General features: G+C 66.3%; 52 protein-coding genes and 1 tRNA gene (1 of these 53 only partly in view). 22 read left to right on the forward strand and 31 right to left on the reverse strand.

The features are described from left to right. Positions 1-270: 270 nt before the first annotated feature. From BLIN9172_RS07995 to pdxH, 6 genes are all read right to left on the reverse strand, one after another. Entirely contained in the window at positions 271-771 is a 501-nt protein-coding gene (locus BLIN9172_RS07995; RefSeq protein ID WP_101554592.1) for an HNH endonuclease, read from the reverse strand. A 285-nt stretch (positions 772-1,056) separates the two neighbouring features. Continuing rightward, positions 1,057-1,224 (reverse strand): hypothetical protein, encoded by a 168-nt coding sequence (locus tag BLIN9172_RS18090; protein ID WP_170286933.1) that lies wholly within the window; start codon positions 1,222-1,224, stop codon positions 1,057-1,059. Positions 1,225-1,374: 150 nt separating this feature from the next. Beyond that, positions 1,375-2,193: a C40 family peptidase gene (locus tag BLIN9172_RS08000; protein ID WP_101554593.1), complete on the reverse strand. Its 819-nt coding sequence runs from the start codon at positions 2,191-2,193 to the stop codon at positions 1,375-1,377. A gap of 434 nt (positions 2,194-2,627) precedes the next feature. Beyond that, entirely contained in the window at positions 2,628-3,314 is a 687-nt protein-coding gene (locus BLIN9172_RS08005; RefSeq protein ID WP_101554594.1) for an iron-dependent transcriptional repressor DtxR, read from the reverse strand. 264 nt (positions 3,315-3,578) lie between these two features. Continuing rightward, positions 3,579-5,051 (reverse strand): aldehyde dehydrogenase family protein, encoded by a 1,473-nt coding sequence (locus BLIN9172_RS08010; protein WP_101554595.1) that lies wholly within the window; start codon positions 5,049-5,051, stop codon positions 3,579-3,581. 75 nt (positions 5,052-5,126) lie between these two features. Next, positions 5,127-5,798: a pyridoxamine 5'-phosphate oxidase gene (pdxH, locus tag BLIN9172_RS08015; RefSeq protein WP_101554596.1), complete on the reverse strand. Its 672-nt coding sequence runs from the start codon at positions 5,796-5,798 to the stop codon at positions 5,127-5,129. 174 nt (positions 5,799-5,972) lie between these two features. Between pdxH and serC the strand changes: the two genes are divergently transcribed. Then, a complete protein-coding gene (serC, locus tag BLIN9172_RS08020; RefSeq protein WP_101554597.1) occupies positions 5,973-7,154 on the forward strand; it encodes a phosphoserine transaminase in 1,182 nt (393 codons plus the stop codon). 10 nt (positions 7,155-7,164) lie between these two features. After that, complete coding sequence (locus tag BLIN9172_RS08025) at positions 7,165-8,295, forward strand: NAD(P)/FAD-dependent oxidoreductase (protein ID WP_170286934.1); 1,131 nt, start codon at positions 7,165-7,167, stop codon at positions 8,293-8,295. Between the two features lie 40 nt (positions 8,296-8,335). Here the strand turns inward: BLIN9172_RS08025 and BLIN9172_RS08030 are convergent, their stop codons facing one another. The 5 genes from BLIN9172_RS08030 to BLIN9172_RS08050 form a co-directional block, all read right to left on the reverse strand. Next, the gene (locus BLIN9172_RS08030) at positions 8,336-8,833 is read right to left on the reverse strand and encodes a DUF456 domain-containing protein (RefSeq protein WP_101554599.1); all 498 of its coding nucleotides are present in this window, start codon (positions 8,831-8,833) and stop codon (positions 8,336-8,338) included. A 174-nt stretch (positions 8,834-9,007) separates the two neighbouring features. Further along, entirely contained in the window at positions 9,008-10,285 is a 1,278-nt protein-coding gene (locus BLIN9172_RS08035) for an MFS transporter (protein ID WP_101554600.1), read from the reverse strand. Between the two features lie 8 nt (positions 10,286-10,293). Beyond that, complete coding sequence (locus tag BLIN9172_RS08040) at positions 10,294-11,253, reverse strand: DUF3027 domain-containing protein (RefSeq protein ID WP_101554601.1); 960 nt, start codon at positions 11,251-11,253, stop codon at positions 10,294-10,296. Next, positions 11,253-11,633 (reverse strand): cold-shock protein, encoded by a 381-nt coding sequence (locus BLIN9172_RS08045; RefSeq protein ID WP_101554602.1) that lies wholly within the window; start codon positions 11,631-11,633, stop codon positions 11,253-11,255. Before BLIN9172_RS08045 ends, BLIN9172_RS08040 begins: the two co-directional genes overlap by 1 nt. 416 nt (positions 11,634-12,049) lie before the next feature. Beyond that, positions 12,050-12,280, reverse strand: coding sequence for a hypothetical protein (locus tag BLIN9172_RS08050; RefSeq protein ID WP_025780328.1), 231 nt, complete (start codon positions 12,278-12,280; stop codon positions 12,050-12,052). Positions 12,281-12,354: 74 nt separating this feature from the next. Here BLIN9172_RS08050 and BLIN9172_RS08055 point away from each other — a divergent pair, with 74 nt between their 5' ends. Together BLIN9172_RS08055 and BLIN9172_RS08060 are read left to right on the forward strand one after the other, a co-directional pair. Then, positions 12,355-14,499: a helicase-associated domain-containing protein gene (locus tag BLIN9172_RS08055; RefSeq protein WP_101554603.1), complete on the forward strand. Its 2,145-nt coding sequence runs from the start codon at positions 12,355-12,357 to the stop codon at positions 14,497-14,499. A gap of 136 nt (positions 14,500-14,635) precedes the next feature. Beyond that, positions 14,636-16,270 carry a DNA repair helicase XPB gene (locus BLIN9172_RS08060; RefSeq protein WP_101554604.1) on the forward strand — a complete coding sequence of 545 codons (1,635 nt, stop codon included), beginning with the start codon at positions 14,636-14,638 and terminating at the stop codon, positions 16,268-16,270. A 61-nt stretch (positions 16,271-16,331) separates the two neighbouring features. Here BLIN9172_RS08060 and BLIN9172_RS08065 read toward each other — a convergent pair whose 3' ends face one another. Next, positions 16,332-17,297, reverse strand: a complete 966-nt coding sequence (locus BLIN9172_RS08065; protein WP_101554605.1) for an EamA family transporter — start codon at positions 17,295-17,297, stop codon at positions 16,332-16,334. A gap of 310 nt (positions 17,298-17,607) precedes the next feature. Between BLIN9172_RS08065 and BLIN9172_RS08070 the strand changes: the two genes are divergently transcribed. The 10 genes from BLIN9172_RS08070 to pspAB all read left to right on the forward strand — a co-directional run bounded on the left by BLIN9172_RS08070 (position 17,608) and on the right by pspAB (position 27,330). Further along, positions 17,608-18,219, forward strand: coding sequence for a CGNR zinc finger domain-containing protein (locus BLIN9172_RS08070; protein ID WP_240812177.1), 612 nt, complete (start codon positions 17,608-17,610; stop codon positions 18,217-18,219). Between the two features lie 15 nt (positions 18,220-18,234). Next, on the forward strand, positions 18,235-19,008 hold the full coding sequence (locus BLIN9172_RS08075) for a hypothetical protein (RefSeq protein ID WP_101554607.1): 774 nt from the start codon (positions 18,235-18,237) through the stop codon (positions 19,006-19,008). Between the two features lie 236 nt (positions 19,009-19,244). Beyond that, a complete protein-coding gene (locus BLIN9172_RS08080) occupies positions 19,245-20,003 on the forward strand; it encodes a response regulator transcription factor (protein WP_025780466.1) in 759 nt (252 codons plus the stop codon). Between the two features lie 117 nt (positions 20,004-20,120). Next, positions 20,121-21,986, forward strand: coding sequence for a HAMP domain-containing sensor histidine kinase (locus BLIN9172_RS18725; protein ID WP_308297950.1), 1,866 nt, complete (start codon positions 20,121-20,123; stop codon positions 21,984-21,986). Beyond that, positions 21,983-23,968, forward strand: coding sequence for a trypsin-like peptidase domain-containing protein (locus BLIN9172_RS18730; protein WP_145997939.1), 1,986 nt, complete (start codon positions 21,983-21,985; stop codon positions 23,966-23,968). Before BLIN9172_RS18725 ends, BLIN9172_RS18730 begins: the two co-directional genes overlap by 4 nt. 181 nt (positions 23,969-24,149) lie before the next feature. Next, positions 24,150-24,437 (forward strand): WXG100 family type VII secretion target, encoded by a 288-nt coding sequence (locus BLIN9172_RS08095; RefSeq protein ID WP_035321190.1) that lies wholly within the window; start codon positions 24,150-24,152, stop codon positions 24,435-24,437. A 224-nt stretch (positions 24,438-24,661) separates the two neighbouring features. Further along, positions 24,662-25,411: a PspA/IM30 family protein gene (locus BLIN9172_RS08100; protein ID WP_101554609.1), complete on the forward strand. Its 750-nt coding sequence runs from the start codon at positions 24,662-24,664 to the stop codon at positions 25,409-25,411. Then, a complete protein-coding gene (pspAA, locus tag BLIN9172_RS08105; RefSeq protein ID WP_025780459.1) occupies positions 25,408-25,692 on the forward strand; it encodes a PspA-associated protein PspAA in 285 nt (94 codons plus the stop codon). The genes BLIN9172_RS08100 and pspAA overlap by 4 nt, the downstream gene beginning before the upstream one ends. 79 nt (positions 25,693-25,771) lie before the next feature. Then, complete coding sequence (gene htpX, locus BLIN9172_RS08110; protein ID WP_101554610.1) at positions 25,772-26,683, forward strand: zinc metalloprotease HtpX; 912 nt, start codon at positions 25,772-25,774, stop codon at positions 26,681-26,683. Positions 26,684-26,730: 47 nt separating this feature from the next. Further along, positions 26,731-27,330 (forward strand): PspA-associated protein PspAB, encoded by a 600-nt coding sequence (gene pspAB, locus BLIN9172_RS08115; protein ID WP_101554611.1) that lies wholly within the window; start codon positions 26,731-26,733, stop codon positions 27,328-27,330. 90 nt (positions 27,331-27,420) lie between these two features. Here pspAB and BLIN9172_RS08120 read toward each other — a convergent pair whose 3' ends face one another. The 3 genes from BLIN9172_RS08120 to BLIN9172_RS08130 all read right to left on the reverse strand — a co-directional run bounded on the left by BLIN9172_RS08120 (position 27,421) and on the right by BLIN9172_RS08130 (position 29,425). Further along, positions 27,421-27,639 carry an RNA-binding S4 domain-containing protein gene (locus BLIN9172_RS08120; RefSeq protein ID WP_025780455.1) on the reverse strand — a complete coding sequence of 73 codons (219 nt, stop codon included), beginning with the start codon at positions 27,637-27,639 and terminating at the stop codon, positions 27,421-27,423. Then, a complete protein-coding gene (locus BLIN9172_RS08125) occupies positions 27,639-28,445 on the reverse strand; it encodes a hypothetical protein (RefSeq protein WP_101554612.1) in 807 nt (268 codons plus the stop codon). Before BLIN9172_RS08125 ends, BLIN9172_RS08120 begins: the two co-directional genes overlap by 1 nt. Positions 28,446-28,675: 230 nt before the next feature. Continuing rightward, the gene (locus BLIN9172_RS08130) at positions 28,676-29,425 is read right to left on the reverse strand and encodes a sulfite exporter TauE/SafE family protein (protein ID WP_101554613.1); all 750 of its coding nucleotides are present in this window, start codon (positions 29,423-29,425) and stop codon (positions 28,676-28,678) included. Positions 29,426-29,501: 76 nt separating this feature from the next. On the opposite strand from BLIN9172_RS08130, the gene BLIN9172_RS08135 reads away from it, so the two are divergent. Further along, positions 29,502-30,269, forward strand: a complete 768-nt coding sequence (locus BLIN9172_RS08135; RefSeq protein WP_101554614.1) for a DUF1707 SHOCT-like domain-containing protein — start codon at positions 29,502-29,504, stop codon at positions 30,267-30,269. Positions 30,270-30,353: 84 nt separating this feature from the next. Here BLIN9172_RS08135 and BLIN9172_RS08140 read toward each other — a convergent pair whose 3' ends face one another. From BLIN9172_RS08140 to BLIN9172_RS08165, 6 genes are all read right to left on the reverse strand, one after another. Then, positions 30,354-30,737, reverse strand: coding sequence for a nuclear transport factor 2-like protein (locus BLIN9172_RS08140; protein WP_101554615.1), 384 nt, complete (start codon positions 30,735-30,737; stop codon positions 30,354-30,356). Positions 30,738-30,939: 202 nt separating this feature from the next. After that, positions 30,940-32,583 (reverse strand): chaperonin GroEL, encoded by a 1,644-nt coding sequence (gene groL / locus BLIN9172_RS08145; RefSeq protein WP_025780449.1) that lies wholly within the window; start codon positions 32,581-32,583, stop codon positions 30,940-30,942. A 494-nt stretch (positions 32,584-33,077) separates the two neighbouring features. Further along, positions 33,078-33,281: a cold-shock protein gene (locus BLIN9172_RS08150; protein WP_025780447.1), complete on the reverse strand. Its 204-nt coding sequence runs from the start codon at positions 33,279-33,281 to the stop codon at positions 33,078-33,080. 484 nt (positions 33,282-33,765) lie between these two features. Next, positions 33,766-34,329: a LytR C-terminal domain-containing protein gene (locus BLIN9172_RS08155; RefSeq protein ID WP_101554616.1), complete on the reverse strand. Its 564-nt coding sequence runs from the start codon at positions 34,327-34,329 to the stop codon at positions 33,766-33,768. Between the two features lie 2 nt (positions 34,330-34,331). Further along, positions 34,332-34,598: a DUF3263 domain-containing protein gene (locus BLIN9172_RS08160; RefSeq protein ID WP_025780444.1), complete on the reverse strand. Its 267-nt coding sequence runs from the start codon at positions 34,596-34,598 to the stop codon at positions 34,332-34,334. 296 nt (positions 34,599-34,894) lie between these two features. Then, positions 34,895-36,361, reverse strand: coding sequence for an aldehyde dehydrogenase family protein (locus BLIN9172_RS08165; RefSeq protein WP_101554617.1), 1,467 nt, complete (start codon positions 36,359-36,361; stop codon positions 34,895-34,897). A 290-nt stretch (positions 36,362-36,651) separates the two neighbouring features. On the opposite strand from BLIN9172_RS08165, the gene BLIN9172_RS08170 reads away from it, so the two are divergent. Further along, complete coding sequence (locus BLIN9172_RS08170; RefSeq protein ID WP_101554618.1) at positions 36,652-37,353, forward strand: uracil-DNA glycosylase; 702 nt, start codon at positions 36,652-36,654, stop codon at positions 37,351-37,353. A 41-nt stretch (positions 37,354-37,394) separates the two neighbouring features. Here the strand turns inward: BLIN9172_RS08170 and BLIN9172_RS08175 are convergent, their stop codons facing one another. After that, positions 37,395-39,272, reverse strand: coding sequence for a threonine/serine exporter family protein (locus BLIN9172_RS08175; RefSeq protein WP_101554619.1), 1,878 nt, complete (start codon positions 39,270-39,272; stop codon positions 37,395-37,397). Next, positions 39,269-40,549, reverse strand: a complete 1,281-nt coding sequence (locus BLIN9172_RS08180) for an amidohydrolase (RefSeq protein ID WP_101554620.1) — start codon at positions 40,547-40,549, stop codon at positions 39,269-39,271. The genes BLIN9172_RS08175 and BLIN9172_RS08180 overlap by 4 nt, the downstream gene beginning before the upstream one ends. 287 nt (positions 40,550-40,836) lie before the next feature. On the opposite strand from BLIN9172_RS08180, the gene BLIN9172_RS08185 reads away from it, so the two are divergent. Continuing rightward, positions 40,837-41,772, forward strand: a complete 936-nt coding sequence (locus BLIN9172_RS08185; RefSeq protein WP_101554621.1) for an SGNH/GDSL hydrolase family protein — start codon at positions 40,837-40,839, stop codon at positions 41,770-41,772. Next, on the forward strand, positions 41,769-42,533 hold the full coding sequence (locus BLIN9172_RS08190; RefSeq protein ID WP_101554622.1) for an alpha/beta hydrolase: 765 nt from the start codon (positions 41,769-41,771) through the stop codon (positions 42,531-42,533). The genes BLIN9172_RS08185 and BLIN9172_RS08190 overlap by 4 nt, the downstream gene beginning before the upstream one ends. A gap of 11 nt (positions 42,534-42,544) precedes the next feature. Here the strand turns inward: BLIN9172_RS08190 and BLIN9172_RS08195 are convergent, their stop codons facing one another. Genes BLIN9172_RS08195 through BLIN9172_RS08205 form a run of 3 tightly spaced genes read right to left on the reverse strand, consistent with a single transcriptional unit; the run spans position 42,545 to position 44,930 of the window. Beyond that, positions 42,545-43,465, reverse strand: coding sequence for a tryptophan 2,3-dioxygenase (locus BLIN9172_RS08195; protein WP_101554700.1), 921 nt, complete (start codon positions 43,463-43,465; stop codon positions 42,545-42,547). A 17-nt stretch (positions 43,466-43,482) separates the two neighbouring features. After that, on the reverse strand, positions 43,483-43,809 hold the full coding sequence (locus BLIN9172_RS08200) for a protealysin inhibitor emfourin (RefSeq protein ID WP_025777069.1): 327 nt from the start codon (positions 43,807-43,809) through the stop codon (positions 43,483-43,485). Then, positions 43,806-44,930, reverse strand: coding sequence for a M4 family metallopeptidase (locus BLIN9172_RS08205; RefSeq protein WP_101554623.1), 1,125 nt, complete (start codon positions 44,928-44,930; stop codon positions 43,806-43,808). The genes BLIN9172_RS08200 and BLIN9172_RS08205 overlap by 4 nt, the downstream gene beginning before the upstream one ends. Positions 44,931-45,022: 92 nt before the next feature. On the opposite strand from BLIN9172_RS08205, the gene BLIN9172_RS08210 reads away from it, so the two are divergent. Together BLIN9172_RS08210 and BLIN9172_RS08215 are read left to right on the forward strand one after the other, a co-directional pair. Next, positions 45,023-46,369 (forward strand): MFS transporter, encoded by a 1,347-nt coding sequence (locus BLIN9172_RS08210; protein ID WP_101554624.1) that lies wholly within the window; start codon positions 45,023-45,025, stop codon positions 46,367-46,369. Between the two features lie 236 nt (positions 46,370-46,605). Next, positions 46,606-48,618: an ABC1 kinase family protein gene (locus BLIN9172_RS08215; protein WP_101554625.1), complete on the forward strand. Its 2,013-nt coding sequence runs from the start codon at positions 46,606-46,608 to the stop codon at positions 48,616-48,618. A 521-nt stretch (positions 48,619-49,139) separates the two neighbouring features. Here the strand turns inward: BLIN9172_RS08215 and BLIN9172_RS08220 are convergent. The 3 genes from BLIN9172_RS08220 to BLIN9172_RS08230 form a co-directional block, all read right to left on the reverse strand. Further along, positions 49,140-49,212 (reverse strand) — tRNA-Thr (locus tag BLIN9172_RS08220). Positions 49,213-49,376: 164 nt separating this feature from the next. Beyond that, the gene (locus BLIN9172_RS08225) at positions 49,377-50,237 is read right to left on the reverse strand and encodes a DsbA family protein (protein WP_101554626.1); all 861 of its coding nucleotides are present in this window, start codon (positions 50,235-50,237) and stop codon (positions 49,377-49,379) included. A gap of 209 nt (positions 50,238-50,446) precedes the next feature. After that, positions 50,447-52,522, reverse strand: coding sequence for a serine/threonine protein kinase (locus tag BLIN9172_RS08230; protein WP_101554627.1), 2,076 nt, complete (start codon positions 52,520-52,522; stop codon positions 50,447-50,449). A 65-nt stretch (positions 52,523-52,587) separates the two neighbouring features. On the opposite strand from BLIN9172_RS08230, the gene BLIN9172_RS08235 reads away from it, so the two are divergent. Both BLIN9172_RS08235 and BLIN9172_RS08240 read left to right on the forward strand, forming a co-directional pair. Next, the gene (locus tag BLIN9172_RS08235) at positions 52,588-54,177 is read left to right on the forward strand and encodes an alpha,alpha-trehalose-phosphate synthase (UDP-forming) (RefSeq protein WP_101554628.1); all 1,590 of its coding nucleotides are present in this window, start codon (positions 52,588-52,590) and stop codon (positions 54,175-54,177) included. Positions 54,178-54,187: 10 nt separating this feature from the next. Further along, entirely contained in the window at positions 54,188-55,087 is a 900-nt protein-coding gene (locus BLIN9172_RS08240) for a trehalose-phosphatase (protein WP_170286900.1), read from the forward strand. Between the two features lie 119 nt (positions 55,088-55,206). Here BLIN9172_RS08240 and BLIN9172_RS08245 read toward each other — a convergent pair whose 3' ends face one another. Then, the gene (locus tag BLIN9172_RS08245; protein ID WP_101554630.1) at positions 55,207-56,262 is read right to left on the reverse strand and encodes a substrate-binding domain-containing protein; all 1,056 of its coding nucleotides are present in this window, start codon (positions 56,260-56,262) and stop codon (positions 55,207-55,209) included. Then, positions 56,259-57,258, reverse strand: the 3' portion of a protein-coding gene (locus tag BLIN9172_RS08250) for a LacI family DNA-binding transcriptional regulator (RefSeq protein ID WP_101554631.1). 29 nt of this gene lie beyond the right edge of the window; the window shows 1,000 of its 1,029 coding nt (coding positions 30-1,029); its start codon lies beyond the right edge, outside the window — the gene reads right to left on this strand; the stop codon is at positions 56,259-56,261. Before BLIN9172_RS08250 ends, BLIN9172_RS08245 begins: the two co-directional genes overlap by 4 nt.

Raw genomic sequence — 57,258 nt, forward strand, 5'->3', positions numbered from 1 at the left:
ATGGGCAGACCGAGGTCGACCCGGTCGGGGTGGTGATGCCGCTGACCGCGTGATTCGTAGCCCGACCCCGCTGCTTAATACCAAGTTAAAGGAACTACCGAAGAACACCACGAAAAGGGACTTGACCCAAACTCCTTGGGTCGACGCGAACTTCTGTTTCGTCCACCCTAGAACACATTGACTGTGAGAACTTCGCCTATGTCACATCGTTATCCGAATCCCGTCAGCATTCGGACAGCACCGTCCCCTATCTGGGACGATGCCGGATTGTCAGGCGGCGCTGGAGTATTCGAGGAACGGGCGCCACTTCTCGACGGGTTTGTCGATCCCGCGCATCCACAGCTGCCCCAGACGGGGCTCCTGCGGGAGGAAGCTGAGCTCCCACCCGATCTCGCCGAGAGTGCGATTGCCCTTGCGGTTGTTGCATTCGCGGCAGCAGGCGACGAGGTTCTCCCAGGTGTTCGCTCCCCCGCGGGAGCGTGGGACGACGTGGTCGACTGTGTATGCCGGTTTGGAGCAGTAGGCGCAGCGGTGGCCGTCCCGGCGCAGGACTCCCCGGCGGGAGAGTGAGACGCGACGGTTGCTCGGCGGGCGCACATAGCGGGTGAGCAGGATGACGGAGGGCTGATCGAGACTCATGTGCTCGGATCTCACCGGAATGTCCTCTGCGGCCAGGACTGTCGCCTTTCCGGTCAGCACGAGCACCACGGCCCGTGTGAACGGAACGATCGACAGCGGTTCGTAACCGGCGTTCAGCACGAGAGTCTTCATAGCTCGCCCCTCATCTTCTTCTCTACTGGGCCGAAACCGGCTGCCCCGACCCCAGGGAACACAAAAGGCGCCGTGCTCATGGGCACGACGCCTGGGAAAGAGGGCACGGAGACAGATATGTGCTCCGCACCAGAGACTGGAGCGGCTATTCGAATTATTCGACTATGCCCCATCTGCTTTCCTTCGCATCAGCGGTCGACACCATTCGGCGCCCACCTATCATGGAACTCAATCTTTTCAAGAGTAACGCCGCGCGCGCCCGTGACCCAATTCATACTGCTCGCGTCACGGAATCTTCGGCTTGCGTTCACCGAACCGGGAGTTCAGCGCACTCCCCGAACCGGCCGCAAGCAGGCGGGTGCACGGGTGGGCGCAGGCGGGCCGGCGCAAGCAGGCGGCCGCCTCGGCGACGTTGTCGGCCGAATTGAGCACATGAACTGCTTCGAAATTCATATGTGGTGATCTTGATCAGTGCGTATGAATTTCGGACTAGCGAATGCAGGCACACCGCCGGTGCGCGCCCGACGTTTCCGGGCATACGAAAAGCTCCCCGTGCGACTCGAGGACCGTCGAGTCGTACGGGGAGCTTTTCGGTGATGAAGATCAGAGAACGCGGATGAAGGTGACGTTGCCCATCCAGCTGTAGCTGCGCTTCGAGGTTCCCGAGCTCGGCGAACCGGCATCGTACATCTGTCCGCCACCGGCGTAGATGCCGACGTGGCCGGGGTGCCAGATGAGGTCACCGGGCTTAGCTTCGGACTGCGAGACGATCTGGCCTGCACCCTTCTGGGCACCGGAGGTGCGGGGCAGGTTCACGCCGACGTGGCTGTAGACCCAGGAGGTGTATCCGGAGCAGTCCCAGCCGCTCGGGCTGGTTCCACCCATGACGTAGGGGGTTCCGACGCCCTTGGCCGCCCAGGCGAGGACCTGCTCAGCCTTGGATCCGTCGATGGATCCGGCGCCCTTGGAGTCGGATTCGCCCGAATCGGACGATCCGCTGTTGGCGGTGTCATCGGAGGTTCCGGCCGACTCGTCGGAGTCAGCGGAGGTGGTTTCGACCGGCTCGGGCTTGGGCTCGGGCTTCGGGGCCGCCTCGGCGGTGATGGCCTTGCTCTCGACGCCGAAGGAGTCGGACTTCTTGTCGTCCTTCTTGCTGTTCGAGTCGTCGCCGATGGTGACGGTCTGGTTCTCGAAGTCGACCTTCTGGGTGGTCTCGGCTTCTGCGGAGACCTTGTTCTGGTCGTCGGCACCCTGGCCGGCGGCCGGCATCACTGCGGCGGTCAGCAGACCACCGCTGGCAGCGACAACAGCTGCACGACGGCCGAAGACGCCTGAATTGGCGTTCAGAAGTTCAGTGAGTTCGGTCAGCGGAGTCTTGACCTTGGCATCGGCGGCGCGGCGGCCATGCTGCTTAGTTGCCACGTTTTCCCTCTCGTTCCTATTGGCAATCTCAGCCAACCGCCGCTATCGGTCCTTGGTATCTCACAGCGAGCGCGGCGCTCGGATCTCGCTGTGAAGTCGTCAGTGCGTGAACGACCTCAACAACTGTAACCAATCGGTGACTGATTGTCACGTTTTTGTCACAACCGCCGGAGGGAAACCGTGATGTTTCCCATAAACGTGCAGGTCAGAGGCCTAAAACAGCTTGAAACATTCGTAACATTTTCTCGTTATACGACGCGACCCAGGGGGCGGAGATCCGCTCCCCGGGTCAGAGATCACAGTGATTTGTAACGAATCGCGACTCAGGCACCCGCTCCTTCGTTACCGCGGCTCGTCCTCGCCGTTATCGAGCCACCGCTTCGTCGTTACGGAACTCCAGCCTCGAGTGTGGGGAACTGAGACTTCTGTACGCCTCAGCTCCGGTAGGCGAAGACGTGCGAGGCAGTCTCGACCGGCAGATCGAGCACGTCCTGCGCACCGGGCACCTGCACGGTGATGTATTCGCCGTTGCGCGAGATCTCGACGTCGCTGCCCGGCAGGACGCCGGCGACCTGGAACTGCTGAAGCAGGTGAATATCGACCTGCAGGGGTTCGGCCAGCCAGGCGATCGTCAGCTTCTTCGCGCCGTCCCGACCGACCGCCGTGGCGAGGTCAATGACCTCGGTGGCCGTCGAGGCTTCGCCGCCGATGACGTCGAGGCCGGGGATCGGGTTGCCGTAGGGTCCGGTGGACGTTTCCGAAAGCAGCTTCACGAGCTTGCGCTCGACCTGCTCGCTCATCACGTGTTCCCAGCGGCAGGCCTCGTCGTGGACGAGTTCCCACTCGAGTCTGACGACATCGGAGAGAAGGCGCTCGGCCAGACGGTGCTTGCGCATGACGTCGGTGGCGATCCGACGCCCCTCCGGGGTGAGCTCGAGATGACGGTCGTTGCCGACGTGGAGCAGACCGTCGCGCTCCATCCGCGCCACGGTCTGTGACACGGTGGGACCGGAATGATCCAGGCGCTCGGCGATGCGGGCACGCAAAGGCACGATCGACTGTTCCTCGAGCTCGATGATCGATTTGAGGTACATCTCGGTTGTATCAATGAGGTCGTTCACTTCTGACCAGCCACTCCACTCTTCGTCTTCAGGTCGTTTCGACCGTTTCAGGCGCTGTCACCAATTCGGGTCGCTGCGACCCTGTCCCGCCCCGCGCAGGCGAACCCGTTCGCGGCCGTTGCGATCTGGACCAATCCTATCGTGCGTTCAGCGAATCCCGTGAGTCGAGGAATCGCCTGGGTCCGCGCCCGACATCGGCCGCCGCCGGACGGCTCGGCCCGCATGGGTTTCGGCCCGTCCGCGCAGGATTGCGCACCGGCCCACTCAGCCCGCGTTCGTGTAGGTCGTCTTGTGCACCGTGAAGAACTCGCGTGCCGCCCGAGCCTGCTCGCGAGGACCATAGCTCGACCCTTTCCGTCCGCCGAAGGACACGTGATAGTCCACGCCTGCCGTCGGGGCGTTGACCATGACCATCCCGGCCTGGGCGTAACGCTTGAAGTGGGTCGAATATTTCAGGGAGGTCGTGAAGATGCCGGCCGAGAGCCCGAACTCGGTGTCGTTGGCGACCGCGAGCGCTTCGTCGTAGTCGGCGACCTCGATCACCGAGGCGACCGGGCCGAAGACCTCGTCGACGTTGATCGTGTCGCCCGGTTTCGTGCCCGTGACCAGAGCCGGTGCGAGGAAGTACCCACCCGTGCCCGATTCGATGAGCTCACCGCCGGTGACTTCCCCACCCTCGGCTCGGGCCGTGGCGATGTAGCCGAGATCCTGGTCGAGCTGAGTCCGGGAGACCACGGGCCCGATGGCGATCCCTTCGGCGCGGGCATCGCCGACGGTCAGTGCCGCCATCTTCTCCTTGAGCAGTGCGACGAATTCGTCGTGCACATCGGAGGTGACGATGAGGCGGGAGGACGCGGTGCAGCGCTGCCCGGTGGAGAAGAAGGCACCATTGATCGCGGCGTCGGCGGCCGCTTCGAGATCGGCGTCGCCGAGCACCACGAGCGGGTTCTTCCCGCCCATTTCGCACTGCACCCTGATCTGGTGGGCCGCAGCCGAGGCGATGACGGATCGTCCGACGGCGACGGACCCGGTGAAGGTTACGGCGTCGATCTTCGCCGAGGTGGTCAGGGCGTCGCCGACCACGGAACCGGGCCCCGTGACGAGGTTGAGGACTCCGTCGGGCAGTCCCGCCTCGGCGAGGATATCGGTGAGCGCGTAGGCGCTGGCGGGGACGAGTTCGGCGGGTTTGAACACGACCGTGTTGCCGAAGGCCAGAGCCGGGGCGATCTTCCAGGCCGGGATGGCGATCGGGAAGTTCCACGGGGTGATGACGCCGATGACGCCGATGGGTTCGTGCGTCATCTCGGCGATGAGTCCGGGGCGGACGGAGTCGACGATCTCGCCGGTATTGCGGATGGTCTCGCCGGCGAAGAACTTGAAGATCTGCGAGGCGCGCAGCACCTCGCCCTTGGCTTCGGCGAACTGTTTGCCCTCTTCCCGGGCGAGGAGGTCGCCGAGTTCGTCGGCGCGGTCGGCGATGAGGCTTCCGGCCTTGTCGAGGATCGAAAAGCGCTGCTGTGAGCCGAGGTCCGCCCAGGCGGGAGCGGCCGCACGGGCGGCATCGATCGCCGAGGCGACCGTGGCGGCATCCGCGCGAGCAAAGAGACCGATCACATCGGAGGGGTCGGACGGATTCGTGTTCGTCGATCGGTCCTCACTGGGCACCCGCCTGCCGCCGATGAGGTTGTCGAAGACCGCGTCGGGTCCGTACTGAGCAGAGGTATGGGTCGAGGTCATCGATACTCCTTCGTATTCGCGTATTCGTCGGTGAGCGCCGGTGATCGTCTGGCCTAGGGGTAGAGATCGTCTGGCCTAGGGGTAGAGGCGGACGACCTCCCAGACCGAGGCGTCGTCGAGGCCGGCCGTTTCGTGGCTGCCGTCGGCGCGGCGGAAGACCCACCGGTCATGGAACCGGTTCTGCTGGCCCTGCCAGAATTCGATCTCGAAGACGCGCACGCGGAACCCGCCCCAGTGATCGGGCCGCGGCACGTCACGGCCCTCGAGCTCGGCCGCCGCGGCATCGTATTCGGCCTGCATCTGCTCGCGGCTGGTCACCGGCTGGGACTGCTTGGACACGGTCGCCCCGATCTGCGATCCACGGGGGCGCACGGCGAAGTACGCGTCCGAGTCCTCGGGGGCGGCCACCTCGGCGAGGCCGCGGATGCGGACCTGTCGTTCCATGTCCTGCCAGGGAAAGTTCACGGCGATGCGGGGGTCGGCCCGCAGCGCCCGGCCTTTCGCCGAGTAGTAGTCGGTGAAGAACAGGAGTCCGCGTTCGTCGAGGCCTTTGAGCAGGACGATGCGCGAGCTCGGGCCCCATTCGTCGAGGGTCGAGACGGTCATCGCATTCGGCTCGCGGACGTGGTCGGCCGCTTCGTCGTACCACTGGCGCAGCAGGTCCAGGGGTACGGTATCCGGGTGTTCGAAGACGGCTGAGTCATAGGACTTCCGGGTCTGCGGGAGGCGATCGACGGGCTCACTCATGTCTTCACTCTACGACGCGGCACGGACACGAGTCAGCCGGGTCCCGCCTCGGCGGGTGCGGTCGAGACGGACGACGTCGTGCAGTCGTCACAGGGAGTGACAGTCGACGTCCGCCGTCCGTCACATGACGGACCGGTCCCGAGCGGCGGACGGGCCCGCCGTAGAATATCGAGCGTGACTGCGACGAATATTGAGATCCCGAACGACCTTCTGCCCGCCGACGGACGCTTCGGGTCCGGCCCGGCCCGCATCCGCCCTGCCCAGATCGAGGCGCTGACCTCGGCCGCGACCGAGGTGCTCGGCACCAGCCACCGCCAGGCGCCGGTGAAGAACCTCGTCGGCCGCATCCGTTCCGGACTGGCCGAGCTGTTCAGCCTGCCCGAGGGCTACGAAGTGGTGCTCGGCAACGGCGGGTCCACCGTGTTCTGGGACGTCGCGGCCTTCGGCCTCGTCCGCGAGCGGGCCGCGCACGCGACCTTCGGCGAGTTCGGTCAGAAGTTCGCGAAGGCCACCGACACTGCCCCGCATCTGGCTTCCTCCCTTATCCTCAATGCCGAACCGGGCACGGCTGCGATCCCCACTCCGGAGGCCCTGGCTGCCGCTGGTCTCGTCTCCTCCCCCGCCGGGGCGACCACCGGCGCTTCCGCCGCCGACGTCTTCGCATGGCCCCACAATGAGACCTCGACCGGTGTGGCCACTCGGATCGCCCGTCCGGCCGGGATCGCCGAGGATGCCCTCGTCGTCATCGATGCGACCTCCGGCGCCGGCGGCCTGGCCGTCGACATCGCCGAGACCGACGTCTACTACTTCGCCCCGCAGAAGAACATGGGCTCCGACGGCGGCCTGTGGGTGGCGATTATGTCGCCGCGGGCGATCGCGCGGGCACAGGAGATCAAGGACTCCGGTCGCTGGATCCCGACCTCGCTCGATCTGGTCACCGCGATCGAGAACTCGGCCAAGGACCAGACCTACAACACCCCGGCCGTGGCGACCCTGCTGCTGCTCGCCGAACAGATCGAGTGGATCAACGGCAACGGCGGCCTGTCGTGGGCGGCCGAGCGGACCGCGGAGTCCTCCGGGCTCGTCTACGAGTGGGCTGAATCCGCCGAGGCGGCCCACCCCTATGTCGCCGAGCCGGCCGACCGCTCATCGGTCGTCGCCACCGTCGACTTCGATGAGTCGGTCGACGCAGCGGCTGTGGCCAAGGTGCTGCGAGCCAATGGCGTCGTCGACGTCGAGCCCTACCGCAAGCTCGGCCGCAATCAGCTGCGCATCGCGACCTTCGTCTCCGTCGACCCCGACGATGTGCGGGCCCTGCTGGCCTGCATCGACTTCGTCATCGACGCACTCAAGTAACGCGACCGACATGCCTGCACACACCGTCGACAGCTCCGCCCGCGTCGGCGTCATCGGCAGCGGAATCGCCGGGGCCAGTGTTGCCTTCGGCCTCGCCTCCCGCGGGGTCGACGTCACCATCGTCGACGATGCCATGGCCGGGCAGGCGACAGCTGCCAGCGCGGGGATCATCGCACCATGGGTGTCGACGAGCACCGGTGCCTACTACGAGACGTACGCGGCGGGAGGGAACTTCTATCCGGCGTTCCTCGAGGCGCTGCGTACGCTCGGCATCCCCGACCTCGGCTATCGCAGGTCCGGTGCCCTCGTCGTCAACAACGACCCGGGGACCCTCGCCGAGGCGGCTGCGACCATCCGTTCTCGTGTCGCGCCCGCGGGGACCGTCGCGGGCGAGGTCCATGACCTCGATGCTGCGGAGCTTCGCGAGATCTTTCCGCCGATCGCTCCGGACATGACCGGACTCCTCATCACCGGAGGCGGCCGTGTCGACGGGCGGGTTCTGCGCGATGCGATCCTCACCGGAGCGCGCCTGCATGGCGCCAGAACGGTCGCAGATTCTGCACAGGATGTCACCGCATCGAGCGCGGGCACATGGTCGGTACGCACCACCTCGGCGACGGAGGACTTCGACGCCCTCGTCATCGCAGGTGGGGCGCGGAGTGCCGAGCTCCTCGGACGACTCGGCCACGCTGTGGGGATCGTCCCTCAACGTGGTCAGCTGCTCCATCTGGAGCTGCGCGGAGTCAACACATCGCCGTGGCCGACGATTCACCCTCTCGACCATCACTACATCACACCCTTCGACGGAGGCCGCATCGTCGCAGGCGCCACCAGGGAGGACGGGGTCGGCTTCGACGTCCGCGCCACTGCCGCCGGAACGCAGCAGGTCCTCGACGACGCGCTGCGGATCGCCCCGGGCCTCGCACAGGCTACCGTTCTCGAGACCCGCGTCGGAGTGCGCCCCATGTCGACGCGCGAGGGGGCACTGCCGTACGCGGGTGCGGTGCAGGGCGCGGACGGACTGTGGCTGGCTTCGGGATTCGGCGCCGGCGGACTCACGATGGGCCCACTCATCGGCGATGGTGTGGCCAGACTGATCCTCGGCGAAGAAGCACCGGAGATCGCCCACCTGGCTCCGTGAGCGGTGCTCTGCCGGTGATAGCGAAGGGTCCCAGCTGCCCTCAGCCGAAGAAGTGGATGAGCACGCCGATGCCGAAGGTGATGGCGGCGAGCATGGCGAGGATGAACTCGATGGCAGCGCCGAGGCCGATCGCCTTGATCGATTCCCAGCTGGAGTTCCACGCCGTCTTCCCGTCCTTGAGGCGGGCATACTCGGCGAGGTAGAGGCCGCCGACGAAGCCGATGGGCAGGCCGAGCACGGGGATGACGAAGAAGCCGATGATGGCGAGCACCCCGCCCAACAGCACCGAGGAGTTCGGCACCTGCATGGATTTCAGCTTGCGACCGGTGAGCACGAGTGAGGCGCTCATTCCGGCCGCGACGAACACGGCGACGATGGCGAAGATGATCCACGCGGCCGGTCCGCCGATGATGATCGCCCAGATGAGCACCGCGATGGCGATGAGAATCGACCCGGGCAGCACCGGCACGATGATGCCCAGGCAGCCGACGAGGATCGCCAGGCCCACGAGCGCCGAGGTGATGATGTCAGTTGTCACAGTCCGTCCGTTTCCTTTGGGCGACCCTCGAATCCCTCGCCGAGGCGGTCGACCGAAATTCTATGACACGAACCTCCGGGCCCGCCGAGTGCGGACCCGTTCCGAGCACCGCCGTCCACACAGACCTGACCCTGCCGAACGCCTCCCAGCGGACAAGCTGCCCGCCAGGCCTCGTCAGTGCCCGGTGCCGCCCGGTGGTCGGCCCTGATAGCTCAGGTGCAGCCGAATCCGCGATTTGGGATCCCGGTGGAGTCGCAGCTCCTTGGCCGTGATCATCCACAGCAGGCCCACGGCGAAGGCGATGATCCCCGAGGCGGCTCCGACGACGAGCGCCATCCGCGGTCCGAAGGCATCGGCGACCCAGCCGGCCAAGGGGGCGCCGAGCGGGGTGCCGCCCATGACGACGGCCGCGTAGATCGCCATGACTCGACCGCGGTAGTTTGCGGCAGTCGTCGTCTGCACATAGGCGTTCGCCGAGGTCATCATCGTCAGTGACGAGAAGCCGACGAAGACGAGAGAGGCGGCGAAGAGGTAGTAGTCGGGCATCAGCGAGGCCACACCCACCGCCACTCCGAAGCCGCCTGCGGCACCGAAGACGAAGCGCAGCCGGGGTTTCTCCCGCCTGGCCGAGACCAGAGCTCCGGTCACGGACCCGATGGCCATGACGGAGTTGAGCAGACCGAAGCCGCTGGCATCCTTGCCGAACTCGATCTTCGCCATCGTCGCCGTGTAGATGTTGAAGTTGAATCCGAAGGTCGCGATGACGAACAGCACGACGAGCACGACCGTGATGTCCGGGCGCCGGCGCAGGTATTTCAATCCGCCGAGCACCCCGCCCGCACCGCGCCGACCAGAGGGATGCAGCTGCGATCGGTCCAACCGCAGCAGCACGGTCAGCGTCGCCGCGAAGCCGAGCCCGCTGATGAGGAAGACGGGACCGGGGCCGATGACAGCGGTGAGCACACCGGCCACGGCCGGACCGATCATCCGAGCGCCGTTGAAGGACGCCGAATTGAGGCTGACGGCGTTCGGCAGCAGCTTCTCTCCGACGAGTTCGGAGACGAAGGCCTGCCTGGCCGGGTTGTCCAGGGTCGTGAGCATCCCGAGCGTGAACGCGAGCACGTAGACGTGCCAGAGGACGATGACGTCGGTGATGGTGAGGACGAAGAGGACGAGTCCGATGAATCCCAGTAGCGCCTGGGTGACCATGAGCAGACGCCGTTTGTCGAACTTGTCGACGAGGTTGCCCGCGAACGGGAACATGATCAGCTGCGGGCCCAGCTGCAGAGCCATGGTGATGCCCAATGCTGATGCGTTGTTGTCCGTGAGCATGGTCAGGACGATCCAGTCCTGCGCCGTGCGCTGCATCCATGTCCCGGTGTTGGAGATCAGGGCACCGGCGAACCAGTGCCGGTAGTTCGGCTCCGACAGCGACCGGAACATCTGGGACATCGAGTGGTTCAGCCCTCCTGGAACTCGAGCTCGCCGGAGTAGTCGTCGACGACGGCTTCGGCAGGCTCGTTATTCGGCCGCCTCACATCGGTCTCCGAATGCGCCCCGCACCCGGATTCGAGTCCGACCACGCGCCCGTCGAACGGCGACCACGCATTGGCGCAGACCCCGAACTTCTGGCGCAGCGATCCGGCGATCGGCATGAGGTAGCCGCAGCTGCCGCAGTGTCCGGCCGCGCGTGAGGCGAACTCGCTGTCGGGGCCCGCGTCGGATTCCGCCCACCGGCTCGCCGCCGCACTCAGCCCGTCGGAGGAGAGCACGCGTTCACGGCCGAGACCGAATTCGAAGTTCGCGATCTGGTCGACGTTGTCTGCGGAATTGTCCTCGGTCTGCTGGAAGCCCGGCTGCAGGTTCGGATCCTGGTCGAGCTTCGGCAGGGTGTCGCGCGGACCCATATCGCCGGGTTCGAGCCGTTCTTCCCACGGCACCCATTCGGGGGCGACGAGGGCGTCGGGGCCGGGCAGCAGCGCGGTTTCGCAGACCGTGACCTTCTTCGCCCGCGGTGCGCGGGCGAGTACGGCCACCCACCGCCACCCGCGATAGGTCGGGTCGGTGCACACGAAGTAGTGGGTGACCAGACGGGTCGCCTCGGCCACCGTGCCCAGGTGTTCGCCGACGACGGCAGTGCCGGCCACCTCGGTGATGGCGGTGCGGGCGATGTCGATCGCCGCGGCCAGCTGGGTGTCGAGGACGACCTTGTCCGTGCCCGACCGTGCGCGCCCGGTCTTCGTCCCCTTCGCCGAGGCGGTCGTGGCGGAATCCGCGGCGACCGCGCTTGCCGCGGCGGTCGGCTCAACCGCTGCGGCGGACGCATCAGCGCCCGGTGTCGCCTCGGTGGTAGGTTCGGCGTCGTTCTCGACGGGCGCGGCGGTCTGCCGCGCCAGCCAATCACTGAACAGTGATGACATCAGGACTCCAAATCGTCGGCAATCGCCCGCAGCAGGCTGGCGACCTTGTCCCCATGGGTAGGGTCGGGGTAACGACCGTGCTGCAGTCCGTTGTTGAGGTCATCCAGTACTTTGATGACATCTTCAACCATAACTGCCATGTCCTCGGCCGGGCGTCGGCGGGCCTTGGCAACTTTGGCCGGAGTGGTCAGGGGGCGGGCCTTGAGCACCTGCGCTCCGCGGCGGGAATCGACGACATCGTATTCGAGTCGGGTGCCCTTGGTGACGTCGACCCCTTCGGGCAGCACGGAGGAATGGAGGAAGGCCTGCGAGCCGTCCTCGGCGATGACGAAGCCGAAGCCCTTCTCGGCATCGAACCATTTCACGCGTCCGGTGGGCATGATGTCCTTTCTGTCTGGTCGTACCCGCGGTAGCGGGCTGATCATACGGTGCCCGCTGGTGCGGGCGGTGTGTCGGTCGGCTGTCGAATCGGATTCCGCAACCGGGAAGCTGGTCGGATGGTGTGTCAATGTGCGGGTCGGTGTGATCGAGTGCCCTGATGGCCGTCGGCCGACGGTGCCGACCGTGGGGCTGAGGGCATCGTATCGGCGATGAGATCTCCGGCTCGCTCACCCCCTGGGGCCGTGAGCACTGTGCTGGTGAGCGCCTGATCGGCGGCGGGAGATCACGGGCACATGCGCGACCCGGTGGTCGGCCGCCTCGGCGAGGTGGGGGTTCGCACCGCCTCGATCACACTGTGCAGACGGGGTTCATGCCCGTCCCCGACCCTGCGAGGTGAGCGGCATGAACGGTGATATCAGCGGTGGCCCACCCCGGTCTGTCTGCGTCGGATGGCGGCTCGGATCATGGCCACGCAGGCGAGGATGACGGCGATGGGCACGAGGATCATGGGCAGATAGGTCAGCAGCGAACTGGGGGTCAGTCCCATCCAGGCCTGACCGAGGACGCCGATGAGACCGAGCGCCCCGATGGCTGCGGCGGCAACCGCGGCGACGACGATGGCTGTGTCGACTCGAGTGGCTGACAATGCGCGTCCTTCCGTCCGATCTCTGATCCGTAATCTGCCCCTCCATTGTACCCCTCGCGATAGACTGATCTGCGATGTCCATGACCTTCAGCCAGTGGCTGTCCCACAGTGCAGATGCCGAGTTCGAGTCCTTCGTCCGGACGCGACGCGACCTCCTCCAACCCGAGTCCCCGACGATGGCGGCCCTGGCCGCGGCCGCGTCCTCACGCATAGGGGTCTCCCGTGGCATCGAAGCCCTCGACGCGGGCACGCTCGAGGTCTTCATCGCCTTGGCCAAGGCGGCCCGGACGACGCCGGAGATCGAGGTCGCGGGCATTGCGCATATCGATCCTGCCCTCGCCGAGGCGGCCGTGCCCCGACTGCGCGACCTCGGCCTGGCATGGCCGGCCGGTGGGGACGGGGACGGTGCTGGGTCGGCGGGATCTGCTGAGTCTGCTGGGTCTGCTGGGTCTGCGGTTGCGGGCGTGTGGAAGATCCAGTCCGAGGCCATCACCCTGCTGCCGACCTCGGCAGCCGAATCCTCCCGGGCCCATCCGTGGCAGATCGATGAGTCGTCGATCGATTCGAGCACGGCCACGATCGGCCAACCGCTCATCCACAACAGCGAACAGGCCGCCGTGGCTGAAGTCATCTCATCTCTGCGCGGGCTCGTCGATGAGCTCGCTGCCTCCCCGATCTCCCGGCTGACCAGCGGCGGCATCTCGAAACGCGATGTCTCCCGACTCGCCCGCACCCTCGAACTGGGTCTCGAGCAGACGATCACCCTGCTGCAGGCGGCGAAATCGCTCCACCTCATCGGAGTCCTCGACGATGCGCTCGACCCGCAGTGGACGGCGGCCGATGATGCCGATTCCGCCCTCGCCGGTGATCGTGCCGACCTGTGGGCGGGCCTGGTCGGGGCCTGGCTGCGCGACCTGCTCGATGTCACTCAGCTGGCGGCCGGCGCAAGCGAGAACGAACGGCTGACCGTGCTCGCCGCCCCGAAGAAGTCCCTGTTCAAGGGGTACGGGCTGTCGGTGCCGGCGATGCCGCTGCTGCGTTTCGCCGTGCTCTCGGTCCTGCACGACATCGGCCTGGGTACGGCACGGTCGGCAGGGTGGATCCATGCCGAGGTGCTGCGTCGTCATCCGCTGCTGCCGGCTCACGAGTTCGCGATGACCGAAGCCGTTCTCCACACGTGCGTCACCGTGGGGCTGGCGACGACACCGCTGCAGCAGCCGGATCATTTCGGACCGAGCCGGTTCGGTCTCCGCCTGGCCGCCGGATTGGATCGGGCGATGGCCGAGCACGCCGTACAGGACCCCTCGATCCTGCCCCTGGGCGTGTCCGTCGAGGCCCTGACCGTACCCGGCGACGTCATCGCCGCGGTCACCGAGGGGCTCGGCGCCGAGGTCGATACGGTGCTCATCCAGTCCGATCTCACCGCCGTGGCCACCGGCCCGATCGAACCGCGGGTCCACAATATTCTGCGCAAGTACGCCGTCGTCGAGGCGCGCGGCCAGGGCACCGTCTATCGCATCGACGCCGAGACCATCGAGGACACGATGCAGGCCGGGCTCACCCCGGAGGAGGCGTTGGCCGAACTCGCCGAGATCAGTGCCGAAGAGCTGCCGTCGACGCTGGAGTTCCTCGTGCAGAACACGGCTTCGAAGCTGCGGAGGGTGCGGGTGGCCGGTGCCCGGTCGGTGCTCATCGTCGACGATCCGGTCGACCTCGATGTCATCCTCTCCGATCAGGCGATGATGCCCGCCGGACTCGAACGTCTGGCCCCGACCGTGGCGATCGCCCAACTGGGCCCGGAGCGGACGATGCATCTGCTCGAGGCCTCCGATCATCACGCTCTGCTGCATTCGGCGGCCGGCCCCGTGCGCAAACGCCGGGTGATCACCGAATCGGAACCCGAGGTCAGCGTCAGGCGACGTCCCCGGGTCAGTGACGGCCACCTCGGCGAATATATTCGGATCCTGCGGTCCGCACCCGCAACGGCCGCACCGGTGAGCACGGATGAGCCTCTGGGTCATATGGACCGACTGCGGGAAGCGGCGGAGACGAAGCAGCGCGTGCTCATTCGGATCGCGGATTCCCACGGCAAGGAGCGGACGATCGAGATGCTGCCGGCCACCCTCAACGCCGGCCGCGTCCGCGGAGTGGTGACGACCACCGGCGCCGAGGCGTCCCTGTCCGTCGCCCGCATCGTCTCCGTCACCCCCTCCCCCTAATTGCTACCTGACGGGGGCCCAGCAACCTGGCGCCAGGTTGCTGGGCCCCCGTCAGGTAGCTCGGAGCGGGAACAATCGGGGTGATGGACGTGTTGTGTCCTCTGGTGTCATCACACTTCGGGAAAGGAATTATTGAATGAATGGTCCGTTGATCGTGCAGTCCGATCGGACTGTGCTGCTCGAATCGGGACATCCGCAGGCCGTCGAGGCGGCCGTGGCGATCGCCCCGTTCGCGCAGCTGTCGCGGACCCCGGAGTACATCCACACCTATGAGATCACTCCGCTGGGACTGTGGAACGCGCGCGCCAGCGGCCATGATGCCGAATCCGTCGTCGATGTGCTCCTCGAATTCGCGAAGTATCCGGTCCCGCATGAGCTCCTCGTCGACATCGTCGACATCATGGACCGGTTCGGTGTGCTCACCCTCATCGACCACCCGATCCACGGACTGACCCTGACCTCGACGGAGACGGGACTGCTAGATGAGCTCGTCGGTCAGCCCGACCTCGCCGGCAAGTTCGGCAAACGCATCGATGCCGAATCCGTCCTCGTCCACCCCTCCGAGCGCGGCGAACTCAAGCACGCACTGCTGCAGCTGGGGCACCCGGTGTCCGACCACGCCGGCTATGTCGACGGCGAAGCCCACGAGATTCCACTGTCCGACGATGCTCACGGCGGTCAATGGCATCTGCGCGACTATCAGAGGCAGGCGATCGACCAGTCGCTGTCCGGTGAGTCCGGGGTCGTCGTTCTGCCGTGCGGGGCCGGGAAGACGGTCGTCGGCGTCGCCACCATGTCGCGGGTGCAGACGACGACGCTCATCCTCGTGACGAACTCGGTCTCGGCGAAGCAGTGGAAGGACGAGATCCTGCGCCGCACCACCCTGACCGAAGACGAGGTCGGCGAATATTCGGGATCGACGAAGGAGATCCGCCCGATCACCATCGCCACCTATCAGGTGCTCACCACCCGGAGGAAGGGCTCGTACCTCCACCTCGAACTCCTCGACGCCAAGGACTGGGGCCTGGTCATCTACGACGAGGTGCACCTCCTGCCGGCGCCGATCTTCCGGCTGACCGCAAGCCTGCAGGCGCGTCGTCGCCTCGGCCTGACCGCAACTCTGGTGCGCGAGGACGGACGCGAGGACGAGGTGTTCTCCCTCATCGGACCCAAGCAGTACGAAGTGCCGTGGAAGGAGCTCGAACGGCTCGGGTATATCGCCTCGGCGGCCTGTCATGAAGTCCGCGTCCGCCTCGACGGCGGAACCCGAACTGCGTATGCCCGCGCCGACGGCGAGGACCGATACCGGCTGGCGGCGACGTCGGATGCGAAGCTGCCGATCGTGTCCGAACTCGTCGCCGATCATCCGGATGCGCAGATCCTCGTCATCGGTCAGTATCTCGATCAGCTCGAGGAGATCGGAGCCGAACTCGGTGCGCCCGTGCTCACCGGGCAGACCCCTGAATCGGTGCGCCAGGAGCTCTTCCGCGAGTTCCGGTCCGGGGAGATCCCCGTGCTCGTGGTCTCGAAGGTCGCGAACTTCTCCGTGGATCTGCCGGCCGCCTCGGTGGCGATCCAGGTCTCCGGAGCCTTCGGATCCCGGCAGGAGGAGGCCCAGCGCCTCGGGCGGATTCTGCGCCCGAAGGAAGACCAGGGGTCGGCCACGTTCTACACGGTCGTCGCCGCCGACACCGTCGATGAGCACTTCGCCGCCCAGCGCCGCCGCTTCCTCACCGAACAGGGCTACAGCTACAGCATCGAAGTCCGCTGACTCCCCTCAATTGCTACCTGACGGGGGCCCAGCAACCTGGCGCGAGGTTGCTGGGCCCCCGTCAGGTAGTAATGAGGGTGTCTGCGTCGGAGGTGACGACGACCTCGCGGCGGGCGACGCGGTGGGCGAGGCGGGATTCGCCCCACTTGATGAAGCCGACGCCGCCGAGGATGAAGACTCCGCCAAAGAGCTGGATCGGGGCAGGCATCTCGAAGAGGACCAGCCAGGCGACGATGACGGAGAACGGGACCTCAACGAGGTTGACGAACGATCCGACCGTCGCCCCGACATAGCGCAGACCGAGGATCCCGGTGATGTACGCGCCGACGGTGAAGACGACGATCATCGCCATCGGCACGACCCACGACATCGGCACCCCACCGAAGTCGACGTCCGCAGTCACAGCGTTCCACGGCATGACCCCGACGAGCACGATGACCGACATCGCCAGCGCCCCGATGCCCATGCCCAGACCGGTCAGCGCGACCGGAGGGATCGTGATCGTGTCCTTCGCCGAGACGAGGAAGTAGCTGGCCAGGCAGACCGCTGCGGCCATGGCCATGACCACGCCGAGAATGCTGATCGACGATCCGCGCAGGTTGAGCACGAGCAGGAGCCCGATCATCGAGACGACGACCCCGATGAACGTCACCGTCGCCGGCCGCGTCCGTGTCCGCGCCCAGATCCAGAAGACGATGAGCATCGGCGCAGTCATCTCCAGCAGCAGCGCCACGGCCACGGTGAGGTGTTCGACGGCGACGAAGTAGAACCCCTGAACGCCGGCCATCGAGACCAGGCCGTAGGTGACAACGGTGCGCCAGTGCGTGAGCACTTCGCCCCAGCGTCCGCGCAGGGCAATGAGGGTGGGGATGAGCAGCAGGACCGCGGATCCGGCCAGGCGGATGAGCACCACCGCGCCCGGCGTCCACCCGACCTGGTACATCGTCTTCGCGATCGGCCCCGACACCGCGAAGAAGAATGCGGAGGCAAGAGTGAGCAGGAACCCTGCGACGATGGTGCGATTCATTCTTGACCTCCTGATGTGGTGAAACGGTGAGTGGCGCACGAGGACAGACGTCCCCGAGGTGGTGGTGCGGTGTTGAGTCGATGGTGCGGTGACGGATCATTCCCTCGCCGAGGCGACCCGACGATGGTCAGATCCCCTCACCGAGGTGGCCCGACGTCGACATCGGCGTGACCGATTCGTCGTTCTGCCGGGTCTGCACATCGTCGGGTCGAGCAGCGCCTCGGCATGCCCTGCGAGATGTCCGATTTCAGTATCGACCTGGGAACTGAAATGGGTCAAGTGCATTTTGGTCCTTACATGCTGTGGCAGAATGGTATTCACCATGGCCTTCATCTACGACATTCGCGCGAACCTCACGATGCTCGTCGACCTCCTCAACACCTCCGGCGACATCACCGATGGCGGCGACGAGCTGACGACGACCGCGAAACTCCGCGAGTTCGCGGCCCGGCACGACTTCTCCGGCCCCTTGACCGCCACCAAAAGCGATGTCGATGAGACCCTCGAACTGCGCCGCAGATTCGCCGCAGCCCTGGATGCGAGCATCGATGCCGAGACCGCCGACGAGTTCGAAGCGGGCACGATCGCCGTCGTCGATGAGATCAATCTCACACTGAGTGACTCGGGGTCTGTGCCGCAACTGGTCAAACACGACCACTGGGACTGGCACCTGCACGCCACCGGCGCTCACGCCAGCCTGGCCGACCGAGTTGCCGCCGATGTCGCCCTGGTCCTCATCGACCTCATCCGCTCCGGAGACCTCGACCGACTGGGTCGCTGCGCCGCCGAGGACTGCCGCGCCTACCTCGCTGACTTCAGCCGCAATCGCTCGAAGCGCTTCTGCGATACCGGCAGCTGCGCCACCCGCACTCACGTCGCGGCCTTCCGCGCCCGCCACTCCGACGCCGACTCCCACAACTGACCCGAGGAGCCGCCCATGTCACTTCAACCCTTGCGCATCACCGCCGGACGCAAGCTCGCCGCCGGCCTTGCCGGCATCATCACCATGTCGGCCACACTCACGTCGGGCTTCGCCGCTTCGGTGCTCACCTTCCGCCCCGGCCCCGCGGATCCGCTCAGCCAGAAACTTCTCTTCGGCACCCTCGCCATCGTCGTAGCCATAATCTCTGTCGCCGTCAGCTTTCTGCTCGTGCGTGCAGCACTCGGCCGCATCCGCACCGGCGGCAGCCTGTCTCGATTCTTCCGATATCAATTGGCGGCATTCGGAGTCGGCGGAGGACTCGGCCTCGGCTTCCTCCCTGCTATGACCGGTGCAGCGCCGATCTGGTGGGTGATTTCGATAGCCGCCGGCGTCGGACTCATCGCCGTTTCCCTGCTCGCCTTCCGCAAGGCCCGCTATCCAATTCTCAGCCGTCCCCCGTATCCACACATCGGTTTGGCCGAAGGCCGCGTCATCGGCGACTGGTCCGCAGCACATACGAGAGGCCCGAGCCTGACCGTTGTCCATTTCGTCGACGACAAGGGGCGGGAGCGGTGGGTCCGTCACCTCGTTCAGCAGAGCCCGTCGCTGCGGGGAACCGTCGGCCAGGTGGTCTATGACCGGCATCGCCCCGAAAGAGTCCAACGTTTCGCCGTCACCCAACAGCTCTTCGATATCCGTCCGCCCCGCGAGATCCGGGAGAATCCGGCACCTCAACCACGCACCATCTACCCGATGCCTCCCGGCTCTCGCCCGCCGCGACCGCGCTGAGCTGATCCCACCGCCCGAACAGAACTCGCCAACACCCACACCCGCCTCGGCGAGTATTTCTGAACACAAACTGATCGCAGCCGCATATTTCACTGAAATCAGGTTTTCGTTCCTGAGAACGACAGCCCGACCCGGAGTCCAAAACGACTTTCCTGATAGTTTTTCAGTGACGCAAATCACATTCGCATTCAGCTAATCTTCAGCTGACTCCCAGAAAAGGGTCTCAGACTGGATTCATGACTACAGCACAGAACGACATCGACATCGAAGCCACCCTGCTCGTTGTCGATGATGAGCCCAATATCCGCGAACTCCTGTCCACCAGTCTCCGCTTCGCCGGCTTCGACGTCGTCTCCGCTGCCAACGGGGCCGAGGCGCTGCGCCTGGCCGAGCAGACCGACATCGACCTCCTCGTCCTCGACGTCATGCTCCCGGACATGGACGGCTTCACCGTCACCCGCCGTCTGCGCCAGATCGGCATGAACGCCCCCGTCGTATTCCTCACCGCCCGTGATGACACCTCGGACAAGATCACGGGACTGACCGTCGGCGGCGACGACTACGTGACGAAGCCCTTCAGCCTCGAAGAGGTCGTCGCCCGCATCCGCGCCGTCCTCCGCCGCACCCGCAATCTCGAGGACGAAGAGAACGCCGTCATCGTGGCGGGCGACCTCGAACTCGACGACGACACCCATGAGGTCCGCCGCTCCGGCATCCTCATCGACCTCTCCCCCACCGAATTCAAGCTGCTGCGCTACCTCATGCTCAACACGAACCGCGTCCTGTCGAAGTCGCAGATCCTCGACCATGTGTGGGAGTACGACTTCGGCGGTGACACCGGAATCGTCGAGTCCTATATCTCCTACCTGCGCCGCAAGATCGACGTCACCCCGGAGACGGATGCCGCCGGCCACCCCGTCGAGATGGAGTGGACGCCGATGATCCAGACCAAGCGCGGGGTCGGCTACATGCTGCGCACACCGGAATCCAAGTAGTCGTCCGTGCAAGGGCGATAGATTACATACGTGCCGATAGAATCCCGTCCCTCCCGTCCCTCCCGTCCCGGCTTCTGGGAAGAATGGTCTCTGACCACCAAGCTGCTGGCCATCATGATGCTGCTCATGCTGCTCGTGCTCACGGGGACGAGCGCGTGGGTATTGGAGAACCTGCGCGACAGCCTCGTCCAGCGCACCGATGAGCGACTCATCAGCGCCTCGGAGACCCTGGCGAAGCAGGCCTACCAAGACGTGTTCCAACCGGCCGAACTCCAGTCCGGGGACGATGACGCCGAGGAGGCGCCGTCGTCGACGACGATCGATTCGAATTCCTGGGATCAGCTCAAGAGCCTGCTGCCGGGAGGGTTCTATGTGCAGTTCTACGACACGAACGGGGACCCGATCCGCGACCCCGTCGCTCCGGAGCCGCAGAACCATCCGATCCTGCCGAAGATCGATGAGAAGGAAGTCTATTCCCGCGGCGGCGAGCCCTTCACCGTCGCCGGAACGAGTTCGCAGTGGCGGGCGCGGGCGATGAAAGTGAAGAACACCGACGTGCTCGTGTCCATCGCGGTGCCCTTCGACCGCGAGGTCGACAACATCAACGAACGGGCACGGAACACGATGATCGGCATCGGCCTGCTGGCCCTGGCGATGGTCGCCGGAGTCGGCTATTGGGCGATCAACAACACGTTCCGACCGCTGCGCGATATCGAGAAGACCGCATCCCGCATCGCCGCCGGCGACCTGTCCCAACGTGTGCCAAGCTATCCGCGCAACACGGAGCTCGGGCGTCTGTCGGCGGCGCTGAATACGATGCTCGGACGCATCGAGGACTCCTTCGACGGGCAGACCCGGTCGGAAAAGCGCATCCGCCAGTTCGTCTCCGATGCCTCCCACGAGCTGCGTACTCCCCTGGTCACGATCCGCGGATATGCGGAGCTGTACCGGCAGGGTGCGATCACGAAGTCCGATGACATCGCCAACGCGATGGAGCGGATGGAGTCCGAGGCCAAGCGCATGGGCGTCCTCGTCGACGATCTCGTCGTCCTCGCCCGCCTCGACGAGCAGCGTGCCGCCGAGATCGGTCCGATCGACCTCCACAAGGTCGTCCGCGATGCCGCCGCCGATGCCGCGGCACAGGCCCCGGACCGCGATATCAGCTTCATCGGACTCGATGGTGAGGATGCTCAGCCGGTGCCGATGATCCGCGGTTCCGAGTCGAAGATCCGCCAGGTCATCGTCAACCTCGCCGGCAATGCCGTTCGCCATACGCCCGAGCACACCGCAATCGAATTCGCCGTCGGCGTCGTCGGCCTCCCCGAACAGGTCGACCCGGACTCTGCGGACACCGGCGAGATCCGTGAGGGCGGCACTCGCGGTCACAACGGTCGAAACGGTGGGAAGAACGGCGCGAAGGACAAACTGCGTGAGCGCGGGTTCGTCACCGGTGGAGTCCGGATATTCCGCCGAGGCGACTCTGCCGGAAACGATCAAGCCGACACCCAGCCCACCCCGCCGACCGGACCTCAGCCCGGGGAACAGACAGACCCACAGGGCACTGCGCAGACGGACCTGCCGACCGGTCCGGAACCCGACCAGCAGTCGAAGGATCGGGCCGAGGGCTCCGAGGCGGCCAACATCGTCCCCGACGTCACCGCCGCCGGATCGATCACGGTCGATGAGTCGCTGCGCGGATTCCCCAACGGCCGGGTCCGCTTCGAGGTCAGGGATCATGGCGACGGCATCGACCCCGAGGTGGTTCCGCGCATCTTCGAGCGCTTCTACCGTCTCGATGTGTCCCGGACCAGGGACACCGGCGGTTCGGGGCTCGGGCTGTCGATCGTCAAGGCGATCGTGGAGAACCACCATGGTGCGATCTCCGTCCACGAAACTCCGGGCGGCGGTGCGACGTTCCGCATCGACCTGCCCATCTCCGACAACGGCGACACCACTGCGGACACGCGAAAGGATGAGCGATGAACGAGAACAACGACTCCCAGGATCCGAATGAGGTGTCCCGCAGCGCCCGATCGGACGATCAGACTCCGCGCCCGTCGGCGAATCAGCACAGCGGTTCCGCCGCCGAGGGGCGTCGCAGCCCATCGGCCGGGGGCTACCGCGGGTCCGGTGCCGAGGTTCCGCGCACCTTCCCCTCCCAGTCCAACGGCCCTGCCCGGGTCAGTCCACCGGTCGCACCCCCGCAAAGGCGCCCGGATGTGCCGCCGACTCAGGCACAGAACCCTGTGGACGGTTCCCCTCACCGAGGAGGCTCCCCCTCCCAGCCGTCCTCCCCCTACCAGCCCGGTAGGCAGCAGGCCGGGCAGGCCGGCGGGCAACAGCCCGGCCAGCCAACCGGTCAGCCGGGGCAGACGGGCCAGATGGGTCAGCAGGGACGGCCCCAGCAGGCGTCGCCGTATCCACCGAACGGACAGCAGTTCTCTCCGTATCAGCCGGGCAGCCAACAGCAGACAGGTCAGCCGGGTTACCAAGGGCCTCAGAGCGCGCAGGGCAATTCCGGCGACCAGTCGCAGCCGGGTCGGCAGAATGTCCAGCCGATTCAGCCTCAGCACCACCCCGCGTACGGTCAGCCTCAGCAGGACGAGTCCCAGTCGTATCTGGGGCAGCAGAACGGTCCAGGCCAGCAGAACACTCCGGGCCAGCCGACCGGTTCCAACTCCTCTACCGCGGTGCCCGTGCCGGGACCCTATTCTTCGGAATTCGCGGCCGTCGGTTCACCGCCCGGACCGGGAGGACCGGCAGGACCCGGTGGGCCGATCGGACCCGGTGGGCCGGTCGGACCTGGCAGGCAGGGCGGACCGGACGGGTTCGGTCCGTACGGAGCTCAGCAGCCGCCACGGCGAGAGAAGAAGGGACCCGGTTGGGGTGCGACGATCGCGATCGGCCTGGTGGCCGCCCTCCTCGGTGGGGCTCTCGCGTTCGGCGGGAACTATGCGCTCTCGTCGCTGCAGGAAGATGAGCCGCGCAAGGTCGCCGAGGAGACGATCGAGACCCCGGACTGGACGCAGGTCGCCGAGAAGACCTCGGAGAGCGTGATGTCGATCCAGGTCGGCACTCGGGGTCAGGTCCAGGGGCTCGGCTCGGGTGCACTGTACGACGATCAGGGCCACGTCATCACGAACAACCACGTCGTCGCACCGGCGGACACCCCCGACGGCGAGATCGCCGTGACCATGAAGAACGGTGAGACGACGGAGGCGAAGATCGTCGGCCGTGATCCGTCGACCGATATCGCCATCATCAAGCTCGAGCAGGTCCCGGACGGTGTGAAACCGCTGGTCATCGGTGATTCGAAGAAGCTGACCGTAGGCGACCCGGTGATGGCCCTGGGCAATCCCCTGGGTCTGGCCAACACCGTCACCACCGGCATCGTCTCCGCGCTCGACCGTCCGGTGTCGACGGAGAACATCGGTGAGGATGCGTCCTCGCAGGAGAAGGAGCTGACGATCACGAATGCTATCCAGACGGATGCGGCGATCAACCCCGGCAACTCGGGTGGACCGCTGGTCAACGGCGATGGCGAGTTCATCGGCGTGAACTCGGCGGCGGCTTCGCTGAGTCAGGGCGAGGGAGGACAGTCCGGATCGATCGGCATCGGGTTCGCGATCCCCGCGAACCAGGCCGTGATGATCGCCGATCAGCTCATCTCCTCCGGCAAGGCCCAGCATCCGTTCCTCGGCATCACCCTCACCGACGGGCACATCAACAGCGGCGGGATCAGCCGCGGCAGCGCCAAGGTGCAGTCCGTGGCCAGCGGATCCCCCGCTGCCAAGGCCGGAATCAAAGACGGAGACGACATCATCGAGGTGGCCGGAACCAAGGTCAACAACGCCATCGCCCTGCGCGCCCTCGTCCGCGCGCAGCCGGTGAACACTCCGGTCGAGGTCACCGTTGTCCGCGGAGGGAAGGAACAGAAGCTCGACGTCACGCTCGTGCTGCAGTAGCTCCGCGACTCACGCGTCAGAACCTGGGGACACTGCCGCGACTGAGCCGCCTGGAGGGTGTGGACAGCCGAACGCTGTCCACACCCTCTTTCCGTGCCCTTCCGCTCTTCGGCCACGGGCGTCGACGCTGAAGTGGTCTCGCCCGACCGTGGCGGGTCGATCCTGACCAAGAGGAGTGATGATGAGTTTCGAAGTCGACGCCGAACGCGTCCAGTCCGCCGCCACCGCCGCTGCGAACACCTCCCGCAATCTCGTGTCCGAATCCGACACGATGATGCGCAATCTGCTCGCCCTCCAGGAATGCTGGCGCGGCAGCGCGGCACAGAACTTCCAAGCCGTGGTCAACCAGTGGGAGCGCGCGCAGAAGCAGCTCATGGAATCGCTCAACTCCGTCCATGGTGCACTCCACACGGCCGCCCGGCAGTACTCCGAAGTCGAGGCGGCGAACTCGCGGCTCTTCGCCCCCTGATCCGATCGAGTCCCATCCGCCAAGGGTCACAGGCCCCGGTCGCGTATCCCCCGAGATGCCGCGGCCGGGATCTGTCTGTTCTCGTAGTCGGCGTCTGGCAAACTATCAGCCTTTCTCAGTAGACTTGAGAACGATAGTTCGCGGCGGTGTTGGCCAAGAATCTCCGGACCGGGGTGAATCGGGTTGGCAGCGTCGGGTCAAACCAATGCAGGAGTCGACTACGGATGAGTATCTTCCAACGGATCGCGACGATCTTCGGTGCCAAGGCCAACAAAGCTCTGGACAAGGCCGAGAACCCCAACGAAACCCTTGACTATTCGTACCAGAAGCAGTTGGAGCTGCTGCAGAAGGTCCGTCGTGGTGTTGCCGATGTCGCCACCAGCCGCAAGCGCCTCGAGCTGCAGATGAACCAGCTCGAACAGCAGCAGAACAAGCTCTCCGGTCAGGCCGAGAAGGCCATGCAGATCGGTCGTGAGGATCTCGCCCGTGAGGCTCTGACCCGCAAGTCCGGGCTGACCCAGCAGATCACCGACCTGCAGACCCAGCACGAAGGACTGCAGGGTGAGGAGCAGAAGCTCACCCTCGCCTCGCAGCGCCTGCAGGCCAAGGTCGACGCCTTCCGGACGAAGAAGGAGACGCTGAAGGCCACGTACAACGCCGCCGATGCACAGTCCAAGATCGGCGAGGCGTTCTCGGGCATCTCGGAAGAGCTCGGCGACGTCGGACTCGCCGTCCAGCGCGCTGAGGACAAGACTGCGAATCTGCAGGCGCGCGCCGGGGCCGTCGACGAGCTTCTCGCCTCAGGAGCCCTCGACGATGTGACGGGAACCCAGAAGGACGACATCACCGCCCAGCTCGACTCCCTCTCCAGCGAAAATGATGTCGAGATGGAACTCCAGCGGATGCGCGAGTCGCTGCCTGCCGGCTCCGAGGCGAAGGACCAGAAGTCGCTCGAAGGTGAGGATCAGCAGTGATCATCCGCATCATGGGCGAAGGTCAGTTCGACGTCGCCGACGTCGACCAGGACCTGCTGCAGAAATATGACAACCAGGTCGAAGACGCCGTCAATGCCGGAGACGAGGAAGCAGTGCGGACCGCGCTGACGTCCCTGCACGACTACGTCACGGCCAACGGCCAGCCGGTCGCCGATGACTACCTCGGGTCCTCCGATGTCGTCATTCCGTTCGCCGACGCCACCCTGGCCGAGATCGCCGAACTGCTCACCGGCGAGGGTTTCATCCCCGACCCGGCCTGAAACCACAGAGTACCGAAATGCACCCGGCCCATTGTCTTCGACAGTGGGCCGGTTCTGCCACTGCCAGAGAGGAACCACGATGAAGAATCGCTTCGTCAAAGACAACGGACTGACCATGCGGATGGGATGGACGATCTTCCTCAACGGCCTCATCTATGTCGTGCTCATCCTCGCGATCTGGTGGACCATCGGGCAGAGCGTCGGCGGAGTCATCGTCGCCGTCCTCATCAGCGCCGGCGCGTTCTTCTTCCAGTGGTACTTCTCCGACAAGATCGCCATGCGTGCGATGGGCGGCCGGGAGGTCTCCCCCGAGGAGGCTCCGGAGCTGCATACGATCGTCGACCGGCTCTGCCAGCTGGCCGATGCGCCGAAACCCCGCGTGGCCGTCTCGAATTCTCCGATCCCCAATGCCTTCGCCACCGGTCGTTCCCCCGAGCGCTCGGTGGTGTGCGTGACCCGTGGTCTGCTCGAGAAGCTCGACCGCGATGAGGTCGAGGTCGTCCTCGCCCACGAGCTCTCCCACGTTGCCCACCGGGACGTGACCGTGATGACCGTCGCCGGCGTCACTGGAGTCGTCGCCGCGCTGATGATGCGCGCCGGGTACTACATGAGCTTCGGACGGTCGAACAACAATAACAACGGCATTCCGATCCAGCTGCTGTTCATCCTCGTCGGAGCCGTCGTCTACGGGCTCTCGTTCGTCCTCATCCGCGCGCTGTCGCGATATCGTGAACTGGCCGCCGACCGTGCCGCAGCCATCCTCACCGGCGCACCGTCGACCCTGGCCTCGGCGCTGACGAAGCTGAGCGGGGACATGGCCAAGATCCCGGAGAAGGACCTGCGGTCGTCCGCCTCGGCGAATCACCTGGCTCTCATCCCCGCCATCAGCGGAAAGGCCGCATTCGGCCAGCTCTTCTCCACCCACCCCTCGCTCGAGAAGCGCCTGGATCAGCTGGCGAAGATCTCCGCTCAGCTCTCCCGGCCAGAGTGAGCACCCACCGCACCCTTTGAACTGCGCACCACCGAATTAGGAGCTCCATGGGATTCTTCGACGCACTGCTCGGCCGGTCCAAGCCGAAACGGGCCAACCTCGACGACCTCTTCGCCCTGGCGCCGGCGGCGCTGACGCTGCAGGCGGCGACCGGCTTCACTCCCACGGGCGTCGGAGCCGTCGCGTTCCGCCAGGTCGAGGGTGCCGCGTTCCAGTCCGCCGAGTCCGAAAGCGTCGCCCTCATCGGTTCCGACCCGGCTGCCTCGGTGCGGCAGGAGAACGACGGCTTCGGGTTCACCTGGCAGGTCGTGGCCGATGGGAATGCCGAGGTGGTCAACCTCGTCACGAACATCCACGCCGTGAACTCTGCGCTGGTCAATCAGGGTTTCGACACGATGCTGCTGTGCACGACCGTGTACTTCGTCCATCCCGATGGGCGTCGGATGGCGTTGGTCTATCAGTACAAGCGCGGCACCTTCTACCCGTTCGTGCAGTCAGGACCGAAGCAGCGGGACAACCCCCTGGAGATCCAGGTCAAGGGCGTTCTCTCCGGCGAGCTGCCGTTCGAGGAGGACACGTCGAACTGGTCGGCGCTGTGGGACGCCCCGGGCATGACCGACACCCCGGGTGCTCCCGCGCTGCAGTAGGCATGTCAGTCGTGGCGGCAGAAATGTCAGCCCAGACAGACGAGTGGAGGGCGTCCCCGCGGGGACGCCCTCCACTCGTATCTGAGACTGTCAGCCTTCTTCGGCGGCCACCTCGATGACTTCGCCGAGGGCTTCGATGCGGTCGCCGGGACGGATCGTGGCACCACGGCGGGTCTCGACCTCGCCGTTGACGCTGACCTCGCCGTCGGCGATCATGTCCTTGGCCATGGCGCCGTGTTCGGCGATTCCGTGGAGTTTGAGCAGCTGGCCGAGTCTGATCGACTCGCCGCGGATCTCGATCGTGTCCATCAGAAGATGTCTCCGAATCCGTCGAACAAGCCGCCGTCACCGCCGTCGCCTCCGAAGAAGCCGCCGCCATCACCGCCGCCGATGTCTCCACCGGCGTCGCCCATGTCGCCTCCGTAGGCACCGTCCCAGCCGCCGCCCATTCCGCCGAACATCATGGCACCCATGAGGACGCCGGGCAGCAGGCCCGAACCGGCATAGGAGTTGAAGTAGCCGCGGTTGTATTCGGCGTAGGCCGGTCCGGCCTCCCAGTAGGCGCGACGGGTGTGTCCGTCTCCGGTCACGACCTTGCGCACCAGCGGATCGGCGCCGACAGCGACGCGTTCGGCGTCGGCGGCGCATACGGGCACGGGGCGCAGCTGACCGCCGGCCGGAGCCCAGTCGATGTCTTCGACCGAGGGTCCGTGCTGGGGGTTGAAGAAGCAGGGCGGACGACGCACCGGCAGGGGTTTGCCTTCGACCCGGGCGCGAACGCACTTGGCGGCGTAACGGCCGTCTTCGAGCGCCTCGGTGACGTGGCGGATGTCAGCGGGTTCGGAGACCTTCTCGATCGTCTCCTTGGCGACGTCGTACGAGTCGAGCGCCTGCTTGTAGTCCTGCGCTCCGCCCGTATCGAGGTCGACTCCCGCGGTGATGACGTCGAGTTCGGCGACTTCTTCGCCGTATGAGGTGACGTCCTCTTCAGCGGTCTTCTTCACCTGCTGAAGTTCGGCGGCGTGCAATTCCTGCTGCCGCTTCTTCTCCTTGCGGTGGCCGATAAAGAAGACGGCCCCGAGAACTACGAGCAGCAACAGAAATACTTCAGTCACGATCCATGCCTCCCAGGCTAGCTTTGTCCTCGAACAGTATGCCCGATGAAACTGACAGGCGTCTGAACCTGTGCCCCACATCTGCTCAGTTCCAGGCGATCGGCGACGCAGTCGCAGGCCATCGATGACAGCTCAATCCCAGGCCATCGACGACGGCGCAGTCGCAGGCGCTCAGCATCCGGTGAGCGCCTGTCATGCGGCACCGTCGCTCGCCCCCGTGCGCGATCGCCTCAGACGAGCGCCAGGAGGCCCTTGACCAAGGCCGCGATTCCGCCGCCGAAGGCGAGGACGAGCATCCCGATCCGCGCGATGCCCACGTCGATGTGACGGGCCAGCCGATCACCGCCGACAAGGCCTGCCACGAGGACGAGACCGAGCCCGATCCAGACTCCGAACTCCAGATGCGGCCAGGCCCCTCCGTGGACGATCACCTTCGTCACCACCGCCGAGGCGGTCCCGACGACGAGGAAGGGCTGCAGAGTGGCCGCGAACGACCGCTGTTCCCAATTCGTCAGCACAGCGTAGGCGCTCACCGCCGGTCCCCCGGCGCCGGCTGCCGCCGACATCGCCCCGGAGAAGAGCCCCGCCGTCATCCGTGTGCCGAGGTTCGCGGGGATTGATCGGCCCAGCTTTCCCAAGGTCAGCGAGCTGATGAGGGAGACGATGATGAGTGCGCCGATGAGGATCTGCAGCGGTGGGGTGGGCATCGACGACGAGAGAAGCGCGCCGGGGACGGTGCCGATCACCGCGCCCAAGGCAAGATGTCGGAACGGCGGCCATTCCACCTCGGCGAAGGTGCGGACGAAGACGGAGAATGAGGCGACGATTCCGCAGATGTTGACGAGGATGACGCCGCTGAACGGATCGAGGAGGAGCACGAGGAAGGGACCGCTGACGAGGCCGAATCCCATCCCGGTGACGCGTTGGGACAATGCGCCGAGGAACACGGCGAAGAAGATGAGCACGACGACGGGTTCCACGCGGTCGAGTCTAGTCCAGCCCGATTCCCGGCTGATCCTCAGTCTCACCGCTGACCGCGGGGTTAGAGTATTCACCATGAACGCCAGTGACCTCTGGTCGAGGTTCAGCGCAGATCCGCGATCGTATGGGCAGGTCCGGGCATCGGATGCCGATCGCGCGGTCGTCAGTGATGTCCTCTCCGAAGCCTATGCCCGCGGCCAGCTCGACGCCGACGAGTTCGACGAACGCACCGAGGCTGCCGCGAAGATCAAAACGCTCGGTGAAGTCCCAGTACTGATCGAGGACCTCGTCCTCACTGATCCTGCAGAGACCGAACCCAGCCAGCTCGATGATGCGGGGCGCGCACAGGCGTTGGCCCGCCTCGCGGAAGATCGGGTGCCGATCACGCCGGAGCAGATCGATGCTGCGGCGCAGAAGTACTACCGGGATCGGGTGCGCCAGTCACTGCTCGGTGCCGTCGCGGGTCCGGTCGGGATCGTGCTGGCGATCTGGGCGATCACGTCGATCGCACGAGGCGAGTTCATCTTCTTCTGGCCGATCTTCGTCATCGTGCCCATGCTGTTCGGCGGGTTGGGGCGCATCGCGCACAAGGACGAGATCATCCGCAATCGGAAGAAGGAGCTCACGCGTCGGGCCCGGGCGCACCTCGGCGATGCCGAGGCCCAACGACAGCTCGACGACGGCGAGCCTCCCGAACGAGATTATGAAGCCGACTTCGGTACGGGCTTGCAGCCGCCGCATCCGTCCCACCCGCCGTACTCTCCCGGGCAGAATTCCCGCCGCGATGAGAGGGACCAGGGCCGGGGGCAGCGCCGTCATCACCGCGACAACCCCTGGGACTGAGCGCTGACGTCCACGGTCGGTTCCGTTCTGAATTGGCTCAGGTTGGTTCGGTTATAGCTCATTCCCGACCTGTCCAGTTCCGGCTCAGGCCTGGAAGATCCTCATCTGGCCGAACGCCTGCGCCTTGTGCGTGGTGAACCACATGGTGTGGGAGAAGTGCTTCAGGTCGTCGCCGTCCGCCTCGGCCTGCCAGTATCCCCACGCCGCAGCGGCCTTGCCGTGAGTGATCGCCGCTTCGAGGTGACCGACCTCGGGCGAATGCGCGCACAGCTGCAGCAGTGCCTCGACGACGGCTTCCCGGCCCGTGTGGGTCTCGACGTCGGAGGGGTGGACGATCTGGAGGACGCAGTCGTCGGCTATCGCCTCGGTCAGCGCGTCTCGGTCGCCGTTGAAGAGATCGTCTTCGAACGTTGCGACGAAGACATTCTTCGGACTGTTTCCGCAGGCATCGGTGCCGGTGAAGGTCATAGGCCCAGCCTATGCGGGTGGAGGATCCAGAACAACGGGTCGGCGGGCCGCCTCGGCGAAGATGGTCGCCGACTCACGACGGGCGGACACGTCCGCCTGAACGATCTGACCGTGGGGCCGGGACCCGGGAGCCCGGGCGCGAAAACGGCCGTGCCGGCGCCCTTGCGGGCACCGGCACGGCCGATCGAACGAGCGGTGGCTATCAGAAGCCCATGCCGCCCATTCCACCCATGCCGTCCATGCCGGCAGCTGCGTCTGCACCTGCGGGGGCCTTTTCGGGCTTGTCGGCGACGACCGACTCGGTGGTGAGGAACAGACCGGCGATCGAGGCGGCGTTCTGCAGGGCAGAGCGGGTCACCTTGACCGGGTCGTTGATGCCGGCGGCCAGCAGATCCTCGTAGTCACCAGTTGCGGCGTTGAGACCGAATCCGGCTTCGAGGTTCGCGACCTTGTCGGCAACCACACCGGCTTCGAGGCCGGCGTTCGTGGCGATCTGCTTCAGCGGGGCTTCGATGGCAACCTTGACGATGTTGGCACCGGTGGCCTCGTCTCCGGAGAGTGCGAGGTCCGCGAATGCGGCCTTGCCCGCCTGGATGAGCGAGACGCCGCCACCGGCGACGATTCCCTCTTCCACAGCAGCCTTGGCGTTGCGCACGGCATCTTCGATGCGGTGCTTGGTTTCCTTGAGCTCAACCTCGGTGGCGGCTCCGGCCTTGATCACTGCAACACCGCCGGCCAGCTTGGCCAGACGTTCCTGCAGTTTCTCACGGTCGTAGTCGGAGTCCGAGTTCTCGATCTCGGCGCGGATCTGAGCGACCCGTCCGGCGATCTCCTCGGCGTCTCCTGCGCCCTCGACGATGGTGGTCTCGTCCTTGGTGATGACGACCTTGCGGGCGGTGCCCAGCAGGTCGGTGGTCACGCTGTCGAGCTTGAGCCCGACTTCCTCGGACACGACCTGGCCACCGGTGAGGATGGCGATGTCGGCGAGCTGAGCCTTGCGACGGTCACCGAAGCCCGGAGCCTTGACGGCCACGGACTTGAAGGTGCCCTTGAGCTTGTTCAGCACCAGGACGGCCAGGGCTTCGCCCTCGACGTCTTCGGCGATGATGAACAGCGGCTTGTTGGACTGCTGAACCTTCTCGAGGACGGGCAGCAGGTCCTTCACGTTCGAGATCTTGGAGTTGACGATGAGGATGTAGGGATCCTCAAGGACAGCTTCCTGGCGATCGGTGTCGGTGACGAAGTAACCGGAGATGTAGCCCTTGTCGAAGCGCATACCCTCGGTCAGTTCGAGTTCGAGTCCGAAGGTGTTGGACTCCTCGACGGTGACGACGCCTTCCTTGCCGACCTTGTCGATGGCCTCGGCGATCAGTTCACCGATGGCGGGATCTCCGGCGGAGATGCCTGCGGTGGCGGCGATCTGTTCCTTGGTCTCGATGTCGATGGCGTTGTTCAGCAGGACATTCGTGACGGCCTCAACGGCCTTCTCGATGCCGCGCTTGAGGCTGAGCGGATCAGCACCGGCTGCCACGTTGCGCAGGCCTTCGCGGACGAGAGCCTGTGCGAGCACGGTAGCGGTGGTGGTTCCGTCGCCTGCGACGTCGTCGGTCTTCTTGGCAACTTCCTTGACGAGCTCGGCGCCGATCTTCTCGTAGGGGTCCTCGAGTTCGATCTCCTTGGCAATGGAGACACCATCGTTGGTGATGGTCGGTGCGCCCCACTGCTTTTCGAGCACGACATTGCGACCGCGGGGTCCAAGGGTCACCTTGACCGCGTCCGCAAGCTGGTTGAGGCCAGCTTCGAGTCCTCGACGAGCTTCTTCGTCGAATGCAATCATCTTTGCCATAGTGGCTTAGATCCTCCCTGATGGAGTGGAGTGGGAATCCAGAGCAGTCATCAACGCCCGCGACGGCAGAGAGTGTGTCCGCATGTTCCATTCCACATATGGACCACGCTCTCGAGACGACTGGTGGGAACCCATCGGTTTTCACCAGTACTAGATTTAGCACTCTCCCCATGCGAGTGCAAATATTCATTGCCTGCCATGACGGGCACGCGGGGGGTGCGAGCCACGAGTTCTGGGCGCCGGAGGAAGGCGCAGAGGTCATTTCGGCCCAGCGCGAAACGCCCTGCAGCCCCGAGCAGTTCGCATGAACGGCTTCAAGATTCATACGAGGTGACCTTGAGCGGCGCATATGAATTTCGAAGCCGCGGGCACTGAAAAGCGCCGAACAGTTGCCTGCTCGGCGCTTCCCCCGTGCAGTTGGTGCCGGTTGGCCCGAAGGCCGTTCCGACCACCCGCCGCAGCGGATCAGAAAACTGTGCTGACAGCAGCCAGTCTCAGAGGAGGGTGACGGACTCCGCCTGAGGACCCTTTTGTCCTTCTCCCACTTCGAACTGAACCTGCTGGCCCTCTTCGAGAGAGCGGTAGCCGTCCATCTGGATTGCGCTCCAGTGAACGAACACGTCCTGGTTGTCGCCTTCGAGGGTGATGAATCCGTAGCCCTTTTCAGCGTTGAACCACTTGACGGTACCTTGTGCCATTACTTCTCCATACAGTGCAGTGCCATTGAAATCCCGCATCGCAGCCGCTATCAGATGACCACACCTGAGATACGGAAGCTAGTAAAACTCAACTGACCCCGCGACTTCTCTCATTGACCTCTAGAGAATTATCTCGGTGAAGCACGAATAGAACACAAGGTGCTGTGCTTGCCTAGCTGTTGCAACTCTACCGCAGGCGCGCATCCCACCTCGAGCGGTTCAGCACTGTTATAGATTCGTTATCTAAGGGTTTCTGTCCTGTTCACTGCGGGGATCGCTAAGAATGGAATCAGACCGTTCGGTCAGAAATTCGCCGAGGTGGCCGACCGTCCCATCCCCGACCGCAACCGAGGCGGCCGACCGCCCCGCCCCGACCGCAACCGAGGCGTCCTGCCGACTCATGACGGGCTCGCAGCCACATCGGTCGAGGCCGAACCGATCCGGCCGACGCAGTCACATTGCCGCGCGGCCGAATCGCTTCGGATCACTCCGAGTCCCCGCCTGCGCTGGGCTCGGGTCCGCGATCGGCGATGTCCGAGCAGATGACGACGGTGATATCGGCTTCGAAGTCGGACGAGGCCTCCGTGGCCGAGACTCCCAACGATTCGGCGACGAGCTTGGCCTGCGAGGCGTTCTCCTCGCCGTTGTAGTACACGGTCGAAACGGTGAGTGCGGTCGAGTAGTTTCCGACCTCGCCGAGCGTCCAGCCTTTCTCTTCGACCGCCTCGGAGAACTTCTTCGCGGCGCCGGAGACGCCGGAGCCGTTGAGGACGTCGACGGTGATCGAGTCGTCTGCGACGCTGACCTCGCTCTCACTCGGTGAGGGTTCGGCCGATGCCGATTCGGACGCCGGAGGATCGGCGATCTTCGATTCGGGGTTGCCCATCGAGGAGAAGATGATGTTGATGGCGGCCACGACCAGCAGGACCGCGACCAGGGCGAGGATGATGACCAGCGAGATGGCACCGACGTTCGACGACGCCGCGGATTCCTGTCGATGGGCACCGCTGCGCCGGCCGGGCTCGATCTCGTCGAATTCGTCGGTCATGTCTACCTCGAGACGCGGGCTTGGGCGCGTTCGCTCTGCCGCGTGCTGCGGATTCGGCGAAGGCGCTTGACCAGCATGGGGTCGCTGGCCAGTGCTGCAGGGTTGTCGAGAAGCGAGTTCAGTATCTGGAAGTAGCTGGTGGCGGACATGTCGAAGCGCTCACGGATCGCGTGATCCTTGGCTCCACCGTATTTCCACCACCGCCGCTCGAATTCCAAAACGGCCACCTCGAGCTCGCTCAGTTCTGAGGTGTCGTCATTCGGCGGCATAGATGTTGTGCTCCTTCGAGAGGTGTCTGTGCTTCTATATTATCGCCCGAACGACGGTACCGAAATTTCCGGCGCGCCGCCGCGGATGTGAGGTCGGTCCCCGAACGGCCCACGTCAGCCCCGCACCAACCGCATCACCCCGCCGCATGACACCGGATCGGTGACCGTGACGACGGGGTGAAGGGAACGACCTCCGCCGAGGCGGGGCCGCCTCGGCGGATCGAGTGACCCGATCTCGAGGATCGGACCGACCCCACATCCGACCGAGAGTGCGGGGCCGCCTCGGCGGAATCGGATCAGCGGATGCGGATGTTGACCTGCTTGATCTGGGTGAAGCCCTCGAGCATGCCTTCCAGCGAAGCCTCGCGTCCGAAACCGGAGGTCTTCATGCCGCCGTAGGACTGTCCGGCCAGCTGACCGCCGCCCTGGTTGACCTGGACCCAGCCGGATTCGATCCGGTTGGCCATGGTCAGGGCCGCGTCGACGTCCTTGGTGAAGACGAAGGCCGCGAGACCGAAGTCGGAGTCGTTGGCCATGTCGATGACCTCGTCGATGTCCTTCCACGGGATGACCGAGAGGACGGGGCCGAAGATCTCTTCGCGGCTGGTCTGCCAGTCGTTCTTCGCCTTCGAGAAGATCACCGGTGCGTGGTAGAAGCCGGGCTCGCCGACTTCCAGCGAATCGGAGCCGTCATAGGCGATCTCGACGCCGTCCATCGACTTGCCCATCTCGATGTAGCCGGCGACCTGGTCGTACTGCTTCTCATTGATGATGCAGCCGATGTCGGTGTACTCATCGCGGGGGTCACCGACCTTCATCTTCGACACCGCGTCGACGAGCTTGGCCAGGAAGTCATCGTAGATGTCCTCGTGGAGGAACAGGCGCGAACCCATCGTGCACGACTGCCCCTGGCGGGCGAAGCGGGTCGAGAGCAGCACCTGCTCGAGGGTGTCGTCGTCGTTCGAGTCCGGGAAGATGATGTTCGGGGACTTGCCGCCGAGCTCCATCGACGAATGCGCGAGACGGCCGCCGGCCACCTCGGCGACGTGTCGGCCGACGCTCGTCGATCCGGTGAATGAGACCTTGTCGACGTCCGGGTGGACGTTGAGAGCCTCACCGATGACCGACCCCTTGCCGGTGACGACGTTGAGCACGCCAGCAGGCAGGATGTCGGCGATGATCTCGGCCATCTTGAGGATGGTCAGCGGCGCATCCTCGGCGCATTTGAGGACGATCGTGTTGCCCGCGGCGATCGCGGCCGGTGTCTTGAAGGCGGCGATCATCAGCGGCGAGTTCCACGGCAGAATGCCGGCGACGACGCCCAGCGGCACGCGCTTGGTGTACTGGAGCTGCTTGTCTCCGGCGGGCAGGGTGTTGCCCTTGACCTCACCGGCGACGCCGCCCATGTAGCGGAACAGGTCGGCCAGGATGATCGTCTCCGGGCGAGCCTGGGTGCGGATCGCGTTGCCGGTGTCGAGAGCGGTCAGCTGGGCGAGCTCCTCCGAGGCGGCGTCGAGAGCATCGGCGCAGGCGAGAAGCTTCTTCTGGCGTTCCTTGAACGGCAGGGCCGCCCACTCGGGGAACGCCTTCCGTGCGGCCTGGACGGCGCGGTCGGCGTCGGCCTCTTTGCCGTTGGGCACCGTGGCGATGACGACGTTGCGGTCGATCGGGGTGATGAGATCGGTGGTGTCGCCGTCAGCGGCGTCGACCCACTGACCGCCGATGAGCATCTTCCAGTTCTTGGCCTCTGGGAATTCCGACATTTCGGTCCTTTCGTTCAACGATGAACTCCTTAGGCCGAGCATAACGCGTGGCACTGGGCGGCAATACACCCGTTCGATAGGCGATCGCGCACACCCGATCTGCGCTCGGTGCACATGCGCGCAGTGCCTGGGCCGAGGCAGCGCTGACGTTGTCGTCGGCCTCGCGGAGGCGGCGCTGACGGTTGCCATCGGCCTCCCCGAGGCGGCGCTGCCGATGTCGTCGACCTCCCCGAGGCGGCTCCGTCGTCCCAGCGCGACTCCTGCGGCCGGGCATCGCTACACTCGTGCCCATGACGTCGACGCCTCTGCTGACCGAGATCATGTCCCCCGATTGGGCGAGTGCCCTGGCCGGAGTGGAGGAGCGGATCCACTCGATGGGCGACTTCCTTCGCGGCGAGATCGCTGCCGGCCGCTCCTACCTGCCCTCCGGGGATTTCGTCTTCCGCTCCTTCGCCGAGCCGCTGTCCGAGGTCAAGGTCCTCATCGTCGGTCAGGATCCTTACCCGACGCCCGGCCACGCCATCGGACTGTCGTTCGCCGTCGACCCCGATGTGCGACCCCTGCCGCGGTCGCTGGGCAACATCTATCAGGAGCTCGAGTCCGACCTCGGCATTTCGCCGGCTCCGCACGGAGATCTGCGTGCCTGGTCACGCCAGGGAGTCATGCTGCTCAACCGCGCCCTCACCGTCTCCCCCGGCGAACCCGCATCCCACCGCGGCAAGGGGTGGGAGGAGATCACGGAACGGGCGATCACAGCGCTGATCGAACGCGATCAGCCGCTCGTCGCCATCCTCTGGGGCCGCGATGCCAGGAACCTCGCTCCCCTGCTGACCTCAGGAACCGCCGAGGTGGCCATCATCGAATCCGCACATCCCTCGCCCCTGTCGGCCCGCCGAGGATTCTTCGGCTCCCATCCATTCTCGCGCACGAACGAGCTGCTCGCTCAGAAGGGCATCGACCCGATCGATTGGGCGCTGCCGGATCAGGGGTGAGTCCGGATCAGGGCTGAGTCCGCGTCAGGCCCGAGTCCGAATCAGATCTGAATCGGGCCGGTCTCGGGCGCCTCCGATGTTCCCGAACCTCCGGGCTCACCCGTTTGGGTCTTCGTTCCTCCGGGTCCGCTCGACTGGGTCTTCGTTCCTCCGGGCTGCACCGAGTCGATGACTGCGGTCGTGGGTTCGCCGCTGCGCACCTCCTCGACCTTCTCCTCGGCCGAACTCCGGCTCTTGAGGTTCTTCAGGGGCAGCGCCAGATAGCTGCCGAGCACAGCCCCGACTGCGAGAGCCGCATTCGCCAGGATCGCGGTGAACAGCGAGGACAGCCCCACAGCGAAGGAGACGTTCTCCGACTCCGACGCGATCTGATAGACGGCGGTGAAGATCGACAGCCCCTGCAGCAGGGTATAGATGCCCGGAAGCATGAGCACGATTGCCGGTGCTCCCAGCCGCAGGGCCAAGGGCCGGGAGAGGAACCCGGTGACGGTCGCGGCGAGAAGACTGGCGAGCACATTGTCGATGTGCAGCAGGGTCAGCGACATCATCGTGATGTGCGAAGCGAGTCCGACCAGCGCGGCAGGAAGGATGAACCGGCGCCTGGCCGACATCGCCACGGCACCGGACATCGCCACCACGGCCGCCGCAACCATCGACAGGATCGCCGTGACCACGTGCGGACTCGCCTTGGGCACGAGCACCTCGATATGGCTGAGCCCGATGGCCTGACCGCACACGATGCCCAACGCGATTCCGGAGACGATGCCGGCCAGGGTCATGAACACTCCGACCACTCGACCGGCCGCGGTCAGCGGGAAGTTCGTCAGCGCATCCTGGACCGCCGAATACAGCGATTGGGTCGGCAGGAGCAGGACGATGCCGGCGGCCACGAGGTACTGCGGGGAGTTGATGATCCCCAGATCTCCGGCGATGGTGGCGATGAGCGTCGCCGAGGCGGCCTGCAGCGCCGTGATGAAGAACGACGGCAGGTGGGTGCGCCCGATCAGCTTGCCGAACTGGAACACGACGATGGCCATCGTGATGCCCAGGGGCACCGCGACCGCCCCTCCCCCGAGCAGCAGGACGAGGGCACCGACCATCAAGCCCCAGGCACCGGTGGTGAACCATTCGGGAAACGGCCGCCGCTGCGTGCGTATCGCGTCGAGGCGACTGCGTGCCTCATGGAATTCCAGACGCCCGTCGACGAGGTCGGTGACGAGCTTGTGCACTGAGGCGAGCTTCGCGAAATGCGTGGACTCACCGCGGTTGACCCGCATCACCGTCAGCAGACGTCCGTCCGAGGTCGAATAGTGCACGACGAGAGTGTTCGAGGTCAGATCGATCTCGACGGTGGCCAGACCGCACGCGGTGCAGGCGGCGATGACGGAGACCTCGACATCGCTGGTGCCGGCACCGGCACGCATCATCATCGCCGCGATATCGGCGGCGAGGTCGAGGATCATCCGGGCTTCGTCTTCGCTCGGCTCCTGCGCCTGCACGGGCGCCTGGTAGGGGGTGCCTTTGAGCGCGGTGACGATGGGCACCGGCTGCGTGTTCTCCGTCGTGCCCGAGACGAGTTTGCCGACGGTGCGCCGGGCGACTCTCTGGGCGATGCGCTGAGACGCCCCGCGGTGGTCGGTGCGGCCCTTCGACCGTCCGCCGCTGCGTTCGGGCTTCGCCGCCTTCGCTGCCGCGGCCTTCGCGACGTCGTCGGGCTGGGGTTCCGGTGAGGACTCCCGCAGCTCGGCCAGACGCTGCAGACGGGTGCGCTCGAGCAGCTCCCGCAGGGCCTGGGATCCGGCCTCCGGGTTGCCGCCGGAGACCGGCGCCGGGGATGAGCCGCGGACAGGACCGGGTTCGGTCGGCGGATCGACCCGAACCTCGGCGGTGGTGGCGTCTTCGAGTTCTCTGTCGCTCACGGCTCGCTGATGAGTGTCGGGCCGAGCGGGTCGGCGACGTGCGCGGTTCCCGAGGCGGCGTCATAGTCGAAGACGCGACGACCGGAGACGAAGACGGTCTCGGCGCGGGAGTTCAGATCGAGCGGATCGCCCGACCAGATGACGATATCGGCGTCGCGGCCCACGGCCAGGGAGCCGAGGCGGTCGTCGAGGCCGAAGATCGCGGCGGGGTTGATCGTCAGCGCTTCGATCGCGACGACCGGGTCGAGGCCCTCCTTCACGGCCAGGGAGGCTTCGTGGATGAGGAAGTTGATCGGGATGACCGGATGGTCGGTGGTCAGCGCGATGCGCACTCCCGCCTCGGCGAGGGAAGCGGCGGTGGCCAGGGTGCGGTCGCGCAGTTCGACCTTCGACCGGGAGGTCATCAGAGGTCCGAGGATGACGTCGATGCCCTTGGCGGCGATGAAGTCGGCGATCTTGTGGCCTTCGGTCCCGTGGTTGATGACCAGGCGGTACCCGAATTCCTCGGACAGGCGGATGGCGGTGGCGATGTCGTCGGCCCGGTGGCAGTGCTGGTCGAACGCGAGCTTGCCGTCGAGGACGTCGGCGAGGGTCTCCTTGACCAGGTCACGGTCGAACGGGGTGCCCTCGGCTTCCGCCTGGGCGCGTTTGGACTGGTAGTTCCGCGCCTCGACGAAGGCGTCGCGGATGATCTTGACGGTGCCCATCCTCGTCGACGGGGTGACCTTCTTCTCCCCGTACACGCGTTTCGGGTTCTCGCCGAGCGCGGATTTCACGGACAGGTCCTGCGTCACGAGCATTTCGTCGACGATGCGACCCCAGGTCTTGAGGAAGGCGGTGCGACCGCCGATGGGATTGCCGGAACCGGGTTTGATGAGCGCCGAGGTGACGCCGCCGCGCAGCGCATCCTTGAATCCGAGGTCGGTGGGATCGATGCTGTCGAGCGCGCGCAGGCCCGCCCCGTTGGGATCGGTCATCTCGTTCGTATCGTCACCGGACCAGCCCTCACCGTCCTCATGCACGCCGAGGTGGCCGTGAGCTTCGATGAAACCGGGCAGGACCCAGCGTCCGCCGGCATCGATGACCTCGGTGTCCGCTGGGAGGGAAGAGGTGTCGACGGGGCCGGCAGCCACCTCGGTGATGCGGCCGTCCCTGACCGTGAGCGTGCCCGATCCGATCGCCTCGGCGCGGTTGCCGGACGCATCGGCCACGGGCACGATCCGCGCGTTCGTGATGACGAAATCTGTGGCTGCGGGGACCGGGACTGAGCGATACATTCTGCTCCTAGCGAGGGGGTCGGCGACGACGTCTGTGCGGTCTCGAGTCTACGCCACTCGACGTTCGGACACGGTGACCTGGGGGCCGTTCGCCGCGTTGGCGGGACGCTTCCGGCAGGGCGAGTTCTCACCCTCTTCCCTCCCCATTTGCTACCTGACGGCGGCCCAGCAACCTCGCGCGAGGTTGCTGGGCCGCCGTCAGGTAGTTCTGAGGGCTACCGTGGGGTAGGACGTGTCCGGCGCGGCGTATAGTCTGGATGCATCGTCCGAAGAGAGAAGGATCCCTGATGCTTGAGCCGATCACCTCATACGTCGCAATCGGAGACTCGTTCAGTGAGGGTCTGATGGATCCCGACCCACGGGCCGAGGACCGGTACCGCGGGTGGACCGACCGCCTCGCGCTCATGCTCACCGAGTCCGCAGTGGGCAGCCCGGACCTGTCCTACGCCAATCTGGCCATCCGAGGTCGGCTGCTCGACCGCATCGTCGATGACCAGGTGCCGCAGGTTCTCGAGATGAAGCCGGACCTCGTGAGCCTGTGCGCCGGCGGCAACGACTGCCTGCGCCCGAAGGCCGATATCGATGCCCTGGCCGCGAAGTTCGAACGTGCTGTGATCGCCATGCGTGAGGCCGGCATCGAAGTGCTCATGTGCAATGGCTTCGACACCGAGTTCAGCACCCCGCTCATCCGTGCCGTGCGACCTCGAGTGGGAATCTACAATGCTCATCTGTGGTCGATCGCGCAGCGGCACGGCTGCCATATGGTCGATCTGTGGGGGCTGCGGTCGCTCTATGCCGCGCAGATGTGGGCCGATGACCGCATCCACCTGTCGACGAAGGGCCACCACCTCGTCGCCGAGCAGGCTCTGGCCACCCTGGAGAGCGGCCGCTCCCTGCCGGTCAAGGGCTTCGGCGTTCCCGCTCGTCCGACGCGGGCGATCCGCGAGGTGATGAGCGAGGAGTCGCGGTGGGCCCGTGAGTACCTGGCCCCATGGGTCGGTCGCCGACTGCGTGGACAATCCTCCGGTGACACCCTCGATCCGAAGCTGCCCGAACTCACCCGCGTCCGTGACCTCGTCGAACGCTCGCGCGAGGTCGACCGTGCCCAGAAGAACGACGCGGCCGGCCGGTCGGGCGGGGCCGATCTGACCGACTCAGGCGGAACTCGCCCCGACGAGAGCGGCACCGGTGGGGTGAACGCACCTCGGGATTCCGACCGATGAGCGTCGAGTCCGTGCGCATTCCCGAACTCTCAGCCGTCGGGACCGCCCAGGTGCCGTCCTTCCGCCACGTCTACGGGGACTTCCCCGAGCAGTTCGTCGAGGTCTTCGGTGACCCGGCGGCCGCCTCGGCGACGGTGATCTTCGTCCACGGAGGCTACTTCCGGCCCCGCACCGACCTGGCCCACGCCCGGCCGTTTGCTCGGGCGTTGGCCGAGTCCGGGGTGCTCGTCGCCTCCGTCGAGTATCGACGGCTCGGCGGTCAGCCGCTCCTGCTCGACGATGTCACCGCGGGCATCGATTCGGTGTGTGCCGAACTGCCGCGCTGGGGCGTCAGCGAACAGGCACGGCAGAATCTGATCGTCTCGGGGCATTCGGCCGGTGGCTGCCTCGTCCTCGCCTGGGCCTCGCATCTGCCCGCGGAGGGACCGCGGATCCGTCTGCGCCCTCTGGCGCCGGTGACCGATCTGCTGCGGGAAGTCGAGGCAGGCCTCGGGGATGGTGCGGTGCTGGACTATATGGGGGCGCGCCCCGAGGATGATCGGCAGGCGTATCTGCGCCACGATCCGCGATCACGGGCGGCTCTCATCCCGGCGCGCGTCGATGTGCATTCGCTCCACGGAGATGCCGATGCCACCGTCGACGTCGAATTCTCCCGAGTCTTCCCCGCCGCCCTGACCGAGCTGGCCGGGGCGAACCATGCCGATGTCATCGACCCCGATTCTCCGTTCTTCCCACAGGTGAGGAACCTGCTGCTCGGCTGAAGGGCGGCGTCTCAGACCCCTTCGGGGCTGATGCCCGGCCCGTTCTCGATGCCGGTACGGATATCGAAGAGTTCGGGGAAGAACGTCAGATCGAGCGCCTTCTGCAGGAATCCGACTCCGCTCGAACCGCCCGTTCCGCGTTTCATGCCGATGATCCGCAGCACCGTGCGCATGTGCCGGTAGCGCCAGATCTGGAAGTTCTCCTCGAGGTCGACGAGCTCTTCGCAGCTTTCGTATTCCTGCCAGTACTTCTGCGGGTTCTCGTAGATGATGCGGAAGACATCGCACAGTTCCTCGTCGAAGGTGTGGGCGACCGACTTATCCCGGTCGAGCAGCCGCTGCGGCACCGGAAGTCCGCGCCGGGCCAGGCACGCGAGGAACTCGTCGTAGATGCTCGGTTCCTCCAAGTACTGTTCGAGAGCCGCACGCGCCTCGGGTTCTCCGTCGAAGACCGGGAGCATGGCGCGGTTCTTGTTGCCGAGCAGGAACTCCACGACCCGGTACTGCCAGGACTGGAAGCCGGAGGCACGGCCGAGCTGGTCGCGGAACCCGACGTATTCGCTCGGCGTCAGCGTGGCGAGCACGGACCACTGCTCGGTCAGAGTCTTCTGGATGTGTTTGACGCGGGCGATGCGCTTGAGCGCGGTCTGCAGCTCATCGTCGGCGATGAGTCGCCGGGCATCGAGGAGTTCGTGGATGACGAGCCGGAACCACAGCTCCGTGGTCTGGTGCTGGATGATGAAGAGCAGCTCGTCGTGGTGTTCGGGACTGCTGACGGGGTGCTGGGCGCCGAGGAGCCGGTCGAGGTCGAGATACGACCCGTAGGTCATCGACTCCTTGAGGTCGGTGTGGACCCCGGCTTCGAGGTCTCGTTCGTTCTTCTCGGCCGTCGTCCGAGCGTCGCTGCCCGGGTCATGGTTGGTGTCGGTCATGACCTCCAGCATAGGGGTCAGCCGGGCTGCCGCCTCTGCGGTTCGGCGACGTCCCGCACCTCGTCGACCAGTTGCTTCCATTCCGGCGGCATCTGAGATTCGCCGAAGCGCACTCGCCCGAACCGGCTCTCGATGAGATAAGCGAAACGGTCGGCACCCGTGGACTGCGGCGCATCGTCTCTCTGCCCGTCGTCGGACCAGGGAAGATCGGCGATGCGCGGGCCGAGGTCATCGCGCCGACTGCTCGCGTCGATGTCGACTTCCCAGACGAGCAGCATCCCGCCGATCCCGCCCGAGCGTTCGACGAGCAGACGCCCGAAGCCCCCGGCCGGCTTCTCGCTCACCAGCTGCTCCCCTGATTTCCGCGCGCCGATCCGGAGTGGGAGATGCCCACGGCTTCCCACCCGGAGACGATCGCATCGTGGGTGTCGGAACCGGCGCCGAATTGGTCGGCCACCTCGGCGATGGTGAGTTCTGCGAACTCCGCGAAATCGGTGCGCTGCGTGATCTCGGACCCGGTGAGGACGGAGTACCAGACCTGTCCGACGCTCTCCCAGGCCGGACCGCCGACGGCGGTGGCTGCGAGCGCGAAGGCACGGTTCGGGATCCCGGAGTTGAGGTGGACCCCGCCGTTGTCGGAGTCGGTGGTGACGAAGTCGTTCATATGCGCCGGCTGCGGATCCGTGCCGAGGACGTCGTCGTCATAGGCCGTGCCGGGTTCGACCATGGAGCGTAGGGCACGGCCGGTCATCTCGGGGGTGAAGATTCCGGCGCCGATGAGCCAGTCCGCGTCCTCGGCATTCTGTCCGGCATCGTGCTGCTGGGTGAGTGCCCCGAAGACATCGGCGCAGTGCTCGTTGAGTGCTCCCGGCTGGCCGAAGTACTCGAGGTCGGCGGTGTGGCTGATGACGCCGTGGGAGAGTTCGTGGCCGATGATCGACAGCGAACCGGTGAACCCGGTGAACACTTCGTCGTCGCCGTCGCCGAAGACCATGAGTCGGCCGTCGAAGAACGCGTTGTCGTAGTCCGTGCCGTAGTGGACGCTGGCCATGAGCGGCATTCCCGCCCCATCGAGCGAATCGCGCCCGAACACCTCGGAGAACAGCGCATATGAAGCGCCGAGCCCGTCATAGGCGTCGTTGACCGGTTCGTCGCTGACGGGCTCTTCGGCCTCGGAACGGACGAGTTCGCCGGGCAGCACCTCGGTGTTCTGCGCATCGTGGACGAGACGCTGCAGCCCTGCCGATCCGGGGGCGGCGAGCGCGGTTTCGTCCTTGCCGAGATCGGCCGGCGGCGTGTACCGCAGACCCGCCAGGCGCAGATTCCGGCAGCTCTCATCGGACATCCGACAGCTGGCCGCGGCGGCCGCGGCCCTCGGGAACCGCTCGGTGCCGCGCTCGGCGATCGCATCGAGGAGATAGGGCGGGACGACAGTGTGAAATGGGACGACGTTGTGAGAGACCATGGCTCCAGCGTGCCACGTCCGGCGACGAACCGATAGAGAACCCGGCACATCCGAGGCGGGCGGCCCGCCGCGACCTCAACTAAACTTGTCACGTGCTCAAACCCATCCTGTGGCCGGTGCTCGTGCCGTTCGCCCTCTTCGCCGTCGGCCTGGGTGCGATCATGCCGATCCTCGTGCTCGGCGCGCTCTCGCTGGGGTCGACGCAGGCCTTCGCCGCCGCCATCGTCGGCATCATGGGGGCCGTATCGCTGATGGCCACGGCGCCGGCCGGGATCCTCATCGACCGCCTCGGCGATTTCCGGGCGATGACCGTGGCCACCTGCGCGGCCATCGTTGTGCTCGGCTCCATCGTCGCCGCCTTCATCTGGGATTCGCCGTACTCACTGCTCGTCTACACGATCGCGCTCATGGTCTTCGGCCCGGTCTCCGATGTGTGGAGCCTGGCCCGGCAGGCCGTCGTCGCCGAGGTGATGCCGCCGGCCGATCTCGCCAAGGCGATGACCGCGCTCGGCGGCACGCAGCGGGTCGGCAACCTCGTCGGGCCGATGATCGGCGCCGGTCTCATGCTCGCCTTCCCGATCTGGTCCGTGTTCGTCTTCTCCGGGCTCAGCGCCGTCGCAGCGATCGCAATCATGGCCCTGCCGATCGCGCAGATCCCCGGTTTCGACGACCATCCCCACCGCACCGAGGCGGCCCCGACCTCCCGTGCCGACGATGACGGCCCCTCCCCCGCCGATGGTCCTCACCCCGCCGAGGCGGCCGACCCCGCCCCAGCGAACGATCCCGCACACGGAGACGACCCCTATCCTCGGCGCAGGAAGACGGATCGTCGGCCGCCGTTGGATGTGCGGTGGAAATCGGTCGTCCTCACCGGCGTCACGATCATCACACTGGCGGCGGCCCGAGCCGCCCAGCCGGTCGTCGTTCAGCTGTGGGGCGTCGAGATCGGCCTGCACAAGTCCTCGATCTCGCTCATCATCGCCTTCGGCGCCGGACTCGAACTCATCGTCATGTTCCTCGGCGCGTACATCAAGGATCACCTCGGTCGGGTCGCGACCCTCGTCGCATGCCTGTCCGTCTTCGGCACCGGGTTCATCATCATGGTCGCCAAGCCGGATCTGGCCGGGATGGTCATCGCCGCCGCGGTCATGGCCTTCGGCAACGGCCTCGGAGCGGGCGTGAATATGACGATCGGGGCGGACCTCTCCCCCGCCGTCGGCCGGCCGCGGTTCCTCGGCATCTGGGCGATCTTCAACAACGGCGGCAAACTCGGCGGGCCGACGCTGCTGTCCCTCATCATCACCGTGACTACCCTGCGATTCGGCGTGCTCTTCCCAGGACTGCTCGCCCTCCTCGGCGCGGTGTGGATCCTCATCTGGGCCCGTCAGGTGGGGCTGCCCGGCCGCAGGAGGCGCCTCGACCCGCCGCGCACGGACTGACTCCGGGCGGCTCCTCACGTCTCCGCGCATACGGCCCACACTCACGCACGGACCGACCCGACGGACTAGGCTGGACACGACCGATTCGACGAGGTTCGGCTGACAGCTCAATGCCGAAGGCCCGCAGGGGCCGGCGGCCCGATGCTGAAGGCCCGTAGGGGCCGGCGTGCCGGAGCCGAAGGCCCGCAGGGGTCGGCCCACGGCTGAGAGTCCGACCAGGATCAGGAGAGTCATCGATGGAAGCACTGGACGTCGGCGGATATGCGCTGGTGAGCCTGGCCGCACTCGTCTTCCTCTTCCTCCAGTCATGGTTCGCCGCCACCGTGGTCCGTCGCGTCGTCGGTGTGCCCACCGGCTGGCCGCGCACATTGGCCGTCGGCCTCGTCATGAGCGCCGTCGTCGCCGTGACCGTCCAGTACCTCTACCGGGCCGGCACCGGGCAGAACGTCGACGGCCTCGACGTCTCCCCCGGAGTGGCGGTGCTATTCATGGTGCTCGCCCTCGGGTGGATCTTCGCCCTGGGCGTCGGCGCCCTCGTCATGCTCGAAGCCGCCTTTCCGACCGGATCCCTGCCGAGCCCGCAGTCGCTGTTCTTCGGGTGGAGGTCCCGCCGTCGCCGCGCCCGCCGCTATGCCCAGGTCGTATCCATTGCGGTGCGGCACGGGCTCGGCTCCCAGTTGCGCGGCTTCGGCGGGGATTCGCCGGGCCGAGAGGTCAAGACCGCGCGGGCGCTCAAGGAATCCCTCGCCGAGGCGGGGGTGACCTTCGTCAAGCTCGGACAGATGCTCTCGACCCGCCGAGACATCCTCCCGCCGGTGTTCGTCCGTGAACTCGAGACCCTGCAGACGCAGGTGACCCCCGAACCGTGGTCGGTCATCGAGCCCGCCATCGCCGAGCGACTCGGTCGGCCGATCGGAGAGGTCTTCGCCCGCATCGACTCCACGCCGCTGGCGGCCGCCTCGGTGGCGCAGGTCCATGAGGCGACTCTGCTCGACGGCACGGAGGTCATCGTCAAGGTGCAGCGACCGAAGGCGCTCAATCAGGTCGCACAGGATCTCGATATCATCCTGCGGTTGGCGGGCTGGCTGAACAAGACCACGACATGGGGGCGGGACCTGGGTGTGCAGTCGCTGGCCGCAGGATTCGCGAACACGCTCGAGGAGGAGCTCGACTATCGGATCGAACTGGACAACATGGCCAGCATCGAGGCCTCACTGACACGATCGGGCAAGTTCGACGTCACCGTTCCGCACGGCTATCCGGGCCTCAGCGGCGAACGCCTGCTGGTGATGGACCGGCTGCCCGGACAGCCGGTCTCGCGTGCGGGGGCACTGCTGACCGGGCTCAGCGATGCCGAACGGTCCCGGTTGGCGACCACTCTGCTGGGCGCCACGCTCGAGCAGATCATCGGTGATGGGATCTTCCACGCCGATCTGCATGCCGGCAATATCTTCATCACTCCCGAGAGGAAGCTGGGGCTGCTCGACTTCGGTGCCGTCGGACGACTCGACCCGGCCACGCAGACGTCGCTGGGCCTGATGCTCTATTCCATCGACCAGAACGACAGCGCAGGGGCCACCGACGCCCTCATCGAACTCCTCGGACGTCCCGACGGGCTCGATGATCGGGAGGTCGAGCGCGCCGTCGGCGAACTCCTGCTGCGCTACGGCGGCGGCACCCGCGCGACGCAGGGCCAGAAGCTCTTCGACGATCTGTTCAACCTCGTGCTCGCTCATCGCTTCTCCGTGCCGGCGCCGATCAGCGCAGCCTTCCGAGCCATGGCCTCTGTGGAAGGTGCGCTGCTGACGATCGATCCGAACTTCGACGTCGTCGCCGTGTCCCGGAAGGAGGGCAATAGGCTCGTGAGGTCGAAGCTCAAGGGCACGAAGATCACCGATGAGCTGCAGCGCCGGGCTCTGCAGCTGATGCCGATGATCGACCGCATGCCGCGCCGGATCAATAAGATCACCGAGGATCTCGAGCAGGGCCGGTTCTCGATGAACATGCGTGTACTCGAGAATCCGTCCGACCGCAGCTTCCTCACCAGCCTGTTCCAACAGCTCATCGTCGCCGTCCTCGCCGGGGCCGCCGTGGTGGGAGCGATCATGCTCATCACCAGTGATGAGGGTCCGCTGCTGACGAAGGACATCCACCTGTACTCGTTCTTCGGCTTCGTGCTGCTCTTCGGCGGCTTCGTGCTGAGCATGCGCTCCCTCATGCTCGTGTTCAGACGCGACGGCCAGACCTAGCCTGCCATTCGACCGTCGCTGCGCCCGTCCACCAACCTCCACCGTTGCCACTCGGCCATCGCCACTCCGCTGTCGCGCCCCTCATCCATGTGCCGCCGGCGGGACTTACGGGCGTCCGGCGCAATCGTGGTTGCACAGCCCGTCTTCCGACGTGGGCTGGCCGGCCGAGACTGCGCCGTTGTGGGCCCACAGTGAGCGCTCCGGCCAGCCCGGCTAGTCCGTCTGCTGGGAGTCACACCTCAGTCGGAGCGAGTCGCTGGTGAAGTTCCGGACGATCCGTGCGGGATTTCGTGGCCGAAGTCCGCACGGATCGTCCGGAACTCGGGAGCCGGGCGGACGAAGCTGGAGCCGGGCAGCGAAAAGGGCGATGCCCCGTGGGAATACGAGCGCAGCGTTGATTCCGCCCTCGCCCGGGCAAGAAGACGCCCCGCGTACCGCTGGTTCCAACGGACCACGAGTCATAACAATGTCATCACGCAAAGAACCAGGGCAGACAATCGAGTGTCTGCCCTGGTCAGGTGAGCCCCCTGTCAGACTCGAACTGACGACCTTCGCTTTACAAGAGCGGTGCTCTACCAACTGAGCTAAGGAGGCGTGGTGCGCACCGAGCGTGCGCGCCTACACGATAGTAGTCCATGGCCGGGCCCGGCCACAAAACCGGTGGGAGACGAAGAGGGCCGGACCCCACCTCGGCGGGGCCCAGCCTTCAATCGCTCAGGACCGTGACTCACACGGCTCCGGCCGGGTGTCTCGGGCGATCAGCCCTTGAACTCTCCGGTGGCCTTGAGGATCTCGGTGGCCAGGGCCTGCGAGTCGCTGGTCTTGTCGGTGTGCTCGCCGTTGATGAGCACCCACGGGGTGGCTTCGACTCCGTCGTCCAGAGCGGTCTGGCTCGACTGCTCGATGAACTTGTCGAAGGTCCGGTCGGTGACGCAGGACTTCACGGTCTGCTCGGGGTCGGCCTGGAGCTTCTTCGAGGTGTCGACACCGGCGTCCTCGGCGACCTTGAGCAGCTCCTCATCGGTGCGGCCTTCGGTGCCCTCCTCCGGCTGCTGAGCGTAGAGCGCGTCGAACAGGTCGATGGCGACCTCGGGCTGGCTGTCGACGACGCAGGCGGCGAGGTTGGCAGCGCGGGTCGAGTACTCGTTTCCGCTGGACATGCGGTCGAGGAACGACACCGGCTTGTAGTTGACGACGATCGATCCCTCGTCGGCGAGCTTGCGCAGCATGCTCGCATTGCCTTCCTCGAACGCCTTGCAGCCGGGGCACTGGAAATCGAGGTAGACGGTGACCGTGGCGGCCCCCTCCTTCGTGCCCTCCTCGGTCGGAGCCGGTAGATCCGACTCCTCACCCTCGGGCATCTTCAGCGGCTGCACGAGCGTGTTGTCCTTGCCCACGGTGATTCCGTCGGAGACGTAGTTCGTGGGGCTGACAGCTGGTTTGCTCTGCTGGAAAACCAGCACGGCGACCACGGCCAGCACAGCGACGACGACCACGGCGATCCCGGTGTACAGGATCGTCTTCGCGGTCTTCTCCTTCTTCGCCTGATTCGCCGCGATCTGCCGGGCGTTCTCGCGTGCGCGGTTCCGCTTGTCGTCCGCGGAGTTGTTCTTCGCCATTGTTCCTCACGTTGGATCGTCTGACATCGGTGCGGCCTGAGGCCCGATCAGTGCGGGACGGCTTCCGCGACCCGACGGCACCACTGTACCGAAACAGGTGCTTCGCCGACTCCCAGAAACATTCAAGGTTCAACTACGACGTTCAACTACCTCAACACTGCGCCGGTAGCTTCCGGCGCGCACCGGACCAGGCAGCCACACCGCGCGGCTCACACCGGTCCGGGCAGGTAGTCGAAGGGGTTCATCGTCAGCGGCCACCAGGACATGGCGGCTCCCGACTGGATGACCATGACCGCGAGGATGACGAGCAGCGCGATCACGGCCACGGCGATGAGGCGGCCGAGCTGGTTGCGAGTGGCTCCCGAGACGAGCAGCCGCGAGCCGAAGCGCAGGCTCGAGGCTCCCGGACCGACCCACAGCACCAGCGAACCTGCGGCGCCGGCGGCCCACACCGACCATTGTTCGGACGACCCGCTGGGCACGATCCCGCCGATGTCGAGCCGGGTGAGCACGAGCGCGGCGGCGGCCGCGATCGCCGGCAGGATGAGCGAGGCCACCGAGGTCAGGGTCGAGGCCAGCACGGCCCCCGGCGCCGAGGCGAGCGCCCGGAAGAACCCGCCCGAATCGGTCCCGCGGTCGAATCGATACCGCTGGACCTTCCGATCCAGACGCGTGCCGGTGCGGGCGAGAACCGACCAGAGCAGAGCGACGAGGCAGATGACCAGCGGCCCGAGGGGCATGACGGCCACGGCCAGAGCCACGAGTCCGAAGACGACCCAGCCGCCCGACTGCACCCGTCGGTATCCCATCGGCTGCATCGGCTGCCCGCCTGGCTGCATCGGCTGCCCGCCTGGTTGCATCGGCTGTCCACCGGGCTGCATCGGCTGCCCGCCTGGCTGCATCGGCTGCCCGCCGGCCCCCAAGAGCTGACCGCCGGGACCGGGCCGGTCGCCCCACTGCCCCTGACGAGCCAGACCATGCGGACCACCGGGACCGCTCGGCCCGACGAGGTTCTGCCCCTGACCGGGCTGGACGAAGCCGGAACGGCCGAGGTCGGCGCCTGCCATCGGCGATCCCGGACCTGCCTGAATGCCGCCGTTGGGGTTGCTGATCGGCGGCGCGGTCGCCTGCTGCGGGGGCTGGCCATGCATCTGCCCGGGACCATAGCCCGTCCCCTGGCCGGGCCCCGCACTGTAGCCGGGCCCCGCACTGTGGCCGGGCCCCGCACTGTGGCCGGACCCGGCATGACTGGTGGGCCGGCTGGATCCGGGGTACTGCGGCTGCCCGCCTCCAGACGGTCCGGCTCCCGGGTAGCCGGTGCCTGCACCGATAGCCGCACCCCCGAGCGCTGCCCCAGCGGCCCCGGCACCACCGTGCCCAGAAACTTTACGACCGCCGTCGTCATCGACGGCCGGCATCACCGCGGTTCCGCTCGGTGACCGCTGCGGACCACCCGGGCCGGCTCCGCCGCTGGGCCCCGACCCGAGCTGCGGCATCCGCCCGGACTCGATGTCAACGAGAGCGTCGAGGATCATCTGCCCCGACGGTCGGCGTTCGGGCTTCGGGTCGAGGCAGGCGGAGATGAGCGGAGCGAAGTTCTTCGGCGCCCCGTCGAGGTCGAATTTGCCCATGGCCACACGACCGAGCACGGCCTCCAAGGGTCCGGAACCATAGGGGTTGCGGCCCGTGGCGGCGAACGCCATCGTCGCGGCCCACCCCCACCAGTCGGTCTTCTCACTCGAGGCCTTGCCGTCGGCGATCTCCGGGGACAGATAGCCGGGGGTGCCCATGACCAACCCCGTGGCGGTCACGCGCACTTCGTCGGCGACCTGGGCGATGCCGAAGTCGATGACCATCGGCTCTCCGTCCATGATCATCACGTTCGCGGGTTTGAGGTCACGGTGGATGACGCCGGCATCATGGACGGCGTTGAGGGCGTCGAGGAGGGCATGGCCGAAGTGGACGAGCTCATCCTCGGCGAAGGGGCCGTTGTCACGGACATCATCGGACAGGGTCTGCCCGTCGACGAATTCGGTGATGATGAACGGCTGCGCGGAATCGAGCTCCGCGTCGAGGACCTCGGCGATGCGGGGGTGGCGGATCCGGCGCAGGGTGCGGGTCTCGCGAGCCAGACGCTTGCGCGCGGTCTCATCATTGGCGATGTGCGGATGGAGGACCTTGACGGCGACCGGGTGGTTTCCGCCGTCGACACCGAGGTAGACGACACCCATGCCGCCCGAGCCGAGCTCCTCGATGAGGCGGTAGCCTCCCAGTTCCTGATCCATCACCTGGCCAAGCCTAGTCGAGCGAGTAGAGTTCATTCCAAGGACCGACAAAGGAGGAGGCGCAGATGAGCACCGTCGACTCTGCCGAGCCCAGCACCGACACCGCCTTCGGCGACAGCGATTTCGTCGTCGTGGCCAACCGCCTGCCCGTCGACCGTGATCCTCATGATGCGAACCACGGATGGCGTACCTCACCAGGAGGTTTGGTCACCGCGGTGGCTCCCGTGATGAAGGCCCAGGAGGGGGCGTGGATCGGCTGGACGGGCGTCGCCGACGAGGACTTCGAACCCTTCACGATCGACGGCATGCACCTGACCCCGGTGACCCTGACAAGTGAGGATGTCCTCAGGTACTACGAAGGGTTTTCCAACGCCACGCTGTGGCCGCTCTACCACGACGTCATCGTCCCGCCCGAGTACCACCGCACCTGGTGGGATGCGTATGTGCGGGTCAATGAGCGCTTCGCGCACAAGGTCACCGAGGTGGCCGCGGAGTCCGCGACCGTGTGGATCCACGATTATCAGCTCCAGCTGGTCCCGCAGATGGTCCGACGCCTGCGCCCGGACCTCGCGATCGGGTTCTTCAACCACATTCCCTTCCCGCCCTACGAGCTCTTCGCTCAGCTGCCGTGGCGCGACGAGATCCTGCGCGGGCTCCTCGGCGCCGACCTCATCGGGTTCCAGAGGCCGGCGGACGCAGCGAACTTCCGTCGCGCCGTCCGCGGACGTCTGGGATATGCGACGAAGGGGTCGACGGTATCGGTTCCGCCGGGTGACTTCCTCCCGGCCCACCTCGTCCGCGCCGAGTCGTTCCCGATCTCGATCGACACTCCCTATCTCGAGGAGCTCGCCCGCGATCCGAAGATCGTCGAGAGGGCGAAGCAGATCCGCGAGGAGGTCGGCAATCCGCGGGTGGTCATGCTCGGCGTCGACCGGATGGACTACACGAAGGGCATCCGCCACCGACTCAAGGCGTTCGGGGAGCTGCTCGCCGAAGGCCGACTCGATGTCGAAGATGTTGTCCTCATCCAGATCGCGACCCCGTCGCGGGAGCGGCTCGAGCAGTACAAGATCATCCGCCACGACGTCGAACTGGCCGTCGGGCGGATCAACGGAGAGCAGGTCGACGTGGGGTCGATCCCCGTGCGCTACCTCCACCATTCCTATCCGCGCGATGAGATGACGGCGTTCTTCCTCGCCGCCGATGTCATGCTGGTGACCGCTCTGCGCGACGGAATGAACCTTGTTGCCAAGGAGTATGTGGCGTGCCGGAGGCGCGACGACGGCGCCCTCGTGCTCTCCGAATTCACCGGGGCGGCCGAACAGCTCAAGGGCGCGGTGATGGTCAATCCCCACGACATCGCCGACCTCAAGGCGGGCATCCTCGAAGCCGTGCAGATGGACGAGAGGACTCGCACTCGCCGGATGAAGCAGATGCGCAAGAGGGTCGCCACCGACACCGTGAGCCGATGGTCGAAGAACTTCCTCGCCGAGCTCGAGCACATCAAGGACAATCCCGAGGCCATCGTCCCCGAACAGCCCGTGGTGCAGAAGAAGCGGACCGCACCGCCGCCGGACGTGCCGGCGGCCCCTTCCGATCGCGCCGAGCGACCCGATGATGCCGAGTGGACAGACGATATCTCCACCGCCCGCTAGGAGAAGCACAGTGACATCGAAGCCGACCGCGCTCGGTCCTGCCCGCTCCACCCCCGCCGAGGTGGTCCTGCGTGATCTCGCCACCGCCGAATCGCTGCTGCTGGCCTTGGATTTCGATGGGGTGCTCGCACCCCTGCAAGACGATCCGTCGACCTCCCGGATGGTCCCCGAATCGGCTGCGGCCATCGCGGCGCTCGCCGGCCTGCCGCGCACGCGGGTGGCGCTGGTGTCCGGTCGCGATATCGCGACCCTGCGCCGGCTGTCCGCAGCCCCGGACTCGGCGTGGCTGATCGGTTCGCACGGCGCGGAGGCCGAACTCGGAATCGACGCTGACGGTGACGGCGACACTGCTGAGTTCCGGCCTCCCGAACTCACCGCGGCCGAGGCGGACAGACTCGCCGCCATCGATGCTCATCTCGACGCATTCGAACACACGCTGCCCGCCGACGGCTCAGGCGATGCCGACGGTGCCTCGGATTTCCTCATCGAGTCCAAACCCTATTCGCGGACGGTCCATACTCGCGGAATCGCACCCGAGGCGGCCGCGGCCCTGCACGAGCACGCCACCGAGGTGGTCGAGGAGTTCCCGGACATCCGTGTCATCGAGGGCCACGACATCACCGAACTCGCCGTCAAGCAGGCGACGAAAGGCGATGGCATCCGGCTGCTCGCCCGCGCCGGCGAACCGACCGCAATGGGCTACCTCGGCGACGATGTCACCGATGAAGACGCCTTCGCGGCACTCGACGAACTCACGGACTCCCACGTCCTCGACTCCGGTCTGACCGTCAAGGTCGGGTCCGCGCAGACTCGCGCTGCGTGGCGGATCGCCGACCCTGCAGCTGTGGCCGTACTGCTCGGTCGCCTCGTTGCCGAACGCACGGAATTCCTCCGCACCGTCCACAATTGAGGGCCGTCCACTGCCACGGTCGGGCCGCCTCGGCGGACTCCGCTCGACCCGACTCACCGGTCGGATCCACGTCACGTCAGGGCCGCCTCGGCGAGGATGATTGTCATCGAACCCCGAGTTCAGCGGCGCTGCGGGGGCACGGCACTGGCGCGGAGGACGAGGTCCGGGTCGACCGTGTAGTCGACGTGCACGCGCGCGTGCCCGGCGGCGATCATCGCGCGGATCTCGTCGATCGCCGACTGCGCCACGGTCGCCCAGTCGTAGACCACCTGCGACAGCGGCGGTTGGACGACATCGGCGTCGGGGACATCGCCGACCGTGAGCAGGGACAGGTCGCGGGGCACGTCGAGCCGCAGCCGCTGGGCGGCTTCGAGCAGGCCGAAGGACAGGGACGGGGCGCAGGCGATGACGGCGGTGCAGCGCAGGTCGAGCAGCTCCTCGGCGGCGGCGACTCCGGCCATGGCTCCGCCGGCGGCCTCGACGACGGGGGCCTGATCACGGGTGGCGGGGATGTGGAGGATTCCCGCCATCGATCTGCGGAAGCCGGCGATGCGAGCCGGGGCCGCCGAATCGCGCAGCACTGCGAGTCCGATGCGTCTGTGGCCGAGGTGGACGAGGTGGGCCACGGCGGTCTCGATTCCGCCGGTCGCATCGAGGTAGATGCGCGAGATCCCGTCGTCGTGGCGGGCATTCGAGATGCGGATGAGCGGCAGCCCGCGTTCGGCGAGCATCCCCGCGAGCACACCGGCGGCACCACCGCCGACGACGATGGCTCCTGAGATCGCAGGTCCGCCGTGTTCGCTGCCGAGGATGGTCTCAAGGAGCGCCTCGTTGCGTTCGGCGATGGCCTCGATGTGGACGACGGCGATGCCGAGTCCGAACATCCGGTTCGTCAGGATCTCCGCCAGCCGCGAATACGGGTCGACGTTGCCCGCGGACACCGCGGGTTTGATGAGCGCGATGAGCGACGAACCGGCACCGTCCCCGGCACCTGTCGTCGGGGTCTGCCCGGTGGCGCCGAGGATCGCCAGCGCCTGCCGCACCTTCGCGAGAGAGGCGGCCGAGACCGATTCGGGATCGCGCAGGGCCCGTGAGGCGGTGGCCCTCGAGACCCCGGCGGTGCCGGCGATCTCGGCGAGGCGGACGTGCCGGTGCTCGGGCGGCTGATCGTTCATCGGCGGGCCGCCGTCGTCGAGGTTCGGGCGACGAGTCGGGGACGGAACACCGGCGGCACCGAGGGCAGACTCGTCGTCGAGATCCGCAGGGTCTGCAGGGTCGCCGCGATGAGGGCGTTCGACAGTCCCTCAACGTCGAGGCCGAGGACCGTGGCCGGAGGGCCCGTGAACTTCATCGTCGGGGAATCGCCGAACCCGACGACCGACATGTCCCGCGGCACCTGCAGATGCCGATTCCGCAGACCGTGGAGAGCGCCGTGCAGCTGCAGAGCCGATTGGACGATCACTGCTGTGCACGTGGCATCCTTGAGCTCGAGCACCGCACGCGACCCGCCGGAGAACGACTTCGGCACCCGTGAGATCCAGTCCTCCAGGTGGAGCCCGAGATTCCTGGCGGGATGTTCGGCCAAGAAGCGGCGGATGAGCTGGACGGCCAGCTCACCGCTGTCATTGCAGATCAGCCCGATCCTCCGGTGTCCGATCGCCCGCAGATGTTCGAACGCTGTGGTCATCCCCCCGCCGAGGTCGAGCCGCGCTGCGATGACATCGGCACTTCCCGGCCCGGTTCCGGGCGTACCCGCCACGGAAACTTCAGTCCCGGACGTGACGGCCTCCTCGGCGGCGGACTGTTCGGCGACGCGGATGCAGGGGATCTCCGTGTTCAGGCTCGTCATCGTCGTGGTCACCAGAGCTACGGCGCCGGCGTCGATCGCGGTCTGCAGCGGTTCCGGATCGGTCTCGACCAGCGGACGGGTGACGAGGAGATCGTGATCCTGCAGGGCCTTGGTCACACGGGTGCAGACCTGGACCTGCCAATGTTCGGGATTGCCGGGGGCGCTGACGGCCACGAGCCGCCTCGGCGCATCATGGAGCAGGGTCGACCGCGAATAGCCGAGCTCGTTCATCGCCTCCAGCACCCTCGCCCGGGTCGACTCGGCGACGGCACCGCGGCGGCCGAGCACGCGGGAGACCGTGGCCAGAGAGACCCCGGCCCGG

This window comes from Brevibacterium linens ATCC 9172, from assembly GCF_900169165.1.
Lineage (GTDB): Bacteria > Actinomycetota > Actinomycetes > Actinomycetales > Brevibacteriaceae > Brevibacterium > Brevibacterium linens.

Excerpts from the sequence above, each read along its gene's own strand:
- BLIN9172_RS18730 (WP_145997939.1), top strand. The coding sequence starts at position 21,983 with ATGAACGAGAACAACGACTCCCAGGATCCGAATGAGGTGTCCCGCAGC.
- BLIN9172_RS18090 (WP_170286933.1), bottom strand. The coding sequence starts at position 1,224 with ATGAATTTCGAAGCAGTTCATGTGCTCAATTCGGCCGACAACGTCGCC.
- BLIN9172_RS08155 (WP_101554616.1), bottom strand. The coding sequence starts at position 34,329 with ATGACCGACGAATTCGACGAGATCGAGCCCGGCCGGCGCAGCGGTGCC.
- groL (WP_025780449.1), bottom strand. The coding sequence starts at position 32,583 with ATGGCAAAGATGATTGCATTCGACGAAGAAGCTCGTCGAGGACTCGAA.
- BLIN9172_RS08135 (WP_101554614.1), top strand. The coding sequence starts at position 29,502 with ATGAACGCCAGTGACCTCTGGTCGAGGTTCAGCGCAGATCCGCGATCG.
- BLIN9172_RS08095 (WP_035321190.1), top strand. The coding sequence starts at position 24,150 with ATGAGTTTCGAAGTCGACGCCGAACGCGTCCAGTCCGCCGCCACCGCC.
- htpX (WP_101554610.1), top strand. The coding sequence starts at position 25,772 with ATGAAGAATCGCTTCGTCAAAGACAACGGACTGACCATGCGGATGGGA.
- BLIN9172_RS08205 (WP_101554623.1), bottom strand. The coding sequence starts at position 44,930 with ATGGTCTCTCACAACGTCGTCCCATTTCACACTGTCGTCCCGCCCTAT.
- BLIN9172_RS08150 (WP_025780447.1), bottom strand. The coding sequence starts at position 33,281 with ATGGCACAAGGTACCGTCAAGTGGTTCAACGCTGAAAAGGGCTACGGA.
- BLIN9172_RS08075 (WP_101554607.1), top strand. The coding sequence starts at position 18,235 with ATGTCACTTCAACCCTTGCGCATCACCGCCGGACGCAAGCTCGCCGCC.
- BLIN9172_RS08055 (WP_101554603.1), top strand. The coding sequence starts at position 12,355 with ATGTCCATGACCTTCAGCCAGTGGCTGTCCCACAGTGCAGATGCCGAG.
- BLIN9172_RS08100 (WP_101554609.1), top strand. The coding sequence starts at position 24,662 with ATGAGTATCTTCCAACGGATCGCGACGATCTTCGGTGCCAAGGCCAAC.
- BLIN9172_RS08185 (WP_101554621.1), top strand. The coding sequence starts at position 40,837 with ATGCTTGAGCCGATCACCTCATACGTCGCAATCGGAGACTCGTTCAGT.
- BLIN9172_RS08140 (WP_101554615.1), bottom strand. The coding sequence starts at position 30,737 with ATGACCTTCACCGGCACCGATGCCTGCGGAAACAGTCCGAAGAATGTC.
- BLIN9172_RS08195 (WP_101554700.1), bottom strand. The coding sequence starts at position 43,465 with ATGACCGACACCAACCATGACCCGGGCAGCGACGCTCGGACGACGGCC.
- BLIN9172_RS08045 (WP_101554602.1), bottom strand. The coding sequence starts at position 11,633 with ATGCCCACCGGACGCGTGAAATGGTTCGATGCCGAGAAGGGCTTCGGC.
- BLIN9172_RS08120 (WP_025780455.1), bottom strand. The coding sequence starts at position 27,639 with ATGGACACGATCGAGATCCGCGGCGAGTCGATCAGACTCGGCCAGCTG.
- BLIN9172_RS08065 (WP_101554605.1), bottom strand. The coding sequence starts at position 17,297 with ATGAATCGCACCATCGTCGCAGGGTTCCTGCTCACTCTTGCCTCCGCA.
- BLIN9172_RS08160 (WP_025780444.1), bottom strand. The coding sequence starts at position 34,598 with ATGCCGCCGAATGACGACACCTCAGAACTGAGCGAGCTCGAGGTGGCC.
- BLIN9172_RS08235 (WP_101554628.1), top strand. The coding sequence starts at position 52,588 with ATGAGCACCGTCGACTCTGCCGAGCCCAGCACCGACACCGCCTTCGGC.
- BLIN9172_RS07995 (WP_101554592.1), bottom strand. The coding sequence starts at position 771 with ATGAAGACTCTCGTGCTGAACGCCGGTTACGAACCGCTGTCGATCGTT.
- BLIN9172_RS08060 (WP_101554604.1), top strand. The coding sequence starts at position 14,636 with ATGAATGGTCCGTTGATCGTGCAGTCCGATCGGACTGTGCTGCTCGAA.
- BLIN9172_RS08025 (WP_170286934.1), top strand. The coding sequence starts at position 7,165 with ATGCCTGCACACACCGTCGACAGCTCCGCCCGCGTCGGCGTCATCGGC.
- BLIN9172_RS08165 (WP_101554617.1), bottom strand. The coding sequence starts at position 36,361 with ATGTCGGAATTCCCAGAGGCCAAGAACTGGAAGATGCTCATCGGCGGT.
- BLIN9172_RS08245 (WP_101554630.1), bottom strand. The coding sequence starts at position 56,262 with ATGAACGATCAGCCGCCCGAGCACCGGCACGTCCGCCTCGCCGAGATC.
- BLIN9172_RS08190 (WP_101554622.1), top strand. The coding sequence starts at position 41,769 with ATGAGCGTCGAGTCCGTGCGCATTCCCGAACTCTCAGCCGTCGGGACC.
- BLIN9172_RS08180 (WP_101554620.1), bottom strand. The coding sequence starts at position 40,549 with ATGTATCGCTCAGTCCCGGTCCCCGCAGCCACAGATTTCGTCATCACG.
- BLIN9172_RS08070 (WP_240812177.1), top strand. The coding sequence starts at position 17,608 with ATGGTATTCACCATGGCCTTCATCTACGACATTCGCGCGAACCTCACG.
- BLIN9172_RS08080 (WP_025780466.1), top strand. The coding sequence starts at position 19,245 with ATGACTACAGCACAGAACGACATCGACATCGAAGCCACCCTGCTCGTT.
- BLIN9172_RS08040 (WP_101554601.1), bottom strand. The coding sequence starts at position 11,253 with ATGTCATCACTGTTCAGTGATTGGCTGGCGCGGCAGACCGCCGCGCCC.
- BLIN9172_RS08215 (WP_101554625.1), top strand. The coding sequence starts at position 46,606 with ATGGAAGCACTGGACGTCGGCGGATATGCGCTGGTGAGCCTGGCCGCA.
- BLIN9172_RS08010 (WP_101554595.1), bottom strand. The coding sequence starts at position 5,051 with ATGACCTCGACCCATACCTCTGCTCAGTACGGACCCGACGCGGTCTTC.
- BLIN9172_RS08035 (WP_101554600.1), bottom strand. The coding sequence starts at position 10,285 with ATGTCCCAGATGTTCCGGTCGCTGTCGGAGCCGAACTACCGGCACTGG.
- pspAB (WP_101554611.1), top strand. The coding sequence starts at position 26,731 with ATGGGATTCTTCGACGCACTGCTCGGCCGGTCCAAGCCGAAACGGGCC.
- BLIN9172_RS18725 (WP_308297950.1), top strand. The coding sequence starts at position 20,121 with ATGCTGCTCATGCTGCTCGTGCTCACGGGGACGAGCGCGTGGGTATTG.
- BLIN9172_RS08170 (WP_101554618.1), top strand. The coding sequence starts at position 36,652 with ATGACGTCGACGCCTCTGCTGACCGAGATCATGTCCCCCGATTGGGCG.
- pdxH (WP_101554596.1), bottom strand. The coding sequence starts at position 5,798 with ATGAGTGAGCCCGTCGATCGCCTCCCGCAGACCCGGAAGTCCTATGAC.
- BLIN9172_RS08225 (WP_101554626.1), bottom strand. The coding sequence starts at position 50,237 with ATGGCGAAGAACAACTCCGCGGACGACAAGCGGAACCGCGCACGCGAG.
- BLIN9172_RS08230 (WP_101554627.1), bottom strand. The coding sequence starts at position 52,522 with ATGGATCAGGAACTGGGAGGCTACCGCCTCATCGAGGAGCTCGGCTCG.